Below are 56116 nucleotides of genomic sequence, written 5' to 3'. Positions count from 1 at the left end.
TTGGTTATTCCTGCCTTGACCGAAGAAACACGCCGTGACTTAGCTAAGGATGTGAAGAAAGTGGGAGAAAATGCTAAGGTTGCCATCCGTAATATTCGTCGAGATGCTATGGATGAGGCTAAAAAGCAGGAGAAAAATAAAGAAATCACTGAGGATGAGTTGAAGGTTTTGGAAAAAGACATTCAGAAGGCGACTGATGAGGCAGTGAAACATATTGACCAAATGACGGCTAACAAGGAAAAAGAATTGTTGGAAGTTTAAGGAGCAAACAGTAGGCGGGATTTCCGAGAAATCCTGCCTTTTTAACAAGAGGGAAAGGATGGGGCTTGACTGGTCAAGTCGATGAATAATGAATGATGGAAGATTTACTGGTGAGAGAGATTAGCGGTCTAGTGACCGATGAAAACAAGGACTTTTATTTTATTCAAAAAGAGGGCCGAACCTTTGCCTTGGATAAAAAGGAAGGTCAGTATGGTCTGGGTCAGATGGTTAAGGGCTTTGCCTATACAGATATGCGGCAAAAATTACGTTTGACGACCCAAGATGTGACAGCGACTCGGCAAACTTATGGTTGGGGAGTGGTGACGGATGTTCGTCGTGATTTGGGTGTTTTTGTTGATACTGGCCTACCAGATAAGCAGGTTGTGATTTCCTTGGATATTCTGCCTGAGATGAGGGAATTGTGGCCTAAAAAAGGTGACAAACTCTATCTTCGCCTAGATGTGGATAAAAAAGGACGCATTTGGGGACTTTTAGCAGAACCAGAGGTCTTTCAAAAACTGGCTGGTCCAGCCTATGATAATATGCAAAATCAGCAACTACCAGCCATTGTTTACCGTTTGAAACTGTCAGGAACCTTTGTTTATCTGCCTCAAAATAATATGTTAGGCTTTATTCATCCCAATGAACGCTATCAGGAGCCACGCTTGGGGCAGGTCTTAGATGCTCGTGTCATTGGCTATCGGGCAGTTGATCGGACCCTCAATCTTTCTCTAAAACCACGTTCGTTTGAGATGTTGGAAAATGATGCTCAGATGATTTTGACTTATCTGGAAGCTAAAGGGGGCTTTATGACCCTGAATGACAAGTCATCACCGGCAGACATCAAGGCTGTTTTTGGCATTTCTAAGGGCCAATTCAAGAAGGCCTTAGGTGGTTTGATGAAGGCTGGTAAAGTTAAACAGGATCAGTTTGGCACAGAGTTGATTGAATCAATAACATAGAAGAGAAACGTAAACTAGCTGGAAGGAAATGAAGATGAAACGGAAGATTCTGATTTGCTTAATCTTGATATGGAGCTTAGTGGCAAAGACAGTAGCGGCAGATGATTTAATGGATATTACTCGGGCAGCAGGCTATGAGGTCAGTGAAGAAAATCGTCCCAAGTCGAGTATTGTTATTGATGGGGAGACTGGGGCTGTTTTATGGCAGGATAATCCAGATGCCATTCGTGATCCAGCCAGCATGAGCAAGCTCATGACCCTTTATTTGGTCTATGAGGCTATGGCAAAAGGGCAGTTAAGTGAAGATACTGTCATTACAGCCAAGCCGACTGACCAGGCCATTGCGGGCATTTATGCCATTTCTAATAATAATATTGTCGCCGGTGTTGATTATACCGTTGATGAACTAATTACCATGACCGTGGTGCCATCATCTAATGTGGCAACAGTCATGTTGGCCAATTACTTGTCCAATGATGATCCAGATGCCTTTCTTGACATGATGAATGCCAAGTCCAAGGAGTTAGGCATGACCAACACTAGCTGGATGAATGCAAGTGGGGCAGCAGCTGTTAGTTTTGAAGGTTACTACAATCCTACTCGTTATAATAAAAATGCTCCTAACCAGACAACGGCCCGTGATTTGGCTATTTTAACCTATCATTTCTTGAAAGATTACCCAGAAATCATTGACCATACCAAGAATCTATTAGTGACAGTTAAGGCTGGTACGCCTTATGAAGAAACCTTTAGTGCCTACAATCATTCTCTTGAAGGGGCGATTTATGGTATTGAGGGGGCAAATGGTCTTAAAACAGGCTCTAGTCCTGGGGCTGCCTTTAACTATGTGATGACGGTCAAGCGTGGCGACCAAGGTCGTATTGCGGTGATTATGGGAGTCGGTGACTGGTATGATCAAAATGGTGAATTCTACCGTCATCCTTTTGGTAATGCCTTGGTTGAGAAATCCTATGCTGATTATGAGTATAAGAAGGTCTTAAGTGCTGGCCAGCAGACCATTGATGGGAAAAAATATGACTTGGACAAAGACCTATATGCTACAGTTGCCAAAGGAGCTAAGCCAACATTTGTGGTTGAAGATGACCAACTCAAGCTGGCTAATGGTTTGGAAACAGTCAGTCCATTGATAAAAAATAGCCTTAAGGTCAAGCCTGTCAATCCGGTAGAGCTTATCAGTCGGAAAGTTAGCAGCAAGAGTAAGTCACTTTTACCCTTACTTAGCCAGTATTGGTACTTCCTTTTCTTGCTCCCCTTACTCATCCTAGCACCAGTTTGTCTACTTTGGGCTAGACGGAAACGGCAACAGTCCAAATCATAGCTTAGCCTACAAGGGCTAGACAAGTGGCAAAATCTCAGACTTTCTGGGATTTTTTTGTTACAATAAAGAAAAAACTTGGAGGTGAGAAGATGGAGAGAGCCATTTTTGCAGGTGGGTGTTTTTGGTGTATGGTGCAACCTTTTGAAGAAAGTCCGGGAGTTTTATCGGTGCGTAGTGGTTACACAGGCGGTCATGTTCCCAACCCAACTTATGAGCAAGTTTGTTCCAAGACGACAGGTCACACGGAAGCAGTAGAGATAATTTTTGATCCTGAAAAACTTTCCTATGCCGATTTGGTAGAGCTTTATTGGCGACAGACTGATCCAACAGATGCTTTTGGCCAATTTCAGGATCGTGGGGATAGTTATCGACCAGTGATTTTTTATACCAGTGAGGAGCAACGTTTGATTGCTGAGGCCTCCAAGGAGCGTTTGGCGGCATCAGGACGTTTTGACCGCCCTATTGTCACAAGCATTGAACCAGCAAAAACGTTCTATGAAGCGGAAGAGTATCACCAGGCCTTTTATAAAAAAGATCCTTTCCGCTATGCCTTATCTAGTAAAATTCGTCATGACTTTTTGGAGAGCCATTGGTCATGAGAAAATCTTTTTATAGTTGGTTGATGACCCAACGCCATTCCAAAAGTCAGGCTCCTGCCGCCCGCTTGGCCGCCTATGTTTTTGAAGAAACGACCTTTCCCAAACACACGGATGATTTTGAGGTGATTAGTCGATATTTGGAAGATGAGGCGAGTTTTGCGTTTAATTTGAGTGAGTTTGATCAGATTTGGGAAGATTATTTGGCCCATTAAGAAGAAGGAGATCTAGTTGCAAGAACAAACAGTTGATATTAAATTAAATCATCCCGAGGATGCCTTGGCCTTATTTGGTAGCAATGAACGCCACTTAGGTTTATTGGAAGAAGAACTGGGGGTGACCATTCATGCTGGCAGTGAATGGGTGCAGGTCTTAGGTTCTGAGGAATGTGTGGAACAGGCCCGCTTGGTTATTCAGGCCCTTTTAGTGCTGGTAGGTCGGGGCATGGTTATCAATAGCTCTGATGTGGTGACAGCCATTTCCATGGTTAGGACAGGCGAGATAGATAAATTTATTGCCCTTTATGAAGAAGAAATCATCAAGGATGTTGCTGGCAAGCCTATTCGGGTCAAGACCTTGGGGCAAAAAATTTATGCAGATAGTGTCAAAAAACATGATATTGTATTTGGTATCGGGCCAGCAGGAACAGGTAAGACTTTTTTGGCGGTGACCTTGGCGGTAACAGCTCTCAAACGTGGTCAAGTCAAGCGGATTATTCTGACGCGTCCTGCGGTTGAAGCGGGTGAAAATCTAGGGTTTTTGCCGGGTGATTTGAAGGAAAAGGTGGATCCTTATCTCCGTCCAGTCTATGATGCCCTCTACCGTATTTTGGGCAAGGAGCAGACCACACGGCTCATGGATCGAGAGATTATTGAGATTGCCCCCTTAGCCTATATGCGGGGGCGAACTTTGGATGATGCCTTTGTTATCTTAGACGAGGCTCAAAATACGACCATCATGCAGATGAAAATGTTCTTGACCCGCCTAGGTTTTCAATCTAAGATGATTGTTAATGGGGATATTAGCCAGATTGATCTTCCTAAAAATGTCAAATCTGGTCTAATGGATGCCATGGAAAAATTAAAGCAGGTCAAGGCCGTTGATTTTGTTCATTTTTCAGCCAAGGATGTGGTTCGCCACCCAGTTGTCGCTGAGATTATTCGGGCTTATGAGGATTAGTCATGGATTATATTAGTTTTATCCGTTCCAAGGTTGGGCAGGATAAGATTTTTCTCAATTTTTCAGTTGGCATTTTAGCAGATGATGAAGGTCGAATTTTATGTCAAAAACGGTCCGATGTTATTGGAACTTGGTCACTCTTGGGTGGTTGTTGGGAATTGGGGGAATCGTCTGTTGACGCTCTCAAGCGAGAATTTATGGAAGAATCAGGTATTGAGATTGAGCCGATTAAATTGCTTAATGTCTATACCAATTATGAAGAGCATTATCCCAATGGTGACGTGGCTCAGACGGTAGGCTTTCTCTATCAAGTTAGGGCGGTTAAGGCCTTTGATATTGAGGATTTTTCCAATGATGAAACATTGGAATTGGCCTTTTTTAGTCAGGAAGAATTAGAGCAGTTAGAGATTATTAGTCCCCAACAGAAATTGATGATTGAGGAGTATTTCGCACAAGGTTTTGAGATGGGACACTAGTTTCATCTGATCTGACAAGCTCTTAACCCTAGCTTCTACGGTCTTTTTCATAAAATAAGCCTTGAAATATGGTATAATAAAGAAAAGACGGACGAAAGAAGTGAAAAGATGTATATTGAAATGATTGATGAAACGGGTCAGGTTTCGGAAGAAATCAAAAAGCAGACCCAGGAGATTTTAAGCTTTGCAGCAGACAGGCTAGGCAAGTCTGCCAAGGAGATGGCCCTTACCTTTGTGACCAATGAGCGGAGCCATGAACTCAACTTGCTCTACCGTGAGACCGACCGTCCGACTGATGTGATTAGTCTGGAGTATAAACCTGAACATGATATTATTGTGGCTGAGGAGGATTTGGCAGAAAATCCTGATTTGGCTGAGATGATGGCGGATTTTGATGCCTATCTAGGTGAGTTGTTTATCTCTGTGGACAAGGCTAAGGAACAGGCCAGTGACTATGGTCATTCGTTTGAACGCGAAATGGGTTTTTTAGCAGTGCATGGTTTTTTACATATCAATGGCTATGATCACTACACGCCCGAAGAAGAAGCAGAGATGTTTGGTTTACAGGAAGAAATATTGACAGCCTATGGTCTTACACGAGAATAAATCCCCCAAAAAATGGAAAAATCGCGATTTAATTGCTAGTTTAGAGTTTGCTCTGACAGGTATTGGGACAGCTTTTGTTGAAGAGCGTAATATGAAAAAGCATGCCCTTTCTGCCGTAACAGCAGTGGTGGCAGGAGCTATCTTTCGTATCTCAACAGTGGAATGGCTCTTTCTGCTCCTGAGTATCTTTTTAGTGATTGCCTTTGAAATTATCAATTCTGCCTTGGAAAATGTCGTTGATTTGGCCAGTGATTATCATTTTTCTATGTTGGCTAAGAATGCCAAAGATATGGCGGCCGGTGCCGTCTTGGTGATTTCAATTTATGCGCTTATCACAGGTTGTGTGATTTTTTTGCCAAGAATTTGGCACTTGTTTTTTGGAAATTGAGGAGAATACATGAGTTTTAAGTCAGGATTTGTTGCGATTTTGGGGCGTCCCAATGTTGGGAAATCAACCTTTTTGAACTATGTCATGGGGCAAAAGATTGCCATTATGAGTGACAAGGCTCAGACAACCCGTAACAAAATTATGGGGATTTACACGACCCCTAACGAGCAGATTGTCTTTATTGACACCCCAGGAATTCACAAGCCCAAAACGGCTCTGGGTGATTTTATGGTGGAGTCGGCTTATAGTACCCTGCGTGAGGTGGAGACCGTGCTTTTCATGGTGCCAGCGGATGAAGCACGAGGTAAGGGAGATGACATGATTATGGAGCGGCTCAAGGCCGCTAAGGTGCCCGTGATTTTAGTCATTAACAAGATTGACAAGGTACATCCAGATCAACTCCTGGAGCAGATTGAAGATTTCCGTAGTCAGATGGACTTTAAAGAAATTGTGCCGATTTCTGCCACCCAAGGCAATAATGTCAACCGTCTGATGGACATCTTAGTGGACAATCTTGAAGAAGGTTTCCAGTATTTTCCAGATGATCAGATTACAGATCACCCAGAACGTTTCTTGGTCTCAGAGATGATTCGAGAAAAGGTGCTCCATTTGACCCAGCAGGAGGTGCCCCACTCGGTGGCAGTGGTTATCGATAGCATGAAACGGGACCAAGAGACGGATAAGGTTCATATTCGTGCAACAGTTATGGTGGAACGTGATAGTCAAAAGGGGATTATCATTGGCAAGGGAGGTAGCATGCTGAAAAAGATTGGCTCGCTAGCTCGCCGTGATATTGAGCTCATGTTGGGTGACAAGGTCTTTTTGGAGACTTGGGTCAAGGTCAAGAAAAATTGGCGAGACAAGAAGCTAGACTTGGCCGATTTTGGCTACAATGCCAAGGAATATTAGGTAAATAAGTCGCTAACGAGCGGCTTTTCTTATCAGATAAGGGGGAAATGACATGGTAGAAATGGGACAGATTTTCAAGGAATTACGAACGGCTAGGAAAATTTCACTCAAAGAAGCCGCAGGACAGGCTCTGTCCTATTCCATGCTGAGCAAGTTTGAAAATGGTGATTCAGATATTACCATCTCCAAGCTCCTACCAGCCCTAGACAATATTCACACGGACCTAGCGGAGTTTGCCTATCTGGTGCGTGGTTTTCAGCCTTCACAACGACATCTGCTCAAGCAGGAGATTTGGCGGGCCTTAGAGAAAAAGGATTTCGCTTATTTGCAGAAAGGCTATGAGAGAGAAAAAGCGACCTACCAAGAAACCGGTCAGGAAGCCAATCTACTTAATGCCTTGACCTTCAAGACCTATTTGGCGACTAATTCTGTCTCTGTTGAGCTGACCGAGGATGAGCAGGCTTTTTTGTATGACTATCTCTTTCGGGTGGACATTTGGGGCGAGTATGAGTTGGCGATTTTTACGGATATTTCGCCACTCTTGCCACTTGAGAGTTATTTTCGTTATACGCGTGAGATGTTGCAGCGGATTGACTTTTTCGAAGGGCTAAACTCTCACCGTAATGCCATTCATACCATCTTGCTTAATGGTCTATTTAAGGCGGTTGAGCAAAAAGACCTGATTAAGGCTGCTTATTTTGATAAGCAGATTAAGATTCGTTTTTTTGAAGAAAATGAAGCCTATCTGCGTTTAATTTATCGTATTGCCGATGGTCATCATACTTATTTGCGTGGTGAAAAAGAAGCAGGACGAGAAAAAATTCGTTCGTCCATTGAGATATTGAGACTCTTGGGTTGCCGAAGTAGTGCTGACTATTATCAGGAAAATTTTGCTGATGTGCTTAAAGCATTTGAATAAATGAAAATAGACCTGCTATCTTGTAAAAAAATTTCATTGTCTCATTGCCTTTCCTAGTAGGGAGAGGCGATTTTTTGTAAAAAAAATCAGCTCGAAAATAGGAAAACTTTGTCTCTGCTCTGCCATTTTGTCCTATAATAAAGCTATCAAAAGAAAGGAGAACAAAAAGATGACTCAGTTTGCATTAGAAGCAAGTAAACTACCGGCACCTACTCAAGAATTTACATTGACATGGAAATGTTCTATTACTAAAGGGTAGGTATTCTTGTTTAGTCTAGTACTTAAGTGCTAGACTAGACATTTTATTTGTTAGGAGAAGAAGGATGAAAAAACCAATATTAACTAAATATTGTTCATATGACAAAGATGATGTAAGTACCACTAATTTGTTTGAGAAGAAATTTGAAGCCTATATTGAAAAAAAAGTAAAAAAAATTATAAATAAACCTCAAAACTATCCTTTTATCAAGATAATAGATGGAGAAGGAAAGATATATGGTAAAACAGACTGATTTTAATTATTGTAATGAGAATTCTTATGCTCTACCTACTTTTGGTTTTAAAATTCACCTATCAGCAACGATAAATAATTACCAGTCCTTATTTTCCTTAGTTTACCCTTATTTAATTAGTGAAGGTATTACTTTTAAATATCTTAATTCTCTTTGTGCTATTGAGGAAAATTTTTCTGAAAAAGAAAGTCCAGCTGAATCAGGAAAATATATTACAATATATCCTCAAAATAGAGAACATTGTCAACAAATTATAGGAGAGTTATATAATCTTATCCCTAGAGAGATGGAGGGAATATATATATTAAGTGACCGTCCTTATAGAGATTCGCAAGTGATTTTTTATAGATTTGGTTTAATTCTTTTAGATAATGCCGACTTAGAAGATGGTTTACCGACATTGATTGGACCAAATAATGAAAAATGGCAGGATTATCAAAAGGCTTATTTTGATTTACCAGCATGGATTGAGGATATTCAAGGTGAGCAAGAGTTTCAATCCTCCTATCTAGGGGATAATTATCAGGTGCTTTTACTATTAAAACAAAGTGCCGGAGGGAATGTTTATCTAGCAACTAATAAATTTTCTAGAGAACAAGTTGTTATCAAGGAGAGTAGACCATATATTTTATCTAGTGGTAAAATTACTAAGCAGGTTCTCAGAGAAGAGGAATGGAGGCTATCTCAAAAAGTTAGTAACTTCATTCCTAAAGATGTTAGAAAAATCAAAGAATGGCTTAATAATTACTATATATATGAGTACATTCCAGGGATTGATTTATTAGAGTTTAGTAATAAATATTCTTTGTTTGCTTATACAAAAGCTACACCTACTGAAAATTATTATCAATTCACTCAGTTAATCAAGTGTTTCCATAATTTATTGAAATGTGTAGCGTTTTTTCATCAACAAGATATTATTTTGAATGATGTTCATCCAAATAATTTTATTGTAGGTGCAGATTTGAGAGTAACATTTATTGATTTGGAAAATTCTTATGTTTATGATGAGAAACCGTTAGTTGGTATCTATTCTGAAATTTCTCCCAAAGCATGGAATAATTTAGACGGTAAGGTAGCTGATTGCCATAAGGTAGGTAATTTAATATTATATTTATTGGGTAGACTACATGTTGATGATACTAGTACTTTCAGACCTAATATCTTAAGAAACCTATTACAACAAAAAATATAAAAACTAACTTAGCAGAAGTTATAACTTTTCTATTAAGCGATTCAGCAACGATAACAGAAGCATTAGCAATGTTGAACAATTTAGATATAGAGACTAGCGAATTTATAGAATATAATCTTAGTGTAGATTTTGCTAATGATGTGGAGTGTTTAAATATTGTTAAAATAATATCTTGGCAAAAAGATTTGATAGAAAAATACACATCTTATTTAGATGATAAAGTTTCTCTTATTACTCATTTAAAAAAAGAACCGAAATTAGGTCTAGATGGTATTTCTGGAATTATTCTCTATTTAAATTCTCTTTCTTATGACAAAGCAGTAATAGAAGAAGGAATTAACTATATTTTAGATAATCTAGTTGAAGTTGATGGTACAAAAGGTATAAAGATTAGTGATGTTGGTGTATCTGTTTATTTATCAAATGGTACAGCTGGGGTAATTCAAATGCTAATGCTTGTTAATTTTGAGAAATATAGAGAAATTATTATTCAATTAGCAGATGGACTATTAATTGAATATGCACAGTTTGCTGACTTATGGGATGGTATGTTGGGGATTTCTTATACACTATTGAATTTATTTGATAAGACACGTGATGTTATATATCTAACTAAAGCTAAGGAACTGCTTATTAGTAGTGGGATTTTGGCAGAACAGAATAAAATTTTAGAAAAAGAATTTATTTATGTACTTTCTTATTATAAGAAAGTCATAAGTTTTAATTAACGGTAGTAAAGGAGATTTAGATGAAATTATTTTTATCCCACAAAATTTATCGTACCCTGACCCTGTCGCGTTTGCTCAATGCTTTGGGAGCTTATATTTATAATCTGGTCTTTGTCATCTATGCGGCTAGTCTGCCACGGCCTAGTTTAGCTATTTTTCTGGCCAATATGGTGCCTATGATTCCGATTGTCTTTACCTTCTGGATAGGTGTGCAGGCAGATAAGAGTCAGAACAAGGGGCAGAAGATGATGATAATTGCTTTTGTCCAAGCCCTGCTCTTTACCATGGTTGCTCTGATCATCAGTCAGCAGACCTACCTCGTCTTTTCCATTATCTGCTTGCTCAATGTCGTCAGTGATTGTTTAAGTGACTATGGTGCTGGCTTGCGGATGCCGATTTTACAGGAGCATGTGGCTGAAAATGACCTGATGGAGGCCTACTCGTTTAGTCAGTTTATCAGCTATATCTGTCAAATCGCAGGGCAGTTTCTAGGGATTTGGCTCTTGACGATTTCTAACCAGTCTTTTGCTCTGGTTGCTGGGGTCAATGCTGGTTTTTTCCTCCTGTCAGCCTTAGTTCTCTATTGGTATCGACAGGACCTGACCCATAAACCAGTAACAGTGGTTGATAAGAAAGTTCCCTTGTTGCAACGCTTCAAGGAACTTTATCAGACCATGGAACAAATCTTTCAACAGGCAGAACAAACCTCCTTTGCCAGCCTGCTCTTGTCCGTTCTGGTTCTCAATGCCTTGGGCGGAGCTGTTGGTAGTATCTATAATCTCTATCTGCTCAAGGTATCGCTCTTTGGACTTTCTTACGGACAGGCTCTGGTTCTGGTTCAACTGCTCTTTCTTGTGGGGGCTATTTTAGGTAGTCTCACACCCCATGATTATTTTGCTAAGCAGTCGCTTTCTGTTCTGTTGGTACTCAATAGTGGCTTGTTTGCCTTGATAGGGCTCTTCAATTTGCTAGACTTTCCGCCAGTTCTTGCTCTTTTCCTCTTGGCTTTTGTCGCCTACCTACTGGGCAAGTCAAATCCTAAGTTGGATGCCCTGCTCATGGCCAATCTACCGACAGAAGTTCTGGCCCAAAGCAATAATTTTCTTAGCTTACTTTTTACCTTATCCTTGCCCTTGGGAACTTTTCTCTTTTCAGTCCTTGCAGTCTATCAGCTGTGGTTGGCTTGGTTAGTCTTTGCCTGCCTATCTGCTGTTGCTTTTGCCATGGTTTGGAAAAATAGAAAAATTAGCACATAAAAAGCCGTTTTAACGGCTTTTTTATGGTGTCTTTGAGTCGGATTTTTCCACTTGAGCTTCCACCATAATCTCACTTTTCTCATTAAGCAGTTTGAGCAGTTGTTCCACTTATTGGTTACTGGTGTCAATTTGCTTGATAGTGAGCTGGAGATTGGCTAAGCCATAATCCTTGAGTCTGTCTTTGATTTCCTCAAGCTTTTCAGAAGTTAGTTCCTGTCCATAAACAACCAGGGACAGGGTTTTCTTGCTGTCATCGTATTGGCGATTGAGTACGGTGACTTGGGACAATTCCTGCTGAATCATGTTATTGATGGCCAAGCGTTGGTAGGAGCTTTCAATCAGTTTTCCTGCGGAGAAAAAGCTGGGAATGGAAAAGGCAATAAGACCGAGGATAAAGAAGGTCTGGTACGTGCGAGCGGGACGTTGGTAGTCCCGCATTTTTTTAGAAAAACTGGTGAAGTACATGCCTGCCACTGTGGCGAGAATGATAAAGATACAGTTAATCAGAAAAAGGTAGCTGGCTCCGAGAAAATAACGCAAGTTTTGATGGGCAATGGCATAGCCCACGGTACACAGGGGTGGCATCAGGGCAGTAGCGATAGCCACACCAGGGATAATATTGCTGGCCTGCCTGCGTTGAAGGCCGATAAAGCCAGCCAAACCACCGACCAGAGCGATTAAAATATCCCAGATGGTTGGCGTAATCCGAGCGATAATCTGCTCACTGGCGTAAGAAATGGGCGATAGCCAAAAATAGATAATGGAGACGGTCAGGGAAACGAGAATTTCCATCATCAGTAGTCGCAGGGCTTTTCGGAGCAGGGTGGCGCTAATAAAGAGCGATACTGACCCCGATGGCGACGACGGGGGTCATCAAGGGAGAAATCAGTATGGCACCGATAATGGTTAGAGTAGAGTTGAGATTGAGTCCAATAGATGCGATTAGGATGGCATAGAGCAAAATCAGGGCCTCCTTGTAGTCAAAATAAACATCAGCTAAGATTTTCTTGTAAAATTCACTGGGCGTGTAATTTTTTGTGTCCATAGAAACTACCTTTCTTATGATACCAGCTATTATACCATATTTGCCAAAATTTTTTGACCGATGCTAAGTTGTGGCAAATGTGGTAAAATGGTTATACAGAACGATAACCAGACTTTGGAGAAGTCATGATAGAGGAGAGAACGAGGTCAGCAGTCCCCATATCTATGATGGAGATATGTTTTGCCACCGGAAAGACGGTCATAGGTATTTGGTTAATGTCTGGATTGATGAAGGCAGACGATTTTTCCAAACTATCAAAGAAGCTGACCAGTTGAGACAGATTATGGAGAAAAAATGTCAAGAGCAGAAGAAGTTATCCTAACCAACATGTGCCTGATTGAGGATGAGGCCGGCCGCGTGGTCATGCAGTATCGACATCCAAAGCGTTATGCTTGGTCAGGTCTGGCCTTTCCTGGCGGTCACATTGAGCCTGGGGAGAGCATGCATGCGGCGGTTGTTCGTGAGATTTTTGAGGAAACAGGACTGACAATTGCCAATCCCAAACTAGTGGGCTTAAAACATTTTCATACTCGAGTGGATGGTACCCGTTATTTGGTTTTTCTTTATCGGACCAAGGCATTTTCGGGTCAATTACGCTCATCGGATGAGGGAGAAGTCCTCTGGGTAAATCAAGCTGATTTACTCAATGGCAACTTGGATTTGGCAGAATCAATGGAGGACTTAGTTGCTTTTTATTTGAAGGAGACAGGGTCTGAGCTCTACTATGAGCGTGATGACCAAGATGTCCTACAAAAAATAATATGGTAGGAGATAGTGATGACAGATTACCTTAATTTTAATCAAGACCGTTGGAATAGGGTTGCTAAAGATAGAAAGAATGCCTATACCATACCTCTTAGTCATGAGCAGCTAATGGCAGCAAAGGACAAGCCTTTAGAAGTTTTTCTGACAGTTGGTAAGCCTGTACCGACGGATTGGTTTGATAAGTTAGTGGGCAAGAAAATTCTGGGTCTAGCCAGTGGAGGAGGGCAACAAGGTCCCTTATTTGCTCTCAAAGGCTATGATGTGACGATTATGGATTATTCGGCGGAACAATTAGCATCGGACCATATGGTGGCTGAGCGTGAAGGGTTGACGATCAAGACAATACAGGGCGATATGACCCAACCCTTTCCTTTTGCTGATGAGAGTTTTGATTTGGTCTTTTGCCCTGTTTCCAATGTCTATATTGAAGATTTGACCAATATGTGGCAGGAATCTTATCGTGTCTTGAAAAAGGGCGGTTTATTGATGGTGGGCTACATGAATCCATGGGTTTATCTATATGATGGTGACCAGGTATGGGAACAGCCAGATAGTGACCTCTTTTTGACTTACCCGCTTCCCTTTAATGCCAGAGAGTTAGAAAAAGCCGGTAAATTAGCGATTTCCCCTGACTATGGCTATGAGTTCAGTCATACTTGGGAAGAACAAATTGGCGGGCAGTTACGAGCGGGTTTTGCCATGATTGATTTTTATGAATCTAAGGATAACAGGCACCGTTTATCCACCTATGCCAGTGATTATTTAGCTAATCTATCCATTAAATTATAAAACTAGGAGGCAGTCATGCCAGAATTACCAGAAGTTGAAAGTGTTAGACGGAGTTTAGAACCCTTGGTGGTCGGCAAGACCATTGAGCGGGTGGTTATCTCCTATACCCCCTTGGTGGTGACAGGGGCTGAGCATTTACGTCAGAAATTAACTGGTCAGACGGTTATGGGGCTTGGTCGGCGGGGTAAATATCTGATTTTTGAACTAACAGATGGACTGCTCATTTCCCACCTACGTATGGAGGGGAAGTACCTAATGTTTTCAAAAAATGGAACTTTTGATAAACATTGCCACGTTTTTTTCCATCTATCAGATGGGCAAGTCTTGATTTATCATGATGTCCGTAAGTTTGGAACCATGGAATATTTAGCCAAGGGGGAAGAAGAGGCTTACTTTGCCAGTAAAAAACTAGGGCCAGAACCAAATGAGCAAGATTTTCAGTTACCTCCTTTTGTCCATGGTTTGGAAAAATCTAAAAAGAAGATTAAGCCTCATCTGCTGGATCAGACCCTGGTGGCCGGTTTGGGTAATATCTATGTGGACGAGGTGCTTTGGGCAGCTCAGCTTCATCCAGAGCGGTTGAGTCAAAGTTTAAGTTTGGCAGAGATTGAAAGCTTACATGGGGAAATTATCCGTGTCTTGCAGCTAGGTATTGAAAAGGGAGGATCGAGTATTCGCACCTATAAAAATGCTCTTGGTATGGCTGGTAGTATGCAGGACTACCTGCAGGTTTATGGCAAGCAAGGGCAGCCCTGTTCACGATGTATGAGTCCTATTGCAAAAATCAAGGTCCAAGGACGGGGCACGCATCTCTGTCCTCAATGCCAAAAGGAGTGATGATGGTGACGGTTATTGGGTTGACAGGGGGAATTGCTTCAGGCAAGTCCACGGTTAGTTCTTATTTACGTGACAAAGGCATGGTAGTGCTTGATGCCGATCAGCTGGTCCATGATTTGCAAGCTCCGGCTGGTAGGCTCTATCAAGCTTTGGTGGATTACTTTGGTGCAGACATTTTGCAGGCTGATCAGACCCTGGATCGGACTAAGCTAGGGCAGTTGATTTTTTCTAATCCTGAGATGATGGCGGTGTCCAATGCCCTACAAGATGAGATTATTCGGGAAGAATTAGCTCGTCAGCTGGAAATCTTGTCTGTCAGTCATTCTGTGATTTTTTTGGATATCCCCCTCTTATTCGAAAAGGGATACGAGACTTGGTGTCAGGAGATTTGGCTGGTGGTCGTTAGTGAAGCTGTTCAAGCGCAGCGGTTGATGGCGAGAAATGGTTATAGTCAAGCAGAAGCACAAGAGCGTATAGCTAGCCAATGGCCTTTGCTGGATAAAATGAAGAAAAGTCAGGTCATTATTGATAACAATAATAGTTTACAAGCGACTTATCAGCAGGTGGAAGAGGCCCTGCGTCTATTAGAAAGGTAGAAATTGATGAAAGAACTGATGATTGCTAAGGGGGCGGCCCCTCTTTGGCTGAATGTAGGCATGCTTAACCGTCATGGTTTGATTGCCGGTGCAACAGGAACAGGTAAGACGGTTACCTTGAAGGTTATAGCGGAGCAGCTCAGCTTAGCCGGGGTGCCAGTCTTTTTGGCTGACATTAAAGGAGACTTGGCTAATCTAGCCAAGGCTGGCAGTGTCACAGAAAAATTAGCCGCTCGCTTGGAAAAATTAGGGATTGAGGATTATGAGCCACAAGCCTTTCCGGTTCGTCTCTGGGATGTTTTTGGGCAAAATGGGCACCCGGTTCGGGCAACTATTTCGGAGATGGGCCCTCTGATGTTGGCACGTTTGCTCAATCTTAACGAGACCCAGTCTGGTGTCTTGACCCTTGTCTTTAAGATTGCTGATGACAAGGGCTGGCTCTTGATTGATTTGAAGGATTTACAAGCTTTGTTACGAGAAGTGGCGGATAATGCTAGTCATTATTCTAGCCAGTACGGCAATATCGCCAAGCAGTCAGTTGGGGCCATTCAACGTAGCCTCTTGGCCTTGGAACAAGAAGGCGGCAATCTCTTCTTTGGTGAGCCGGCTCTTGATTTGGCTGATTTTTTACAGACAGATGAGCAAGGTCAAGGGGTGATTAACATTCTTAATGCCACCAAGCTCTTCAACGCACCGACCCTTTATACCACTTTCTTGTTCTGGCTTTTGGCTGAGCTTTATGAATCGTTACCAGAAGTCGGAGATGTGGACAAACCCAAGTTGGTCTTCTTCTTTGATGAGGCCCACTTGCTCTTTAAGGATGCTCCTAAATCCTTTGTTGAGAAGATTGAACAGATTGTTCGTCTGATTCGTTCTAAGGGGGTAGGGATTTTCTTCATTACGCAGAATCCTCTTGATCTACCAGAGCCGGTCTTGGCCCAGTTGGGAAATCGGGTGCAGCATGCCTTGCGTGCCTATACACCTAAGGAACTGAAAGCAGTCAAGACAGCAGCAGAAACCTTCCGTCAAAATCCTGACCTAGATGTAGCAAGAGCCATTACGGAATTACAGGTGGGTGAAGCCCTAGTTTCCTTCTTGAATCAAGAAGCCCAGCCAAATGTGGTGGAACGAGCCTATATCCTGCCCCCAAAATCGAGTTTTGAGCCTCTATCTGCCCTGGAACAAGCAGCCTTAATCAATCAGTCACCCGTGGAAGATAAGTACCGAGAAGTCCTTGATCGTGAGTCAGCCTATGAACTCTTGACGAAAAAACTAGAGGAGGATCAGCTAGCCAAGGAGCGGCTTGAGGCTGAAAAGGCGGCAGCTAAAGAGGCCCGTAGCAAACAAAGCAGACCAAGTCGCCAGCCAAAATCAGTCATGGATAAGGCGACAGATTCCTTTATCAACACAGCCGTACGGACAGTGACTCGTGAATTGGTACGGGGGCTCTTTGGCGGTTTGAAGCGATAGGAGAAGAACTAGTTGTGCGTGTCAAAATTAATTTAACCTGTAGCTCTTGTCAAAGCAAAAATTACTTGACTAGTAAGAATAAAAAGACCCATCCTGAAAAAATTCAGGTGTTGAAATACTGTCCCAAGGAGAGAAAAGTAACCCTCCACCTTGAATCTTAAACTAAAGTATGGTAAAATAGTCAAGACCATAGTGGAGGAAAACTAGATGTATAACTTATTACTCACCCTGCTACTTGTATTATCTGCACTTTTGGTGATTGCTATTTTCATGCAACCCCAAAAAAATCCAAGTAGTAATGTTTTTGATAGTAGTGGGTCAGAAGCATTGTTTGAGCGGACCAAGGCGCGTGGATTTGAAGCATTTATGCAACGATTCACTGGTATTTTAATCTTTTTCTGGTTGGCTATCGCTCTTGCACTGGCTGTTTTGTCAAGTCGTTAAGATGGGTTTGGACTCTGGTCTAACCCATTTTTCTATAAGGAGAGTAGAGTTTTAAAAAAACGAAAGAAAATAAATGAAAGAACAGATTATTACTTATTTACAAGAACATGGCAAATCAAGTGTTAATGACTTGGCAGCTCATCTAAACATGGCTGGTGCCAAGAAATTTCCCAGCTTGATTAAGGCCATTTCCCAGATGGAGAGTCAAGGTTCGCTCCGTTTTGACGATAGTGGGAGCCTGTCCTTGCGTAAACCAAAAGAAAAAAAAGATGACATTCGCCTAACAGGGATTTTTCGTGCCAATAAGGCAGGTTTTGGTTTTGTTAGCCTAGATGAGGCCGAAGATGACCTCTTTGTCGGTCGTAGTGATGTGGGCCATGCGATTGACGGAGATACAGTTGAGGTTGTGATAAAAAAAGTAGCCAACCGTCTCAAAGGAACAGCTGCTGAGGCACGGGTGGTTAATATTGTCAAGCGTAGCCTGACGACTGTGGTGGGTAAATTGACCCTGTCAACAGACAAACCTAACTACATTGGCTATATTCAAAGCAAAAATCAGAAAATCAGTCAAAACATTTACGTCCAAAAAACACCCCTAGTCCTAGAAGGTACTGAGGTCGTCAAGGTGGAGATTGACAAGTATCCTAACCGTCATCATGATTATTTTGTGGCGACCTTGGTTGATATTATTGGCCATCAAGACGATGTTGGGATTGATGTCCTAGAGGTTTTGGAATCCATGGACATTGTTTCTGCCTTTCCTGAGGCTGTTTTGGCTGAGGCTGCAGCGGTGCCGGAAGCCCCAACTGAGCGAGATTTGGTGGGGCGGATTGATTTACGCCAAGAATTGACCTTTACCATTGATGGAGCTGATGCCAAGGACTTAGATGATGCCGTCCATATTAAGCTTTTGGAGAATGGCAATTTTGAGTTGGGAGTTCATATTGCCGATGTGTCTTACTATGTTAAGGAAGGGTCCGCCCTGGACCGTGAGGCCTTGGCTCGTGGAACATCGGTTTATGTGACTGACCGCGTTGTTCCCATGCTACCAGAACGTCTCTCTAACGGGATTTGCTCGCTCAATCCACAAGTTGACCGCTTAACCCAGTCGGCTATTATGGAAATTGACCGTCAGGGGCGGGTGGTTGATTATCAAATTGCGCAAACTGTGATTAAAACTGCCTTTCGGATGACCTATACGGATGTCAATCACATGATTGCTGGTGATGAAGAGTTGCTTAAAACCTACCAGCCGATTGTTGATAGTGTCCGTTACATGGTTAGCCTTCATCAGATTTTGGAGGAGATGCGTTACCGGCGTGGGGCCCTTAATTTTGACACCTCGGAAGCAAAAATTATCGTGGATGATAAGGGGTTGCCTGTTGATGTGGTCTTGCGTGAGCGGGGCTTGGCTGAGCGGATGATTGAATCCTTTATGCTAGCCGCCAATGAATGCGTAGCGGAGCATTTTGCTAAAAGTCAGCTCCCCTTTATCTACCGAGTCCATGAGGAGCCAAAGGCAGAAAAATTACAAACCTTTATTGATTATGCCAGCGTTTTTGGCGTTCAGGTGCAGGGAACAGCCAGTAAAATCAGTCAGGCAGCTCTGCAAGACTTCATGAGAAAAGTGAAGAATTTACCAGGTAGTGAGGTCTTGTCCATGATGTTGCTCCGTTCCATGCAGCAGGCCCGCTATTCGGAACATAATCATGGCCATTATGGCTTGGCGGCGACCTACTATACCCACTTTACCAGTCCCATTCGTCGTTATCCAGACCTCTTGGTTCATCGCTTGATTCGTGACTACCAGCAGATTAGTGCGCAGCAGTTGGACCATTTCAAAGAGGTGATTCCAGAAATTGCCAGTCAAACATCTAGTTTGGAACGTCGGGCGATTGATGCGGAACGTTTGGTAGAGGCCATGAAAAAAGCAGAGTACATGGAAAACTATGTTGGTCAGGAGTTTGATGCTGTGGTGGCTACTGTTGTCAAATTTGGTCTCTTTGTCGCCCTACCCAATACCATTGAGGGCTTGATTCATATCACGACCCTGCCAGAATATTATCATTACAATGAGCGAACCATGACCTTACAAGGAGAAAAGTCTGGCAAGGTTTTCCGAGCAGGTCAAAAAATTCGGGTTAAATTAATCAAGGCAGATAAAGAAGCAGGCGCCATTGACTTTGACTACCTACCAAGTGATTATGATGTGGTTGAAAAGAAGCATTCCAGCCAGAAAAAGGAGACGAGAAAAGGTGGAAAAGCTAGTCGGGGCAGACAGCATAAAGAAGCTGCTCAGTCCGTGACCAAATTCAAGAAAAAGCCGTTTTATAAGGCAGTTGCAAAAAAAGGAGGATCAGATGGCAAAAGGAGAGGGAAAGGTCGTCGCTCAAAATAAGAAGGCGCGGCATGATTATACCATTGTTGAGACCCTTGAGGCAGGACTTGTCCTGACTGGAACAGAGATTAAGAGTGTGCGGGCTGCTCGCCTTACCCTCAAAGATGGCTATGCCCAGATTAAACATGGCGAGGCTTGGCTGGTTAATGTTCATATCACGCCCTATGAGCAGGGCAATATCTGGAACCAAGATCCAGACCGTACTCGCAAATTGCTCTTGAAGAAGCGAGAGATTGCCAAGCTAGCCAATGAGCTAAAAGGGACAGGAATGACCCTTGTGCCCCTAAAGGTCTATCTCAAGGACGGTTTTGCCAAGGTCTTACTGGGCTTGGCAAAGGGTAAGCATGACTATGATAAGCGTGAGAGTATCAAACGCCGTGATCAAAATCGGGAAATTGCCCGTGTTATGAAATCAGTTAATAGACGGTAAATACTTGCAAAATTGAGAATTTCCATGCTATAATAGGGAAAAATAAGAAAAGGAGACAGAGCAATGAACATGACCTTGGCAAAACATGTTGTTTTATCAAGAATATGATGTCAGGTGTGCTCTTGTCAACAAGAAGATTAGCTGTCTTACCCTATTTGTTTGTGTAGGACCAGTAATAAGGCTGTGTGAAGGAGTTCGCACAGCCTTTTTGTCATCTTGTTTTGGAGAACAGCCTGGCCTAAAGGAGGCTATATGTTACAATTACAGAATATTGTCTTGACGCATAAGAAAGATTTATTTGTTTTGGTGGATCATTTTTCTTGTCAGATTCAGGCAGGTGAGAAAGTGGCCATTATTGGTGAGGAGGGAAGTGGTAAATCGGCTCTCTTGAAATACATTTATGGCGATCACGAACTAACCAGCTATCTAGACCTATCCGGACAGGTGATTAATGGTTTTGAATCTGTTGGCTACTTGCCTCAGTTTTTAGCTGAGGCAGATTTGAAGAAGGACATTTATGAGTTTATTTTTGCCGATCTGGATATGAATCATCTTGATTATCAGCGCTTAGCTCAATTGGAAAGTCAGTTGTCCTTGACGTCTGGAATAATCTATTCCCAAGAACGGCTTGAAACCCTCTCTGGTGGTCAAAAAATCAAGTTGCAACTGCTAAAATTGTTATTACAAGACCCAGACCTTTTACTCTTAGATGAACCGTCCAATGATCTTGATTGGCAAACCTTGATTTGGTTGGAGACTTTTATTAAAACGAGTGATAAGACGATTATATTTATCTCTCATGATCTTCGGCTCTTGCAAGAAACGGCTACGGCTATTATTCACTTAGAGCGTCTGAAGCATAAATCTCAGTCTCTGGTAACTTTTGCTCGCATGGATTACCAAACCTATCTAACTAAACGTAGTAAGGATACAGCCAAACAGAGTCAGCTGGCTAGTCAGCAGGAGGCCTATGATAAAAAACGCATGCAGGAACTGACTCAGGTCAAGCAAAAGGTGCACCATCAGCTCGCCCAAACCAAGGCTTCAGCAACTGGTCGTCTCTTGGCCAAGAAAATGAAAAACCTCAAATCCCGAGAAAAACGTTTTGAGCGAGAACGGCAGATTTTTGTGGCAAAACCAATCCAGGAAGAGAAGATTAATATGAGGTGGGGGGAAATTGTTCCCTTACCTGCAACCAAAAAAATTCTGACTTGGACAAGTCGTGATTTAATGGTGGCGGACAGGTTACTGGTATCAGCCCTAGATTTAAGCCTGTATGGACATGAAAAAGTTGGTTTGGTTGGTCAAAATGGTATGGGCAAGTCTGTTTTGTTGAATCAGGTTTGGCAAGAGTTGAAAGAGCGCAGAGATTTAGTGGTTAAGTACATGCCCCAGGATTATTGGCTTGGGTTGCATGGGTGGCAAACTCCTATAGACTATGTGCAGTCTTTAACTCCTAGTCAGGAACGAGGGAAGGTGATGACTTTTCTAGGAAGTATGCGTTTTTTGGCGGAAGAGATGTCCCGCCCTTTGAGTGATTTATCAGGTGGACAACGGGCAAAACTTTTGCTTATGGGCTTGATGTATAGCCAGGCCAATTTTTTATTGTTGGATGAACCGACGCGTAACTTATCCCCTAGTTCAGCGGCTCGATTGACGGAAGAACTTGCTAAATTTACCGGGGGATTTCTAGTGGTTTCCCATGACCGTTATTTTTTAGAAAAGACTTGTGAAAAGATTTATGAACTGAGTCCAACTGGGCTAAAAGAGGTGGAAAACTTATCGTGAGGTGATTAACCGATAAAAAACGACTGTTTCAGTTGAACAAGTCGTTTTTTTGGTATTTGTTAAAAGTATAGTAAGTCCTTGCTGGTTTGCGTGAACAGTTTAAAGCCGTGTTTAGTCACATAACCGCAGTCCTCAATGCGGACACCAACCTTGTCTGGGATATAGATACCAGGCTCCACGGAAAAACACATGCCTTCTTGGATAACCAGGTCATTGCCAGCCATGATAGAGGGAAATTCATGGACTTCCATGCCGATACCATGCCCTAGACGGTGGTTGAAAAAGTCACCATAGCCAGCCTTTTCAATGACAGAGCGGGCAGCTTGATCAATCTCAGCCGCAGTCACCCCAGGTTTTATCATGTCAAGGGCTGTCAGCTGGGCTTCCAGGCAGAGCTGATAAATGTCCTTTTTGAACTGGTCAGGTTGACCGAGAGCAACTGTTCTAGTCATGTCACTGGTATAACCCAAGGTTTCCACACCAAGGTCAAAAAGCAATAAGCTATTATTTTCCAGTTGATTTTTACCAGGAATACCATGAGGATTGGCAGCATTTTTTCCAGTCAGTACCATGGTCTCAAAGCTCATTTTAGGGATTCCTTCTCGTTTCATGGCAAATTCAATCTGGGCGATGATGTCGGTCTCAGTTGTGGTTAATGAAATCTGATCAAAGCCCACCTGCATAGCTCGGTCAGCAAATTGGCCGGCAACCAACATTTTATCAATTTCATCAGCAGTTTTGATGAGTTTCATTTGATTGATAGTGGGGGTGATATTTTCAAAATGACCTGAGAAAATGTCAGTTAACCCCTGATACTTGCTTAAGTTGAGATGGTCAAATTCTACCAGTAATTGGTCAAATGCTTGCTTTGGTAGAGAGGATTTGATTTTCTGCCAAGGATTTTCATCGTCAGCATAAGCGATTAGGGAAACATTCAACTGAGTTTTTGCTCTTAACAAATCCAGCTCGGGCAGGAACAGGAGGGGTTCTCTATTTGGAAAAACAAAGAGAAACAGCAGGCGTTCATGGGGATCACAGAAATAGCCGGTCAGGTAATTGATGGTCATGGGGTTGGAGAGGATGGCCAAGTCGGCTTCTTGCTCCTGAAGTAATTTGGCAATGGTGTCTAATTTTGTCATGATGAACCTCCTTCTTTCATTTTTTCAAAAATTTGATGAAAATGCAAGCGTTTTTTAACGATTTTAAGCAAATTTATAACATAATATTTGAAAGAGCAAATCAATGGTGTTATAATAAGTAATGTAAGCGATATTTTCATTTTAGAAAGGTCAGGTATAAAGAGATGAATATTGATGATACGGTAACAATTTATGATGTTGCTCGTGAAGCGGGTGTCTCGATGGCAACGGTGAGTCGGGTAGTGAATGGTAATAAAAATGTTAAAGAAAATACCCGACAAAAAGTCTTAGAGGTTATTGAGCGTCTAGATTATCGTCCCAATGCGGTTGCGCGTGGATTGGCTAGTAAAAAAACGACTACGGTCGGGGTAGTTATCCCGGATATTGCAAATTCTTATTTCTCTGTTTTGGCTAAGGGGATTGATGACATTGCTGCTATGTATAAGTACGATATCATCATTGCCTCTAGTGATGAAGATGAAGAGAAGGAAGTGACTGTGGTCAACACCCTCTTTTCAAAGCAGGTTGATGGTGTGATTTATATGAGCCATCATTTGACCGATAAGATTCGTGCAGAGTTTTCGCGGTCTCGAACTCCGGTTGTTTTAGCAGGTACAATTGATTTGGAGCATCAAATTCCTAGTGTCAATATTGACTATAAAAAAGCAGCTAGTGATGTGGTGGAGGTCTTGGCCAAAAACCATGAGAAAATTGCCTTTGTTTCAGGTCCTCTTCGCGATGATATCAATGGCAAGGTACGCTTAGCTGGTTATAAAGATGGTTTGAACAATAACAAGTTAAACTTTACAGAAGGCTTAGTATTTGAAGCCAAGTATGCCTATAAAGATGGTTATGATTTGGCTCAACGTCTGATTAATTCAGGGGCGACTGCTGCCTATGTTGTGGAAGATGATTTGGCAGCAGGTTTACTTAATGGTCTTTATGCGGCAGGCAAAACTGTTCCAGAAGACTTTGAAATTATTACCAGCAATGATTCTTATGTGGTTAACTATACTCGGCCAAATTTGACATCAATTAGCCAACCAATTTATGACTTGGGGGCCATTGCCATGCGGATGTTGACCAAGATTATGAACAAGGAAGAGCTGGAAGAGCGCGAGATTATCTTGAATCATAGCATCAAGCAGCGGGGAACAACCAGGGGATAAAAACAGCCGACTCGGCTGTTTTTTACTTGCTATCAAGTCAAAAAGCGTTATAATAGAAAGTGCTATGAAAGTATTACTTTATTTAGAAGCAGAGCATTATTTAAGGAAATCAGGTATCGGACGTGCCATCAAGCACCAAGAGCGAGCTTTAGAAGCGGTTGGTCAGGCCTACACCACAGATCCAAGTGACGATTATGATTTGGTTCATGTCAATACCTACGGCTGGAAATCTTGGCGGCTGATGAAAAAGGCCAAAAAGGCAGGTAAAAAAGTGATTATGCACGGTCACTCGACTGAGGAAGATTTTCGTGATTCTTTCATTGGTTCGAATCTCATCAGCCCTTTATTTAAATGGTATCTTTGTCGTTTTTATACCAAGGCTGATGCTATTATTACGCCGACTGCTTATTCAAAATCTTTGATTACTGGTTATGGTATTGACAAGCCGATTTTTGCCGTATCCAATGGGATTGATTTAAGCCGTTATCAGGAGAGTCAAGTCAAGGAGCAGGTTTTTCGTGAGTATTTTGACTTGAGTGAAGATCAGCCGGTGGTGATTTGTGCGGGCTTATATTTTAAGCGTAAGGGAATTGAGGATTTTATCAAGGTGGCTGAACAGTTACCACATGTGCGCTTTATTTGGTTTGGTGAGACCAACAAGTGGGTTATCCCCGCTAAAATCAGACAAGTGGTGACCAAAAATCATCCAACAAATGTGACCTTTGCGGGCTATATCAAGGGCGATGTCTTTGAAGGAGCCATGAGTGGGGCCGATGCCTTTTTCTTTCCTAGCAAGGAAGAGACAGAAGGGATTGTGGTCCTGGAGGCTCTGGCTAGCCATCAACACTTGGTTTTAAGAGATATTCCTGTGTATCAAGGCTGGCTTGATGCGCAGAGTGCAGAATTGGCTAGTGATGTAGCAGGCTTTGTCCAAGCCTTGAACAAGGTTTTGGCAGGCAAGAGCAATAAGACAGAAGCAGGTTACGCTGTTGCTCAATCACGTAGCATTGAAAAAATTGGCCAGGAATTGGTAGCTGTCTATCAAGAGGTTTTAGATTAGTTAAGTCTAGTCATCATAAAAAACATCAACTGATTTCAGTTGATGTTTTTTTATAGACTATTTATCTTTATTGATGGTTTTGTCTAGTTTGTCAAGTTGTTTAGCAGCGAAGTCACGTCCACCGATACCAAAGGCAAGAGCGAAAGCAACCGCAACTGCAGAAAGAATGATGGTGAAGGTTGATTGAACAATTGTTTGAGCAATACCTAGTTGGTCAAGCGTCATGAAGATGGCAAGAACAAGTAGGCCATAGCGAACAACTTCACCCAAGAATTTGTTGTTTGTGACTTTTGCAAAGAAATCAGCCAAAATGTTTCCACCGACAACAGCGATTGCCAAGATGAGGAGTGAGCTGATGATGGCTGGAAGGAAAGCAATGACTGAGAAGCCGATAGCGTTAAGCACTTCCAAGTTCAAAACAGCGATCGCTTGAACGAAGAAGAAGACACCAATCACGCAACGTACAAGGTTAGCAATGATGTTTGATAGAGAGTAGTTAGGCTCTTTTTGGTCAAAGCTGAGGTATTTAGAATATTGGTTGATTCCTGATGTTTCAAGTAATTTCTCAAGTAGGTTACCAATCAATTTCGCAAGGAAACCACCGATAGCTAATAGCAAGACTGCTGTAATCAAGTTTGGAATGAAACCAACAACCTGATCAAGTAGAGAAACGATTGGTTTTGATAGAGCTGCAACACCAAGAGTGTCAAGAGCTGTTGCCAAGATTGGTACGAAGATCAGCACATAAACAACAGTTGAAAGAACATCAGCTAGTTGTGCTTCATTAGTCAAGGCAGTCTTGCTATCTTGACCAAGTGCTTTTGTCATCCATTTGTCAATTGGTAGGTTGATGATCAAGTTTTTGACCAAGCCCTTGATGAATTTACAGAAGTAGAAACCAAGGAACAAGATGAAGCCTGCTGCAATAAGGTTTGGAATGAAGCCAAAGAATTTCGCAAACATGCTTGAGATTGGGTCAACAACACTTGATACCCCAAGTCCTGAAAGGATGGCTGGTAGGAAGAAGAGGATTGTGACGAAGTAGAAGACTTGACCGATGGTCTTGTTCAATCCAGCTTCATCCGTTCCTTCTTTAACTAAGCCCCATTTTGTTAGGTAACTAAGGGGACGAAGTTTGTTCAAACCAGTAATGACTAATTTCTTAACCACGTTGGCTACGATGATAGCGAGTAAAATCAGCACAATCATGCGTAGAGCAGCTGGTAGGTATGATACAATTTGCGTGAGCAAATTTTCGAAATATGTACTCATGAGTACCTCCATATATAAAAATTTACAACCCCATCTTAGCAAAAAAGCCTTGAAAAATCAAGTAAAATGCTTGAAATAATGTGTAATATACAAGTTTTTTACTCACAAATGAGAAAAAATAGTGTATAATAGTACGGTTAAAGAAAGTAAGGAAAGACCTGAGCATGAAAAAAGAGATTTTACCAGAACTTTATAATTATAATAAATTTCCGGGTCCTCAATTTATTATCTTTGATGACATTGTAAAAACGGACGATTTGACCTTGAAATTAGTTGAAAATTATAAGGATGGATTTCAACTTGAGGTGTTTAATCAGCGTTTTTCTGATATCCTTTTAAAATATGATTATATTGTTGGTGATTGGGGCAATGACCAGCTACGATTGAAGGGATTTTACAAGGATCATCGAGCTCGGAAATCAGCGGATAAACTATCGCGACTAGAGGATTATCTAAAAGAATATTGTAATTATGGCTGTGCCTACTTTGTGTTAGCCAATGAAGAGCCTAAAGACCAGAAGAGCTTTGAAAAGCCTTACCATCGTCGTAAGCGAAAACAGAAGCCACGTTTTAATCCTAAACCCAATCATGAAGGTAGGGAGAAAAGAGAAGGGCAAAGGAATAAGGAAGCCCATCGTTTGATTCAGGAGGCTAAGCGGGAATTTATTATCCGTCAGAAGAATCGTTAATCTTAGGAAGGAGGCTGAAGAGATGAAAAAACGGTCGTGGCTCTTGCTAGGGATGCTGGTCTATGGTGGATTAATCTGTCTCATGTGTTTCAGCCCCCAACAAGAAGTGGTACATACCAAAACACCGGGGATTCAGTATATGGGACCAGTTCCTTTTCTTTTAATTCCTTTTAATACCCTGGTCAATTACTCACAGATAAGAAATTGGTGGGATTTGGCCTGGCTGATTGGGCAAAATCTGATGAATATCTTCTTACTGTATCCCTTGGTTTTCCTTCTTCTATTATGGGATAGTCGGTGGCGGAGTTACCGTTCAGTTCTTGGCTTAGGATTTGGTCTGAGCCTCTTGATTGAATTGGGGCAGGTTGTCCTGGATATTTTATTTCAGATCAATCGCGTGTTTGAAATTGATGATTTGCTGACCAATACCCTAGGTGCCCTTCTGGCTTATCTGACGTATCAGTACCTAGCACAAAAAAGGATAGAGCAATAGAGACTTGTTCTGTCAAGAGACCTGATGTTTAGAAGCTAAAAAATAGTAATATGTATTGCTATTTTTTTCATATCGTTATATAATCATCTAGTTGCCCTGACTGGGAGAGAGCAATTATTGTCTCAGACCGGTGAAAAAGAAAGAAAAGGTGGACCTGATGCTTGCAAGATTTTTTAAATCAAAGACATTTTCAGAGAATATTATTGTTCAATTGTGGTGGTTTTTTACATTAGAGAAACGTCGCTATGTGATTGGAATTCTTTCCTTAAGCTTAGTGGCTGTCATCAACTTGCTGCCACCTATGATCATGGGAAAAATTGTTGACCAGATTAGTAGCCGTCAGCTAGCTGGCCAAGCTTTGTTTAGTCAACTGGCCCTCTTACTCTTGGCAGCTTTTGCCATGTATGGGCTACGTTATGTCTGGCGGATGTATATTTTAGGAACTTCTTATCGCCTGGGGCAAATCATGCGACAACGTTTGTTTGAACAATTTACTAAAATGTCACCAAGTTTTTATCAACAACACCGGACAGGTGATTTGATGGCCCATGCGACCAATGACATTAATGCCCTGACTCGGTTGGCAGGTGGTGGGGTTATGTCAGCGGTAGATGCCTCAATTACCGCCCTAGTGACCCTTTTAACCATGTTTTTCAGTATTTCTTGGCAGATGACCTTGATTGCGATTATTCCTCTGCCCTTCATGGCCTTTGCGACCAATCGGTTAGCCAAAAAAATGCACGAAAGTTTTAAGCATGCTAATGAAGCCTTTTCTGAGCTGAATAACAGTGTGCAAGAAAGTGTTTCAGGCATCAAGGTTACTAAATCCTTTGGTTATCAGGAGCAAGAATTAGCTAGCTTCCAGAAGATAAATCAGCGAACCTTTGAGAAAAATATGACTGCCATGTCTTATGATGTCTTATTTGATCCTCTGGTGTTACTATTTGTCGGTGCGACCTATGTCTTGACCCTACTGGTGGGTTCGATCATGGTGGGAGCCAATCAAGTGACCATTGGTAGTTTAGTAACCTTTATCACCTATTTGGACATGTTGGTTTGGCCTTTGATGGCAGTTGGTTTCCTCTTTAATATGACTCAAAGGGGTAAAGTGTCTTACGAACGGATTCAAAAATTATTGGGGCAAGAATCAGATGTTGTTGACAGTAGCACTCCTCTGGCTGAAATAGCCAATGGGCGTCTGACTTATGATATAGAGACTTTTTCCTATGATCATCAAGAGACCCTATCTGATATCCATTTTAGTTTGGAGAAAGGGCAGACACTCGGTTTGGTTGGTCAGACAGGGTCTGGAAAAACTAGCCTGATAAAATTACTCCTACGGGAACATGACTTGGAAGCAGGTGCTATTCGTTTAGGTCAGCATAATATTAAGGATTATTCCCTTAATGATTTACGTTCGCTGATTGGTTATGTGCCCCAAGATCAATTTCTTTTTGCCATGTCTATTTTGGACAATATTCGATTTGCTAATCCGGAACTTAGTCAAAAACAGGTTGAAGAAGTTACCGAGCTAACCCAAGTTTATGAGGATATTATGGCTATGCCAGATGGGTTTGCAACCCTAGTTGGTGAAAAGGGAGTCTCTCTTTCTGGGGGTCAGAAACAGCGTATCGCCATGAGTCGTGCCATGATTTTAGATCCTGAAGTCTTGATTTTGGACGACTCACTGTCAGCGGTGGATGCCAAGACAGAGCATGCTATTATTGAAAATCTAAAAACCAAACGTTCTGGTAAGACAACGATTATTACGGCCCATCGCTTGAGTGCGGTAGTGCATGCTGATTTGATTTTAGTCATGCAAGATGGCAAGATTATTGAGCGGGGTCGTCATGAGGACCTCTTGGCGCAAGATGGCTGGTATGCCCAAACCTATGCCGCTCAACAACTTGATTTGAAAGGAGTAGGTGATGTCTTCTAAATCACAGCAATGGCAAGTCTTTAAAAGACTGATGTCCTATTTAACGTCTTATAAGTGGCTGACTGCTTTGGCCCTGAGCTTCTTGCTTTTAACCACCGTAGTCAAGAATATTATTCCTCTCGTGGCCTCTCATTTTATCGATCGTTTCTTAGGTCAGCTGAGTCAACCAGCCCTTTTAATCTTGCTAGGTTATTATGGTCTTTATCTCTTGCAAACCCTGTTACAGTATTTAGGGAATCTCTTTTTTGCTAGGGTGTCATTCAGTATCGTGCGGGATATCCGCCGAGATGCTTTTGCTAACATGGAAAAATTAGGCATGTCCTATTTTGACCAAACACCAGCAGGAGCAGTGGTTTCGCGTATCACCAATGACACAGAAGCCATCAGTGAGATGTTTTCTGGTATCTTGGCAAATTTTGTTTCAGCAGTCTTTATTTTTCTGGTTACTTTTTATACCATGTTGACCTTAAATGTGGGCCTAACTCTCTTGGTTTCCCTCTTGTTACCGTGTATTTTTATCTTAGTTTCTCTTTATCGGAAAAAATCAGAACCCGTAATTGCTAAGACACGTTCCCTTTTGAGTGATATCAATAGTAAACTGTCTGAGAGTATTGAAGGCATTAGCATTGTTCAAGCTTTTCGTCAGGAAGCTCGTCTGATCAAAGAGTTTTCAGCCATTAATGAAGAACATGTCCGCTATGCCAATCGTTCTATGGCCCTAGACAGTTTGTTCTTACGACCAGCCATGTCGCTCTTGAAGCTGTTGGCCTATGCCCTGTTACTGACTTATTTTGGTTTGAATTGGCAGACATCAGGGATTACCGCTGGAATGATTTATGCCTTTATCCAATATGTCAATCGTCTGTTTGACCCTCTGATTGAAGTGACACAAAATTTTTCTACCCTGCAAACTTCAATGGTGGCAGCGGGTCGTGTTTTTGATTTGATTGATGAATCAGCGTATGAACCTAAGCAGGCGAGTACGGGTCAAGCTATTACTGAAGGTAAGATTGTCTTTAAAGATGTCAGTTTCTCTTATGACGGTAATAATAAAATTTTAGATAAAATTTCTTTTGAGGTGAACAAAGGCGAAACGATTGCTTTTGTGGGCAGTACTGGTTCAGGTAAATCTTCTATTATTAACGTACTGATGCGCTTTTATGAGTTTCAGTCGGGTCAGGTTTTGATTGATGGTCAAGACATTAGAACTTATAGTCAGTCTAGCCTACGCCAGTCTATTGGCCTAGTCCTGCAAGAGCCTTTTCTATATCACGGAACTGTCAAGTCAAATATTGGGATGTATCAGGAACTGACGGACCAGGAGATTAAGTCAGCAGCTGAGTTTGTTGATGCGGATCAATTTATTCAAAAATTGCCTCTGGCCTATGATGAGCCAGTTACTGAACGTGGCACAACCTTCTCTACTGGTCAACGTCAGCTGCTGGCCTTTGCTCGAACGGTTGCTAGCCAGCCCAAGATTTTGATTTTAGATGAGGCAACCGCCAATATCGACTCAGAGACTGAACAGATTGTGCAGCATTCCCTGCATAAAATGCGCGAGGGACGAACAACGATTGCCATTGCCCATCGTTTGTCCACTATTCAGGATGCTAACTGTATCTATGTCTTGCATAAGGGGAAAATTATTGAATCCGGTAGTCATGAGGAACTTTTGGCACTAGGAGGGACCTATCATCGCATGTATCAGCTCCAAGCAGGCATGATGACTAGCTAGAATTATTGGGGAAGTTTAAGTATTTTATTGTTGAAAAAAGAGTCCTGGAATAGGACTCTTTTGTTATGTTATGTTCTATTTTGCCACTCGTGTTAATCAACGGGAACAATCCAGCCCTCTGGTGCCTCAACATCACCAAATTGGATACCAGTTAATTCATCATAGAGGTGGCGAGTGACAGGGCCAACTTCAGTTTCACTATAAAAGACATGGAAGTCATCTCCAATTTGAAGGCCACCAATTGGAGAGATAACGGCTGCTGTTCCGCAGGCACCTGCTTCTGTAAAGCGGTCTAGCTCTGCAACAGGTACATCTCCCTCAATGGCTGTCATCCCTAAACGGTGTTCAGCGAGGTAAAGGAGAGAGTATTTGGTGATGGACGGGAGAATAGATGGACTTAATGGCGTCACAAATTCGTTATTTTTGGTAATACCGAAGAAATTGGCAGCACCAACTTCTTCAATCTTGGTATGGGTAGCTGGATCAAGGTAGACCATATCTGAGAACTGGCGCTCATGGGCGAGTTTACCTGGGAGATAGCTAGCAGCATAGTTTCCACCAACCTTTGCTGCACCAGTACCATTTGGGGCAGCACGGTCAAATTCTGTTGATACTAGGAAGTTTGTTGGGGTCAAGCCACCTTTGAAATAATTTCCAACCGGCATAGCAAAAACGGTGAAAATATATTCCGGTGCAGGTTTGATCCCAATGATATCACCGACCCCGATTAACATGGGACGTAGGTAAAGGGTTCCTCCTGTGCCGTACGGTGGCACATAGTCTGCATTAGCCCGAACAACTTCTTTAACAGCTGTTAGGAAAAGATCTGTTGGAACGGGTGGCATCAGTAGACGTTGGGCTGAGCGTTGAAGGCGTTCAGCATTCATTTCTGGGCGGAAGAGTTGAAGTTTGCCTTCTTTGGTGCGATAGGCCTTCAACCCTTCAAAGGCCTGCTGGCCATAGTGTAGGCAGGGTGAACATTCACTGATTTCAAGGGTTGAATTTTCTGTCAATCCCCCTTCCTGCCAGGCGCCATCTTTGTAGCGGGCCAGGTAACGATAAGGTAATTTCATGTAGGCAAAGCCTAAATTATTCCAATCAAGTTCTGTTGCTGGTGTTGTCATAGTAGATTCTCCTTAATGCATATTGATTATTTGGTTTCAAATTTAAAGACTTGAGCTGAGTATAGTTTGAGGACTTTAGTGTATAGGAAGCGTGTCCCGATGGCAATGGTTAGAGGAACAGCTATCCAGACGATAGGTGCTAGGGCAGGAGCTAGTCCACCATTGATTGAAGCAAAGAGTCCTGTTAGGCCAACAAGTCCGAAACCGGCACTGGCTGGTGTCCCTGTGATATTGAAGAGGGGAACAAGCAGTGAGCAAAGCGCAGCGGTGGTGATGATATTTACGTAAACGATAGGGTGCTTAAAAACGTTTGGCATCATCATTTTCATAGAGGCCAAGGCAACAGCAAGGGTAACTCCTGGTTTATTGACGGTAAAGGAATGAACAACGAGAACCATTGTCGTTGCAGCTACCCCCATGGCAGAAGCTCCTGCAGATAATCCAGTTAGACCGATGGCAAGACCGATAGCAACGGTAGAAATCGGTGAAACGATAAGGATGGCAAAAGAGATACAGATTAGCATACTCATCAAATAAGGCTGAAGTTCAGTAAAGTTTTGGATGAGTAGACCGATTTGAGTGGTGATGGATTTGACATAAGGTAGGGTAAAGAGACCGAGAGTAGCTACAAGGGCCGATAGGATGGGCAACAAGATGATGTTGAGTGATCCTAGTCGATCACCAAGTAGAAGGAGGAGGGCAACTGTTAGACTAGCAACCAACATTGAGTTGATGATATCCCCAGTTCCCGCAGTGAAGAAAGAACCAGCCAGGGTTGTTGCGGTTTGCAGAACTTCCTCACCTGCTTTACTTTCTTGGAGTTGGGCGAGAAGACCTGCAGCTAGGGCAGATTTGCTGGTAACGCCAGATCCGACATAGGTAGCTGCCGCGACAGCACCGACCTTTAAGCCATTAAAGCCAAATTGTAGGGCAATCAAGGCCCCCATCAAAGCAGGAATGGTTGCTTGAAAGAGAACATTAGCAGAGTGCCAGGTGGAAAAGAAGGTATTGCCCTTAAAGGCATCACTGGTCAAAAGAACAGCCAAGATAGCATTTGGAATGAGGCCGACAAGAACGGCAATGGCTGTACCATTAAGAACGTTGCTTAAAAATTGACCAAGTGTTAGGTTTGTTTTGGTTTCTGTCATGGAAACTTCCTTTCAATAATAAAAAATTAACTTATATCATCCTTTGATAATGGAAAAGCACCAACTACTGAAGGAGTAGATGGTGCCTTGTACAAATCGTACCGAAAAAAGCGTCGCTATCTACTGCAGATATGATCGTGTTTTATCATAATAATGAGAATAACAGCGACGACTACTAGTAACATTAGGACACTCCTTTCGAAAGATTTATTATTATCAAAATTTAATATACATTGTATTCTAACACAGATTTTTCAGAATGACAAGAGTTTTTTGAAAAATTAAGCAAAAACTTTCGGACAGGCTGATTTTATTCGTGATTCTAGTGAATAAAGGTCTAGATAGCTTTACAAAAGAGTGCTTAATTTGGTAAAATAGAGAAGATTATCACTCAAAGGAGAAATCATGTCTTACCTATTAGAAGTTTTACCCAGCCTGCTCAAGGGAACCTTGGTCACGCTAGAAGTTTTTGGGATTGTCCTGCTCTTGTCTATCCCAATTGGTGCTATTTTAGCCTTTTTGATGAAGTTAGCAATCAAACCCTTGAACTGGCTCTTAACCATCTATATTTGGATTATGCGGGGAACGCCCTTGCTATTGCAACTGATTTTTATCTACTATGTTCTGCCAAATGTCGGCATTACCCTCGATCGCTTGCCAGCAGCTATTGTAGCCTTTACCCTGAATTATGCGGCTTACTTTGCTGAAATTTTCCGGGGTGGGATTGAGAGTATTCCCCAAGGCCAGTATGAAGCAGCTAAGGTGTTGAAACTCAATCATATGCAAACCATCCGTTATGTTATCTTGCCTCAAGTCACCAAGGTAGTCTTGCCTAGTGTTTTCAATGAGGTGATTACCTTGGTTAAAGATTCAGCCCTTGTTTACACCTTAGGAGTAGGGGACCTACTTTTAGCCAGTCGTACAGCGGCTAATCGTGACGCGAGTCTGCTTCCCATGTTCATTGCTGGTGGGATTTATCTGATTTTAATTGGTTGTTTGACCCTGATTTCAAAACAGGTTGAGAAAAAGTATAACTACTACAAGTAAGGAGACGTGATGTTAGAATTAAAACAAATTGCTAAGCGTTTTGGGCAAAAACAGATTTTTGATGATTTTAATCTCCTGATTGCAGAAGGTAAGACACTGGCTATTGTTGGTCAATCTGGTGGGGGTAAGACAACCTTATTGCGGATGTTGGCAGGGCTGGAGACCATTGATTCGGGAGAAATTTTCCATAATGGCCAACAAGTTCCTTTGGATTATTTGACGAAAAACCAGTTATTGGGTTTTGTTTTCCAAGATTTTCAACTCTTTCCCCATCTGACGGTCCTAGATAATTTGATCCTGTCACCGACCAAGACCCAAGGGATGACTAAGGAAGCGGCTAGTCAAAAAGCCAAGGATTTACTTACTCGTCTCGGTCTAGTGCAACAGATTGATTTATACCCCCACGCCTTGTCGGGTGGTCAAAAACAGCGGGTTGCCTTGGCTCGAGCCATGATGATTGATCCAGAAATTATTGGTTATGATGAACCGACTTCGGCTCTTGACCCTGAATTACGACGTGACGTGGAGCAATTGATTTTACAAAATAAGGCAGCAGGCATGACTCAGTTGATTATTACGCACGATCTTGCCTTTGCAGAAAATATCGCAGATGATATTATCCAAGTTTATCCCAAATAGAAAAGAGAAATAATGAAGAAATTACTAACCCTAGTGACCCTGTGTTTAAGTTTGTTTCTGGTTGCCTGCCAGTCTAAGGACAGCAATGCAAGCAAGACTAGCGACAGTGACCAGTGGGCCCGTTATGAAAAGGAAAAGACGATTACCATTGGTTTTGATAATACCTTTGTGCCGATGGGTTTTGAAGATGAAGCCGGCAAAACAGTTGGATTTGACATTGACCTTGCTAATGCAGTCTTTGATCGTTACGGGATTAAGGTCAAATGGCAGGCCATCAACTGGGATTTGAAAGAAACTGAGTTGAATAGTGGTAAGATTGACTTGATTTGGAATGGTTATTCAATGACCCCTGAGCGGGAGAAAAAAGTTCTCTTTACCAATCCTTACATGAAAAATGAACAAGTTTTGGTGAGTAAAAAATCATCAAGTATCAAGCGCTTTGCTGAGATGAAAGACAAGGTCTTGGGGGTTCAAGCAGGCTCATCAGGCTATGATGCCTTTCTAGCAAACCCAACGGTCTTGAAAGATTTGGTCAAAAATCAAGATGCTACCCAGTACAGTACCTTCACTGAAGCCCTGATTGATTTGAAAAATAATCGGATTGATGGTCTTCTGATTGATCGTGTGTATGCTAATTACTATCTCCAAAAAGAAGGGGAATTGGACCAGTATAACATTGTTCAAAGTGAGTACAGTGGAGAAAACTTTGCGGTCGGTGCGCGAAAAGCCGACACAACTCTGGTGGAGAAAATCAATCAAGCGTTCAAAGAACTGTATCAAGAAGGCAAATTCCAAGAAATCTCTGATAAATGGTTTGGTGAAGATATCGCCACTGACCAGGTAAAAAATTAGACTTAGTTAAAAGGCATCCCAATTATTTTAAGTTGGGATGCCTTTCGTTTATTGCGTCTTTTGAGGATTTTGAGTGATTTTAGGTGTTATTTGATGAAAAATTAAGGACCAGTTTTCATGGCGACGCCAGATGGAAACATGTTCTTCCTGATTGACCTGATAGGTCAGCAATTTAGTTTTTTGGCTGACAGAGGTCATCTTGAAATGTTGGAGATGGGTAGGATACTTCTGTCCTTGTTCAAGCAAGATGTTCTTGGTTTGATAGTTACCCTGCTGGTCGATACCGTAGAAGTTCTTGGCAATCAGTTTTTCGTAATGGTTGGTTTGACTGAGGAAAGCTTTCTCATACTGATAGAGTTTGTCATAAACATTGGCGTAAATCTCATCTTCTGGAATGGCAGCGGGTTCTACATGGATATCGATATCATAGACATCAAAACGTTCTTGGAGCAGTTGGTCAACCTGGTCTGTAATCGCGTGACTTTCGTAGACGGAGAGGTCTGGATTCATTTCTAACACAATATCCAAGAAAATATTACTACCATAGGTTCGGCCGCGCAGGGATTTAACGGCAGTTATTTTAGGAATTTCTAAGATGGCTTGTTCATACTTTTGGAGTTCTTTTTTATCAAAACCGTCTGAAAGACTGAAGGTGCTTTCTATAAAGATATCGTAAGAGGCTTTTAGGATGAAAAAAGCAATGACCAAGGCTGCCAGTTTATCAATGATTGGCATTTGCCAACTAGAGGCCAAAATGGCAACCGTGGTGCCAAAAGAAGTCAGGGCATCTGATGAATTATTCTTGGCAGCGGCAATCAGGGCGCTGGACTGGGTAATCTTTGCCAGCCGGCGATTGTAGAGGGAAAGAGCAATCATGATGAGGCCGGAGATGATTCCAACCCAGCCAGCTACAGGATCAATTGCTAGGAGCTCTTGTTTAAAGAGATCTTTGATGGTGTCTAACAAGAGTTGGAAGCCCACGGTGAACATGATTAAGGAGGTAATGAGACTGGCCAAATCTTCAATTTTCCAGTGGCCAAAGCGGTGGTCATCATCAGCAGGCTTGCTTGCTAAATAAAGTCCGATAAGGATGGCGACATTGCCTAAGATATCTGACGCATTATTAAAACCGTCGGCTGATAGGGAAGCAGATTTGAGCAATATTCCAGCGGAGATTTTAATAATAGCTAGCAGCAAATAAACCGTAATACTAACGATAGGTCCACGTTGGGCCAGCTTGAGTTGTTGTATTTTATCTTGATGTTCCATGAAGATCCTTTCCAAATGAGTGCATTGTTTTATTATAGCAAAAAACCTACTGAAAACAGTAGGTTTTTGTTCGGAACAAGTTTTATTTAAAATAGGCTTTTGTTTCGGCAATAATAACGGGTGATAAGGCCAAGAGGGCAATCAGGTTTGGAAAGACCATTAGGCCATTAACAATATCTGCGATGACCCAAACGAGGTCAATTTGCAAGAAGCCACCCAGTCCCACCATGATAACAAAGAGGAGGCGATAGGCTTTCAAGCTTTTGGTACCAAATAAGAATTCACAACACCGTTCGCCATAATAAGACCAACCTAGGATGGTTGTAAAGGCAAAAAGAACGAGAGATACGGTCAGGGCATGGCTACCCATTGGACCAAAAACAGAAGCAAAGGCAGATTGGGTAAGGGCCGCACCAGTTAGATCACTAGTCCATTGACCAGTAACTAAGATAGAGAGACCAGTCAAGGTACAGATGATAATGGTGTCAATAAAGGTTCCTGTCATAGAGATTAGGCCTTGTTCAACAGGTTGGTCTGTTTTGGCAGCCGCAGCAGCGATAGGAGCAGAACCTAGTCCAGACTCGTTAGAGAAAATCCCGCGGGCGATTCCTTTTTGGATAGCATCTTTCATGGTTGCTCCCAAGAAACCGCCAATGGCTGCTGTTGGTGTGAAGGCAGATTGGACCACCAAGAGAAGGGTTGGTACTACCTTATCAGCATTAGCACCGATAACACAGACAGTAGCAACAATGTAAATAATGGCCATGAGAGGGACGACTTTTTCAGAAATTTTTGAGATGGATTGAATACCACCAAAGATGATCACAGCCGTGATAATGGCAATGACAATGCTGGTCACTTGTGGTGAGAAGCTAAAACTATTTTCCAGAGATGAGGTGATAGAATTGATTTGCGTAAAGGTCCCTGCGCCAAAGAGAGCGACCATGATGCCAGCTAGGGAGAAGAATTGAGCGAGGGGTTTCCATTTTGGTCCCATCCCATTGTAGATGTAGTACATAGGGCCGCCGGAAACCTCACCATTTTCATCCTTGGTACGGTATTTGATGGCTAAAAGACCTTCAGCATATTTGGTTGCCATCCCAAAGAAGGCGGCAACCCACATCCAAAAGAGGGCACCTGGTCCGCCAGAGGTGATGGCAGTAGCTACACCAACGATATTTCCAGTTCCGATTGTGGCTGCAAGAGCAGTCGCCAAGGCTGCAAAACTAGAGATATCACCTTCACCCTTATCTTCGGTGAAAATCAATTTAAAGGCGTAAGGCAGTCGTAGAAATTGCAACAATCCCAAACGAAGGCTCAGGTAAATTCCAGTTCCCATTAAGAGAATGAGTAGGGGAGGTCCCCAGACAAGATCATCAATAGCAGTGAAAAATGCTAACATGTGTAATCTCCATTTCTAATTTTTGATTGACAAAAAAGCAGTTAACTAGTAACCGCCCGCCAAAGAATCAGGAAATAAGCCCCTCAAAAGCAGATCAGCTGATGGTGGCGCTTTATTTCTTCTGTCCTTTTACCTGAGAGATTGGGCGAATGTCGCCTTGCCCCTTCGGTGCCTTAGCGGTCTCTCCAGAAGTCCGTCAGTAAATCAGTCCCTATCTTATGCTCAAGATACCTGAAAGTGTTACTTCTTCGGTGAAGACATGGTCTTGCTTTCCTGATTTCGTCAATCGGTCATTTTATTTCTTAACTATTGTATAAAAAAATCCATCATTTGTCAAAAACGGCTTATTTTTTTGGAGGAATTTGAAAGAATTTGCTTGACAATGACAGAAAAACGGGTATAATATAACTGTAAACGATTGCAAGAGGTGGTGGTTATATCTTAAAATCAGAGCGTAAACGATTGATTCTAGACAAGATTCACTCCGATGGCGTGGCTAGTTTGGATGATTTGATGCAGTTGTTGGCGACGTCTGAGTCAACGGTACGAAGAGACTTAGAAGAGTTGGCCAGTCAGGGTCTTTTGCGTCGTGTGCATGGCGGCGCCGAAAAGCCAAAACTCCTGCAAGAGGAATTGAGTAACCAGCAAAAATCTGTCAAAAACGTTCAGGCCAAAAAGTGCCTAGCACAAGCTGCGGCCAGCCTGATTGCTGACGAAGAGGTTATTTTTATTGATGCAGGAACGACAACTAGCCTACTGATCAAGGAATTGGGGCAGAAAAATTTGACTGTGGTGACTAATTCTATCCAACACGCCAATGATTTGGCGGCCAAGGGGATTGAAACCATTATGATTGGGGGATTTGTCAAGCAGGCAACCAATGCCAACATCGGTTTAATTGCCGTTGAGCAGATCAATCAATTAAATTTTGATAAGGCTTTTTTGGGAATTAATGGGATAGATGCCAATTCAATTACGACACCAGATATGGCAGAAGCCATGGTGAAAAAAGCCATTATCAAAAACGCTAAAGAAACTTATATTTTAGCGGATAGTTCTAAGCTCGATCAGGTCTACTTTGTCACAGTGGCGGCTGTTGAGGAAGTTACGATTATAAGCAACCAGACAGAGCAATCGCTAATAGCATTATTAAGAGAGAAAACGAAGGTGATAACGATATGATTTATACGGTAACCTTAAATCCTTCTATTGATTTTATCGTTCGTGTGGACCAATTAGACTTGGGCGGTGTTAATCGCATGACCAGCGACGATAAATTTGCTGGAGGAAAAGGGATCAATGTTAGTCGTGTCTTGCAACGCTTGGGCGTGGCCAATACGGCAACAGGTTTTATCGGTGGTTTTACCGGTGACTTTGTCGAGCAAGGCTTGGTCGCCGAGTCAATCAGTACAGATTTTGTTAAGGTTGAGCAGGATACCCGCATCAATGTTAAAATCAAGGCTGACCAAGAAACTGAAATCAATGGAGCAGGGCCAGTCATTACAGAGCAACAGTTGGTGGCCTTGGAGGCAACATTAGCCCAGTTGACGGCTGATGATATTGTTGTTTTTGCAGGGTCAGCACCAGCCAATTTGGGTAATGCGGTCTATAACCGTTTAATTCCCTTGGTTAAAAAAACAGGGGCTCAGGTGGTTTGTGATTTTGAAGGTCAGACCTTGGTTGATAGTTTGGCTTACGAGCCGCTCTTGGTCAAACCCAACAATCATGAGCTGGAAATGATTTTTGAAACGAGCTTGCAAGGACTGGCTGATGTGGTAACGTATGCGGGCCAACTCCTAGATAAGGGAGCCCAGCATGTCATTGTATCCATGGCCGGTGATGGTGCCGTTTTGGTGACCAAGGAAGCCAGCTATTTTGCTAAACCAATCAAGGGTGTGGTTAAAAACTCGGTTGGAGCAGGGGACTCGATGGTGGCTGGCTTCACAGGTGAATTTGCCAAATCAGCAAATCCTGTGGAAGCTCTCAAATGGGGCGTGGCTTGTGGAACGGCAACAGCCTTTTCCGATGACCTAGCCAGCATTGATTTTATCAAAGAAATTTATGAAAAAGTGGAGGTAGAAACGTTATGAAAATCCAAGATGTATTAAGAAAAGATGTCATGTTGCTTGACTTGCAAGCGACCAGTAAAGAAGCAGTCATTGATGAAATGATTAATAGTTTGGTTGCCAAAGGCTATGTCACTGACTTTGACACCTTTAAGGCAGGGATCATGAACCGTGAGGCTCAAACCTCAACTGGTTTGGGGGACGGTATTGCCATGCCTCATAGTAAAAATGCTGCTGTCAAAGAAGCAACGGTTTTATTTGCTAAATCAAACAAGGGGGTTGATTACCAAGCCTTGGATGGTCAGCCAACTGATCTTTTCTTCATGATTGCTGCACCAGAGGGGGCAAATGATACCCATTTGGCAGCCTTGGCAGAATTATCACAATATTTATTGAAGGATGGCTTTGCAAATCAGTTGCGTCAGGCAAACTCTCCAGAAGAAGTGCTTGCGGTCTTCAATCAGGCAGAAGAAAAAGAAACTAATCAAGCAGTAGTGGCTCCAGCAGCAGACCAAGACCTTATCGTAGCAGTTACAGCTTGTACAACAGGGATTGCCCACACCTACATGGCTGAAGAAGCCTTGAAAAAACAAGCGGCAGAGATGGGTGTCGGCATCAAGGTTGAAACAAATGGGGCATCTGGTGTTGGTAATAAACTAACTGCTGAGGACATCAAGCGTGCTAAAGGGGTTATCATCGCAGCAGATAAGGCCGTTGAGATGGACCGCTTTGCTGGTAAACCCTTAGTTTCTCGTCCAGTTGCCGATGGTATTAAAAAATCAGAAGAATTGATTAACCTTGTTCTGCAAGGCCAAGCAGATATCTATATCGCGAAATCAACTGGAACAACTAGTCAAGCAGAAGCGGCTAGCGGTCTAGGTGGTGCTTTCTACAAACACTTGATGAGCGGGGTTAGCCAAATGCTACCATTTGTTATTGGTGGTGGTATCATGATTGCCCTGGCCTTCTTGATTGATAATATGCTGGGTGTGCCGAAGGATCAATTGGGTAACTTGGGGTCTTACCATGAATTGGCTTCAATGTTCATGAAGATTGGTCAAGCAGCCTTTGGCTTTATGTTGCCACTGTTAGCAGGTTACATTGCTTATTCTATTGCTGAAAAACCAGGTTTGGTTTCTGGTTTTGTGGCAGGAGCCATCGCTTCAAGTGGTTTGGCTTGGGGCAAGGTGCCATTTGCTTCAGGAGGTGAAGAAACTCTAGCCCTAGCAGGGGTTTCATCAGGTTTCTTGGGTGCCCTTGTGGGTGGTTTCCTAGCTGGTGGTGTCATCCTTGTCTTGCGTAAGCTTTTGGCAGGTCTACCACGTTCGCTTGAAGGCATCAAGTCAATCTTGCTTTTCCCAGTTTTGGGTGTCTTCTTAACCGGTTTCTTGATGCTTTTTGTCAATATCCCAATGGCAGCTATTAATACAGGTTTGAATAACTTCCTTGAAGGCTTGTCAGGTAGCTCAGCTGTCCTTGTTGGTTTAGTCGTTGCAGGGATGATGGCTATTGACATGGGTGGCCCAATCAACAAGGCAGCCTATGTCTTTGGTACAGGAACCTTGGCAGCCTCAGTGGCTAATGGTGGTTCAGTTGTCATGGCTGCTGTTATGGCTGGTGGTATGGTTCCACCCCTTGCAGTCTTTGTTGCAACCCTCTTGTTCAAGGATAAATTTACTGCTGAAGAGCGTGAGTCTGGTTTGACCAATATCGTTATGGGACTATCATTCATCACTGAAGGAGCTATTCCATTTGCGGCGGCTGACCCAGCACGTGCTATTCCAAGTTTCATGGTTGGTTCAGCCCTCTCAGGTGCCTTGGTTGGTTTGGCTGGTATTAAATTACTAGCCCCACACGGTGGTATCTTCGTTATCGCCTTAACCAGTAATGCCCTTCTTTACCTTGTCTTTGTTCTTATTGGAGCGATTGTATCAGGTATTATTTTCGGTGCTTTGCGTAAAAAAGCTTAATAAGGGATTAAGAATCTAGAGTTTTCTAGGTTCTTTTTCTTGGAGCAAGCGTTTTAATTTTTGCAAAAGCATGGTATACTAGATACAGGAGGTGTCGGCGATGAACAGGCGGAGAAATAGTTTTTTAATGGCTCTTTTCCTACTAATTTTAGGGGTAGAAATAGTTGTGTTGAAGCAGTTGTACGGTGGAGCTAGACGGGAGTCTGTCCAAGAACAGGCTCAAACTGCTCGTATAGTGGCTAATGGTGATATTTTGTTGCATGACGTTCTCTACACCAGTGCTAGGCAGGCAGATGGTTCCTATCAATTTGATGATTATTTTAAGTATGTCAAGGACTGGATCGCTGGGGCAGATTTGGCCTTGGGTGATTTTGAGGGGACCATTAGTCCAGATTATCCCTTGGCAGGCTATCCCCTCTTTAATGCTCCGCCTGAAATTGCCAAAACCATGCAAAAAACGGGCTATGATGTGGTTGATTTAGCCCATAATCATATCTTAGACTCCCAATTATCAGGGGCTTTAGACACCGTCAAAACCTTTGAGCGTTTGGGCTTGGACACCATTGGCGTCTATAAAAAAGACCGGGACAAGGAAGGTATTCTTATCAAGGAAGTTAATGGGATAAAAATTGCTATTTTGGGCTATTCCTATGGTTATAATGGCATGGAGGCCAATCTGACGGAAGAACAGTATCAAGCCCACCTGTCGGATTTGGATGAAGCTAAAATGAAGGCCGAAATTCAAGAGGCGGAAAAAACGGCTGATGTCACGGTCATTATGCCACAAATGGGCGAGGAATATGCCTTAGAGCCAACGGCAGAGCAAAGGCGACTCTATCGTAAGATGGTTGACTGGGGAGCCGATGTTGTCTTTGGTGGCCATCCTCATGTGGTTGAACCTGCAGAAACGCTAGAAAAAGATGGTGAGAAAAAATTTATCATCTATTCCATGGGGAATTTTATTTCCAATCAAACCTATGAGCGCTTGGAAAACAAATGGACTGAGCGAGGGGTTTTGATGGATGTTACTTTTGAAAAAACAGGCGATAGGACCATTGTCAAAACTGTCAAAGCACGACCAACCCTGGTTTGGGCTTGGGGTAAGGGGCAATACGATCCTGCTGGCTACGAGTACTTTGATTATCGTGTCATGGTTTTAGAGGACTTTATTAAAGGTGGTCGCTACCGCAATGAGTTAGATAAGGCCATGCAAGAAAAGGTTGACACAGCCTATCAGGAAATGAATGAACTGGTTAATTTACAATGGTAAAAAAAAGCCTAATCTGAAAATAGATTAGGCTTTTGATGATGGTTCTTGGAGCAATTCCATGTAGTCTTTTCCCCAAACTTCAACAGCGTCTAGGACAGTTTGAAAACTTTGGCCAATGGGGGTTAGGCTATACTCAACCCGAGGTGGAATTTCAGCATAGACCTTCCGCTCGACGATTTTATCAGCTTCGAGTTGTCTCAGATGTCGCGTTAGAATGGTTTGTGTAATACCAGGAATCAATCGCTGAAGTTGATTGAAACGCTTGGTTCCCGTACTGAGTTGATAAATGATGACCAGAGCCCACTTGCCGGTCAAGACTTTTTGGGTGGTGGCAAAGGGACAGATGCCATATTGGCTAACTTTTTCTGACATATTTTCTCCTTTATTTGTTATAATGCTACCTAATTTGCTACTAGCTAACGATAAAGTACCTACTTGTTTTTTATTGGTGACTTGGTAAAATTATAACATACTTTATGATTGAGGAGGACATCATCATGTCAAAAAATTTAGCTATTTTTAATGCTTACAACACAGCCCTAGCGGCAGGAGATTTTGCAGGAGTCTTTGCAACCATGGCCGATGATATTATCTGGCACCAGCCAGGAGCTCATAGCACGTCAGGAACCCATATTGGCAAGGATGTCTTAGGGGGTCACTTGGCGTCGTTTGCCGAGAAAACACAGGGCACTTTTAAGGTTGTGACCAATTGGGTATCAGATAACCAAGACTTGGTGGCCGCTAATGTGACCTTTTTGGGCACACGGCCAGACGGCACAGAGTTGAATATGAATGGGATTGACCTTTTCCGAATGGAAGACGGAAAAATCAAGGAAGTTTGGCTCTTTTCAGCAGACCAAGCCGCAGAAGATGAATTTTGGGGTTAAGAAATAAAAAAAGGGGGGATTATCCCTTTTTTTACTTGTTAAAGATGGGGCTCCCAAAATGGTTAAGGTCAGAATGGTTGGAGACTTAGCTTTTTTCATAGGCCAAACGTGGGTCACTATCTTGCGGCACATAAATGAGGCCACACTGTTGAAAGTTGAGCTTGGCTAGGAGCTTTTGCATAGGGAGGTTGTCAAGGTGGGTATCAATCCGAAGATGGGGATTTTGTGCCAAGGCCCATTGGATACAGGCTTGGCCAACTCCCTTGGTCTTGCCGTTACTAGCCAGACGATGAATGACACCATAAGGGGTATCATCTTGCCAGGCTCCCTTGTCAATGGTGGCATAACTAGGCTCAATATCTTTACCGAAATCATAGTAAAAGACACCGACGATTTGCTCGGTTTCACAAACATAGGACTTGCCGCTTAGGATATCTTGCTTGACCAAGTCGGCCGGTGGCCAGTTATTCTTGGCCCACTGGTTAGGATTGCCGGTAGCTATCATCAGTTGTCGTGCTTGGGCATAGATGGTCATGATTTGGTCAAAATCAGCCATGATTGCAGGTCTAATCTTCATAACATTCTCCTGATACTAACGAACAAAAAGAACTGGTTGCCCAGTCCTTTCTTGCTTATTTACCGAATAGGCCTTTAACCTTATCAACAAGACCGCTAACACCTTCGCCACCGCTAACAAGTGATTTAGCTTGTTCAAAGTATTCGCCAAGATTATCCTTGTTTTCGTTGATGAAGTCTTGAGCTGCTGAGAAGTCTTTCTTAGCAATCATGTCCTTAACTTGTTCAAAAAGTTCTTGTGGGTTCATTGTTATACCTCTTTTCTTATTTGTTTCTATTAAACCATAAAAAAGAGCAAATGTCCAATGACTTGACTAAAAAATTATTAGCGCTTTTATGATATAATGAAAGAACAAGCAAAAGCAAAAGCATTTGAGGAGAGAGTCATGACCAAGTTAGCTACCATTTGTTATATTGATAATGGCAAGGAGCTCTTGCTGCTACATCGCAATCAGCGACCAGATGATGTTCACTATGGGAAGTGGATCTCGGTCGGCGGTAAGCTAGAGCCGGGTGAAAGCCCTGAAGAATGTGCCAAGCGAGAGGTTTGGGAGGAAACAGGGCTAAGGGTTAAGCAACTGTCACTCAAGGGGCTGGTCACTTTTCCCAAGTTTACGCCTGGTCATGACTGGTACACCTATGTCTTTAAGGTAACGGCATTTGAGGGGGAGCTGCTGGCGACCTGCCCTGAAGGGCGTTTAGAATGGGTGGCCTATGAGGATGTCTTGACCAAACCGACCTGGGAGGGTGATTATGAACTTTTCCGTTGGATTTTAGATGATTATCCCTTTTTTTCCGCTAAGTTTTCCTACGATGCTGGTCGTCTAGTGGACAAGGACGTTTATTTTTATGACTAGAGTAGATGTTGAAACTCAGCTAGTATTGCCTTTGTATAAATTGGAGGAATTATGAACACGAAAGAAAAACATTTTAATCTGACCTGGTTTTTCAAGTGGTTTTTGAATAATCAAGCAGTCACAGTCCTTTTGGTAACGCTCTTGCTTTTCCTAAATATTCTTATTTTCACTAAAATCAGCTCCCTTTTTACGCCCCTGATTTATTTTGGAGCGGTGGTCATGTTACCCTTGGTCATGTCAATGATTTTGTATTACCTCTTGGAGCCTTCAGTATCATGGTTGGAGAAGAAGGGATTGGGTCGTGTAGGGGCCATTAGCATTGTCTTTTTTGCTGTGTTTTTGGTCTTGCTCCTTATATTGGCCAATTTTGTGCCTATGGCAGAGCATCAAATGACCAGTTTTATTCGTAATCTACCGACCTATATGCGTAGTGTGGAAAAGAGGATTATTCTCCTGTTGCAAGATGAGCGATTGGCGGGTTTTCGTCCGCAGTTGGAAAGTCTAGTTGACAACCTTAGTCAAAAGGCAGTTGACTATGCAGAGACCTTTTCGCGGGATGCCGTAAATTGGCTAGGTAACCTGGCAGGGACCTTGGCCAAGGTGGCGGTTGCTATCATTATTACTCCTTTTATTCTCTTTTATTTCTTGCGAGATGGTAAGGAGATGAAGACTAGTTTTCTTAGCTATATTCCAACAAGGATGAGGGCTTCAATTAGACGTATCCTTAGTGGCATCAATGCCCAGTTGTCAGGTTATGTCCAAGGCCAGGTTACAGTAGCCATTGTTGTCGGGATTATGTTTTCTATCATGTTTAGCTTAATTGGCTTACCTTATGCCATTACCTTTGGTGTCTTGGCCGGTGTACTGAATATGATTCCTTATTTGGGGAGTTTTTTGGCCATGGTGCCGGTTGTTATTCTGGGATTAGTTGGTGGGCCTTTTCTGTTAATCAAGGTTCTCTTGGTCTTTATGATCGAACAAACCATTGAAGGGCGTTTCGTCACCCCTCTGGTCTTGGGAAGCAAGCTGAGCATTCATCCGATTACCATCATGTTTATCCTCTTGACAACGGGTTCCATGTTTGGGGTTTGGGGCGTCTTTTTGGGCATTCCCATCTATGCTTCTATCAAGGTCGTGGTCAAGGAAATCTTTGCCTGGTATCGTCAGGTCAGTGGCTTATATGAGGAGGACGTTATAGAGCATGTGGAATAGTGAAAAAATGTTACTTTCCTTGGAGCAAGGCGATTTACAAAGGGCAGATAAGTACTTTCAGCGAGCCCTGGCCAAGGATGACCAAGAGGTGTTGTTGGAATTAGCGACCTACCTTCAGTCCATTGGTTTTTACCCTCAGGCGCAAGAGGCTTACTTGCAATTGCAAGGCGATTTTCCCGAGGTCAATCTCAGCTTGGCAGAAATCGCAGCCGAAGATGGGGATTTGGAGCAGGCCTTCTTTTATTTGGACCAGATTGATAAGACTAGCCCAGACTATCTTAGTAGCCTCTTGATGATGGCAGACCTTTATGACAGTGAGGGCTTGACGGATGTAGCACGGGAAAAATTAGTTCTGGCTAGTCAGCTATCGGATAATCCTTTGATTACTTTTGGACTGGCAGAATTGGACTATACTCTGGGAAATTTTCAAGCAGCTATTGCGGCCTATGCCAAACTGGACAATCGTGACATCTTGACCCAGACAGGGATTTCGACTTATCAGCGGATTGGTCGCTCCTATGCTCACTTGGGCAAGATTGAAGCTGCCGTAGAATTTTTAGAAAAGGCAGTGGAAATCGAGTATGACGACCAAACCGTCTTTGAACTGGCCTGTCTCTTGAGTGAGCAGGAAGCCTTTCAGCGGGCCAATGTTTATTTCAAGCAGTTGGAGACCATGTCGCCAGATTTTCTTGGCTATGAGTATGCCTATGCCAAATCTCTGCACGGCGATTACCAAGTCAGCCAAGCTCTAGCTTTGGTGCAGCAAGGCTTAACCAAGAATGAATTTGACAGTCAACTCTTGCTCCTAGCTTCGCAATTAGCCTATGAAAACCATGAGGAAGAACAGGCAGAGGCCTATTTGCTCAAGGCTAAGGCGGTTGCAGAAGATTTAGAGGAAGTTTTCTTGCCTTTGGCCAATCTTTATCTGGAGCAGGAGCGTTACCAAGAGGTAGTCGCTTTGCCACTGGAAGAAATAGATAGCGTTTTGACCAAGTGGACGGTAGCCAAGGCCTATCAGGCTCTGGATGAGGGCGAGAAGGCTCTGACCATTTATCGGGACATCTACCTTTATTTGACGGATAATCCAGATTTTCTCAAGGATTATGCCTATCTCCTTAGAGAGTGGGGGGAGGATGAGCTCTTATCGCAGGTGCTTGCATCCTATCTCAAGCTGGTGCCAGATGATAGTGAGATGGCCTATTTGTTGGACGATTAAAAGAGATTGGCTTGCCAATCTCTTTTTCTACTTATTGAGTGATTTTCATGGCCTGAATTTTTTCAGCAGTTGGGGTTACCCGTAGGGTTTTTTGGCCGGTGTAGGTGACAAATCCTGGCTTAGCTCCTGTTGGTTTATGGAGTTTTTTGGCCTCAATCATATCAACCTGCACTAGGTTGGAGAGACGCCCTTTGGAATAGTAGGCGGCGAGTTCAGCAGCGTCGGTTTTGACTTCGTCGCTAGGGTCAAGATTGTCCTTGATAATGACGTGACTGCCGGCCATGTCTTTGGCATGGAACCAAAGTTCCCCTTTTTTGGCCATTTTGAAGGTTAATTCTTCATTTTGTAGGTTGTTGCGACCGACCAGAATGATGGTTTTGCCATCAGTTGCTAGGTACTGCTCAGGCTTTTTGCGTTTATGGAGTTTCTGGCGGTGGCGTTGCTTGACAAAGCCTGTTTGAATGAGTTCCTCTCGGATATCGTCGATATCATCTAGTGAAGCTTGGGTTAGGGACAGGTCCACACTTTCCAAATAGGCGATGGTTTGCTTGGTTTCTTCAATGAGATTGGTCAAATGTTTGACAGCTTCTTTGAGTTTTTGATATTTTTTGAAGTAACGTTGGGCATTTTGGTTGGGTGTCAAGGCTAGGTTGAGGGCGATGGTGACGGGTTGACCGGTATAATAATTGTCCAAGGTCACCTGGTCCTTGTTATTGGGAACTTGACTGAGGTAAGTGGTCAAGAGTTCGCCCTTTTGGCGGAAGTCCTCTGCCAAATCGGTGTCGGATAGTTCTTGTTCTTGCTTGCGTAACTTTTTACGATTCTTTTCTAAATCATTTTGCACACGTTGCACCAAATCACTGGCTTGTTGGCTAATGCGGTCACGCTCTGCCTTTTCTTGGTAAAAATAGTCCAGCAAACTGGTGAAATCAGGAAATTCTTCCTGTGACGTGTCAAATGTTACCGCAGAAAAAGACTGGCCGGTAATCGTGGGTTGTGTCACTTGGCTGAAAAAGTGACGAAAGGCTTTGAGCTTGTTGTTGGTATCTAGCTGTTTTGCTAATTCTGTCGCTGTATCTCGGCCTAGACCTTGAAAGAGTTTTTGTAGGTTTTGGGGAGACAGTTCTTCTGTTTGTAGGACTTCAAAGAGCTTCTCATCGCCAATGGTAAAGGGGTTATGGCTATCTTTTTGAGGTGGAGCTAGATAACTAGAACCAGGTAGGATGGTCCGGTAGCTATTTTGAGCAAAGCCAACATGCTTGATGGATTCTATGATTTTTTGTTGACTTTTATCCACGAGAATGATGTTACTATGTTTCCCCATCATTTCAATGATGAGGCTTACGCTTACCTGATCGCCAATTTCATTTTTGTTGGAGACGCTGATTTCAAGAATACGGTCATTGTCAATCTGTTCCAGCCTTTCGATAAGCGCTCCTTGAAGGTATTTACGCATTATCATGGTAAAGGTATTTGGTGACTGAGGATTTTGAAAGTCCGTCGTAGTGGTTTGCACCCGTCCAAAAACGGGATGGGCTGAGAGTAGGAGTTTATAATTTTTTCTATGGTTACGAATGCCCAAAACCAGCTCACGTTCAAAGGGCTGGTTGATTTTTTGAATGCGCCCACCAACGAGTTGGTCTTTGAGTTCTTGGGTCAAATGGTGTAAAAAAAAGCCATCAAAAGACATGAGTTTCTCCTTTTTGGTGATATCAGCTTATTATACCATAAATCTAACTGTTTTCAGCCGATCCTAGCATGGTAAGATAGACTGATGGGGGAGAATATGGTAAAATAGTTCTACGATTTAATAAAAAGAAGGAGGTCTCTCCATGATTGTGTCAACCATTTCGCAGGGACTTTTGTGGGCCATTCTTGGCTTAGGGATTTTTATGACGTTTCGGATTTTGAATTTTCCTGATATGACCACAGAAGGCTCTTTTCCATTAGGAGGAGCAGTGGCAGTTACCCTGATGACTCAGGGAGTCCATCCGCTTTTGGCAACTTTAGCTGCGGTGGCGGCTGGTTGTTTGGCAGGGGCAGTGACAGGGCTTCTCTACACCAAGGGGAAAATCCCCACCATCTTGGCAGGGATCTTGGTCATGACCTCCTGTCATTCACTGATTTTGATGGTCATGGGAAGAGCCAATTTAGGGCTTTTGGATGCTATTACCTTGCCTAATCTTCTTCCCTTTGCCCAAGGAGTCAATCTTCTCTTACTTGGTCTGGTCTTTAATGTTTTGGTTTTAGCAGGAATGACGGCCTTCTTTTATACCCGTTTGGGCCAGGCGTATATTGCCACAGGGGATAATCGAGACATGGCGCGGAGCTTTGGCATTGATACCGATAAGATGGAAGTCATGGGGTTGATTGTTTCCAATGGCATCATCGCCCTTGCAGGGGCCTTGATTAGTCAACAAGATGGCTATGCTGATGTCTCCAAAGGGGTGGGAGTGATTGTTATTGGGCTAGCCAGTATTATCATCGGTGAGGTGGTTCTCTCTGGCCATTTGACCCTTTTGGAACGCCTCTTAGCCATTGCGGTCGGCTCCATTCTCTATCAGGTCTTGATATGGTTGGTTGTGGCTCTAGGCCTCAATACCAATTACCTCAAACTATTTAGTGCTCTAGTCTTGGCCATTTGTTTGATGATTCCAGAAATGAAGAAGAAAATTCTGAAAGGAGCCAGCCTATCACGATGAAAAAGATTGTTGAACTAAAAAATGCTAGTGTCGTGGTCAATAATGGCTTTGACGAAGTCAAAACCATCTTGGATGATGTGACCTTGACCATCTATGAAAATGATTTTTTAACCATTCTCGGGGGAAATGGTGCGGGCAAATCTACCCTTTTTAATGTGATTGCGGGCACCCTGATGTTAACCAGTGGTAGTATTTCGATTCTGGGGCAAGATGTGACTCAGCTACCTGCTCAAAGTCGGGCCAAATACCTGGCTCGGGTCTTCCAAGACCCCAAGATGGGAACGGCACCGCGGATGACGGTGGCAGAAAATCTCTTGATTGCCAAATTTCGTGGCGAAAAACGTGGTCTAGTGTCACGAAAAATTCAAGATTACACCGACGAATTTCAAGGCTTGATTGGAAAAATTGGTAATGGTCTGGAAAAGCATCTGGAAACACCTGCCGGTCTTTTATCGGGAGGACAGCGTCAGGCTCTCAGTCTGTTGATGGCAACGGTTAAACGACCTGATCTGCTCTTGCTGGATGAACACACCGCAGCTCTTGACCCTAAAACCAGTCAATCGCTCATGGCCCTAACTAATCAATTTGTCCAAGGAGATCAACTCACGGCCCTCATGATTACCCACCATATGGAGGATGCCCTTAAATATGGCAATCGCCTCTTGGTGATGAAAGATGGTAAAATTATTGAAGACCTCAGCCAGGCAGAAAAAGCCAAACTTAACCTTGCAGATTACTATCAAATTTTTGAATAGACCAAAAACCGACCTTTCTCAGAAGGGTTGGTTTTTATTTTTTAGTGAAGTTATGGTATAATAGAGAAGATTATGACTGTAATTCGACTTGGGTAACCAAGGACCGTTTGTAATAAAGCGATAGCCTAGCTATCAGTAGTAAAAATAAGAGTAAAGAAGGAGACAGATGGTGAGTGATATTAAAATTATTGCTCTTGGCGGCGTGCGAGAAAATGGAAAAAATTTCTATCTTGTAGAAGTCAAGGAGTCAATCTTTGTGTTGGATACGGGGCTTAAATACCCGGAAAATGAGCAGTTGGGGGTAGATGTGGTCATTCCTAACCTAGATTATTTGGTGGAAAATAAGGACCGCGTGCAGGGGGTCTTTCTGACCCACGGCCACGCTGATGCGATTGGCGCCCTGCCTTACCTTTTGCAACAGGTGCGTGTGCCTGTCTTTGGGTCGGAGTTGACCATTGAATTGGCCAAGCTAGTGGTTAAAAATAATGATGCCGTCAAGCGTTTCAATCAATTTCACGTGGTCAATGCTGACACCGAGATTGAGTTTGAGGATGCAACCATTTCCTTTTTCAAGACCACCCACTCTATCCCTGATAGCCTAGGGGTCGTGGTTGGTACTGCGGCAGGCAACATCGTTTATACAGGTGATTTCAAGTTTGACCAAGCTGCCAGTCCCCTCTATCAAACTGATTTAGCTCGTCTAGCTGAGATTGGTCGTGAGGGAGTCTTGGCTCTCTTGTCTGATTCGGCCAATGCTTCTAGTACGGTGCAGGTGGCCAGTGAGGCGGAGGTTGGTCTTGAGATGAACCAGGTTATTGCTGATGCGGATGGTCGGATTATTGTGGCAGCAGTGGCCAGCAACCTAGTGCGGATTCAACAGGTCTTTGATGCAGCTGCAGCCAATGGTCGGCGGGTAGTTTTGACCGGTTTTGACGCAGAAAATATTGTCCGTACAGCCATGCGGTTGAATAAACTATCCCTAGCCAATGAAAAATTGATGATTAAGCCCAAAGATATGGCTCGCTATGAGGACCATGAACTAATTATTTTAGAAACAGGTCGGATGGGGGAACCTATCAATGGCTTGCGCAAGATGGCCATTGGGCGTCATCGTTATGTTGAAATCAAGGATGGCGATTTGGTCTATGTGGTAACCACACCAAGTATTGCCAAGGAAGCTATGGTGGCTCGGGTAGAAAACTTGATTTACAAGGCTGGTGGTTCAGTAAAATTGATTACGCAAAATCTGCGTGTGTCCGGTCATGCCAATGGTCGTGACCTTCAGCTCTTGATTAACCTGCTGCAACCCACCTATCTCTTTCCGATTCAAGGGGAGTACCGTGACCTGCAAGCCCATGCTGACCTAGCGCAAGAAGTAGGCATCTTGCCAGAACATATCTATATTGTCAAGCGAGGCGACATCATGGTTTACGGGCAAGATGGCTTTATGCACGAGGGTGGCGTGCCGGCCAGTGATGTTATGATTGATGGCAATGCTATTGGAGATGTCGGAAATATTGTCTTACGTGATCGCAAAATCTTATCAGAAGATGGCATCTTTATTGTAGCCATGACGGTCAATAAGCGAGAGCGTCAGATTATTTCGCGGGCCAAGGTCCATACGCGAGGCTTTGTTTATGTCAAGAAGAGTCGTGATATTTTGCGTGAAAGCTCTGAATTGGTCAACACGGTTGTTGAAGACTATTTGGCTCAATCCACTTTTGACTGGAATGAGTTGAAGGGTGCTGTCCGAGACCAACTCAGCAAGTTCCTCTTTGAACAAACCAAACGTCGTCCTGCCATTTTGCCAGTGATTATGGAAGTTCGTTAATTAACAAAGGTGTCAGTTTTTAGAGACTGGCACTTTTTTGCTGACAAAAACAGCGAGACAAATTCTCGCTGTTTCATCCTAGCTCAGTAAGGCTGCCAGTTTATCTTGGTTAACCCCTGGGTATTGGCTGAGAAACTCCCCTAGTGTTTGGAGCACCTTGGTCATGTAGCCAGCTGTTTCAGTTTCTGCATTGAGCACCAAGAAGGGTTCGTGTAGGCTCATGCGTAGTAAGAACCAACCCTTGCCGTAGTCATCACTCAAAATAAAGCGGACACCTTCTTCATTTTCTGGATTGAAGGTAAAACCAGTAATATCAGCCTGGGCCAGATCGGCAATGACTTGGCGTCCATACTGTTTGAAGTCATCAACCTCTAACTTGAAACGAACTTCTTGTGCCTCAGCAGGTTGTTTTAGGTCGGCAATGAGCGATCCTAATTCCTTGCCTGCTTGATGGAGTTTAGGCATCAGCATCAAAATCTTGGCTGCGGCATAGGTACCATCGTCCAAGAAATAATTTTCCCGAAAGGCGGCATGACCACTGGTTTCAACAGCTAGGGGAGAATCGATGCCTTCTTTGTTGGCCTTGATAGCCCGATTGATGATATTCCGATAGCCAGAAATGTAGCGAATTTGCTGACCACCCAAGCCTTGAATAAAGCTCTTGACATGGTCACTGGTTAGTGAATTGGTCACGATACTACTGTTTGGGTACTCTGACAGGGCAATGTAACTTAAAATGGCAATGAAGTTACTGCGATTGAGCAGTTGGCCATCCTTGGTCACCACTGCTGAGCGGTCCACATCAGTATCGAAAATAATGCCCAAATCGGCCTGATTAGCAAGGACAGCTTCCTTGATACTGTCAATGGCTTCTTGATTTTCTGGATTGGGGATATGATTTGGGAAGGTTCCGTCAGGTTCTAAGAATTGGGAGCCTGTGGTGTCAGCTCCTAGTTCCTTCAAGACCTTGTCAACAAAGAAACCACCAGCTCCATTCCCGGCATCAACAACAAGGTGTAAGCCTTGGAGGGGTGTCGGTGTGTCTAGGCCACATCCCTGACGGATTTTTTCGACCAAATCCGCTGCATAAGGGGTTAAGATATCAGCCTTGGTAAGAGTGCCAAGATAGTCACTGGTCAGAGCTTGTGTATGTTCCAAGATGTAGGCAATATCGTCGTGCTCAGCTCCCCCTGCCTTGGTGAAAATTTTAATCCCATTAAAATAATAAGGAAGGTGGCTGGCAGTAAACATGACACCTGCATCTGCTGCAAATTGAGGGTATTGGGTTGCCATGAACATAGACGGTGTGGTGGCTAGCTCCATGTCAATGACATTAACCCCTTGTTGCCGTGCAGCCTTGATGAAACTGTCGGCCAGTTCTGGTCCACTGAGACGACTGTCACGACCAACAGCGATAGTTAATTCCCTTGCCTGCCACTTGTTGGTGAGGTCATGTTTGGTTAGGAGCCAATTTAAGAGCCCTGCTGTAATAGCGGTGACAGCCTGAGGGGTGAGATTGGCAGTATGCTCATCGGTGCTGATGGCGATGCCGCGAATATCAGAGCCATTTTGTAAGGATTTAAGTGTCATAAGCATCTCCTTTTAGTGATAGATTTACACTCAGCATAGCACAAAAACAGGAAAAGAGATAGCCAAAAGATAGAGAATATTAAAACGGTTACAAATCAGCTTAAAAAAGCTAAAAACCGTGGCCCTCTCTTTTTGTTTGGTGACACTTGACAAGTTTCTGGGAGAGTGGCAAACTAGTCTTAGCATAAACATAAGGAGGTGCTTATGGCTTTTTTACAAGTAGAATACCATTCCAATGTTCTTGGTATGGAGCGTTATCTTAATGTCATCTATCCAGACCTTGCCATCATGACAGAAGGTGAAGAAGATATTCCTGTCC

The 56116-nt window shown here is 42.9% G+C and carries 59 protein-coding genes, 1 pseudogene and 1 riboswitch (2 of these 61 only partly in view); of the genes and pseudogenes, 46 read left to right on the top strand and 14 right to left on the bottom strand.

Going from position 1 to position 56116, the window contains the following annotated elements; translation table 11 throughout:
- The 15 genes from frr to FRX57_RS03305 form a co-directional block, all read left to right on the top strand.
- Positions 1-261, top strand: the 3' portion of a protein-coding gene (gene frr / locus FRX57_RS03370; RefSeq protein WP_146566628.1) for a ribosome recycling factor. Its footprint begins 297 nt before the window's first position; only the last 261 of its 558 coding nucleotides appear in the window; its start codon lies beyond the left edge, outside the window; the stop codon is at positions 259-261.
- A 95-nt stretch (positions 262-356) separates the two neighbouring features.
- Positions 357-1223, top strand: a complete 867-nt coding sequence (locus tag FRX57_RS03365; protein ID WP_146566729.1) for a CvfB family protein — start codon at positions 357-359, stop codon at positions 1221-1223.
- Positions 1224-1257: 34 nt separating this feature from the next.
- Complete coding sequence (locus tag FRX57_RS03360; RefSeq protein ID WP_146566626.1) at positions 1258-2562, top strand: DUF1958 domain-containing protein; 1305 nt, start codon at positions 1258-1260, stop codon at positions 2560-2562.
- 89 nt (positions 2563-2651) lie between these two features.
- Positions 2652-3161 (top strand): peptide-methionine (S)-S-oxide reductase MsrA, encoded by a 510-nt coding sequence (gene msrA / locus FRX57_RS03355; RefSeq protein ID WP_146566624.1) that lies wholly within the window; start codon positions 2652-2654, stop codon positions 3159-3161.
- Positions 3158-3373 (top strand): YozE family protein, encoded by a 216-nt coding sequence (locus tag FRX57_RS03350; protein ID WP_146566622.1) that lies wholly within the window; start codon positions 3158-3160, stop codon positions 3371-3373. The genes msrA and FRX57_RS03350 overlap by 4 nt, the downstream gene beginning before the upstream one ends.
- Positions 3374-3389: 16 nt before the next feature.
- Positions 3390-4337 (top strand): PhoH family protein, encoded by a 948-nt coding sequence (locus FRX57_RS03345; protein WP_146566620.1) that lies wholly within the window; start codon positions 3390-3392, stop codon positions 4335-4337.
- A gap of 2 nt (positions 4338-4339) precedes the next feature.
- On the top strand, positions 4340-4813 hold the full coding sequence (locus FRX57_RS03340) for an NUDIX domain-containing protein (RefSeq protein ID WP_146566618.1): 474 nt from the start codon (positions 4340-4342) through the stop codon (positions 4811-4813).
- Between the two features lie 108 nt (positions 4814-4921).
- Positions 4922-5419, top strand: coding sequence for an rRNA maturation RNase YbeY (ybeY, locus tag FRX57_RS03335; protein ID WP_146566616.1), 498 nt, complete (start codon positions 4922-4924; stop codon positions 5417-5419).
- Positions 5400-5807, top strand: coding sequence for a diacylglycerol kinase family protein (locus FRX57_RS03330; protein WP_146566613.1), 408 nt, complete (start codon positions 5400-5402; stop codon positions 5805-5807). Before ybeY ends, FRX57_RS03330 begins: the two co-directional genes overlap by 20 nt.
- Positions 5808-5816: 9 nt before the next feature.
- Complete coding sequence (era, locus tag FRX57_RS03325) at positions 5817-6716, top strand: GTPase Era (protein ID WP_146566611.1); 900 nt, start codon at positions 5817-5819, stop codon at positions 6714-6716.
- A 52-nt stretch (positions 6717-6768) separates the two neighbouring features.
- Positions 6769-7635, top strand: a complete 867-nt coding sequence (locus FRX57_RS03320; protein WP_146566609.1) for an Rgg/GadR/MutR family transcriptional regulator — start codon at positions 6769-6771, stop codon at positions 7633-7635.
- 323 nt (positions 7636-7958) lie between these two features.
- Complete coding sequence (locus FRX57_RS03315; RefSeq protein ID WP_146566607.1) at positions 7959-8147, top strand: hypothetical protein; 189 nt, start codon at positions 7959-7961, stop codon at positions 8145-8147.
- Positions 8131-9342 carry a class III lanthionine synthetase LanKC N-terminal domain-containing protein gene (locus FRX57_RS07750; RefSeq protein WP_246100922.1) on the top strand — a complete coding sequence of 404 codons (1212 nt, stop codon included), beginning with the start codon at positions 8131-8133 and terminating at the stop codon, positions 9340-9342. The genes FRX57_RS03315 and FRX57_RS07750 overlap by 17 nt, the downstream gene beginning before the upstream one ends.
- 68 nt (positions 9343-9410) lie before the next feature.
- Positions 9411-10070, top strand: coding sequence for a glycoside hydrolase family protein (locus tag FRX57_RS07745; RefSeq protein ID WP_246100920.1), 660 nt, complete (start codon positions 9411-9413; stop codon positions 10068-10070).
- Positions 10071-10090: 20 nt separating this feature from the next.
- Complete coding sequence (locus tag FRX57_RS03305) at positions 10091-11326, top strand: MFS transporter (RefSeq protein WP_146566605.1); 1236 nt, start codon at positions 10091-10093, stop codon at positions 11324-11326.
- Between the two features lie 108 nt (positions 11327-11434).
- On the opposite strand, the gene FRX57_RS03300 is transcribed toward FRX57_RS03305, so the two are convergent.
- The 3 genes from FRX57_RS03300 to FRX57_RS03290 form a co-directional block, all read right to left on the bottom strand.
- Positions 11435-12148, bottom strand: coding sequence for a DUF389 domain-containing protein (locus tag FRX57_RS03300; protein ID WP_281287355.1), 714 nt, complete (start codon positions 12146-12148; stop codon positions 11435-11437).
- A 7-nt stretch (positions 12149-12155) separates the two neighbouring features.
- Complete coding sequence (locus FRX57_RS03295; protein ID WP_146566601.1) at positions 12156-12371, bottom strand: DUF389 domain-containing protein; 216 nt, start codon at positions 12369-12371, stop codon at positions 12156-12158.
- A gap of 91 nt (positions 12372-12462) precedes the next feature.
- The gene (locus FRX57_RS03290) at positions 12463-12672 is read right to left on the bottom strand and encodes a hypothetical protein (protein WP_146566599.1); all 210 of its coding nucleotides are present in this window, start codon (positions 12670-12672) and stop codon (positions 12463-12465) included.
- On the opposite strand from FRX57_RS03290, the gene FRX57_RS03285 reads away from it, so the two are divergent.
- The 10 genes from FRX57_RS03285 (at position 12666) to FRX57_RS03240 (ending at position 21888) form a co-directional block, all read left to right on the top strand.
- Entirely contained in the window at positions 12666-13139 is a 474-nt protein-coding gene (locus FRX57_RS03285; protein WP_146566597.1) for an 8-oxo-dGTP diphosphatase, read from the top strand. The two genes, FRX57_RS03290 and FRX57_RS03285, sit on opposite strands and share 7 nt — an antisense overlap.
- Before the next feature lie 9 nt (positions 13140-13148).
- Positions 13149-13925 carry a class I SAM-dependent methyltransferase gene (locus tag FRX57_RS03280; protein ID WP_146566595.1) on the top strand — a complete coding sequence of 259 codons (777 nt, stop codon included), beginning with the start codon at positions 13149-13151 and terminating at the stop codon, positions 13923-13925.
- A 15-nt stretch (positions 13926-13940) separates the two neighbouring features.
- Complete coding sequence (mutM, locus tag FRX57_RS03275; RefSeq protein WP_146566593.1) at positions 13941-14762, top strand: DNA-formamidopyrimidine glycosylase; 822 nt, start codon at positions 13941-13943, stop codon at positions 14760-14762.
- 2 nt (positions 14763-14764) lie between these two features.
- A complete protein-coding gene (gene coaE / locus FRX57_RS03270) occupies positions 14765-15358 on the top strand; it encodes a dephospho-CoA kinase (protein WP_146566591.1) in 594 nt (197 codons plus the stop codon).
- 6 nt (positions 15359-15364) lie between these two features.
- Positions 15365-16828: a helicase HerA-like domain-containing protein gene (locus FRX57_RS03265; RefSeq protein ID WP_146566588.1), complete on the top strand. Its 1464-nt coding sequence runs from the start codon at positions 15365-15367 to the stop codon at positions 16826-16828.
- A 14-nt stretch (positions 16829-16842) separates the two neighbouring features.
- A complete protein-coding gene (gene rpmG / locus FRX57_RS03260; RefSeq protein WP_146566586.1) occupies positions 16843-16989 on the top strand; it encodes a 50S ribosomal protein L33 in 147 nt (48 codons plus the stop codon).
- A 46-nt stretch (positions 16990-17035) separates the two neighbouring features.
- Positions 17036-17272 carry a preprotein translocase subunit SecG gene (secG, locus tag FRX57_RS03255; RefSeq protein WP_146566584.1) on the top strand — a complete coding sequence of 79 codons (237 nt, stop codon included), beginning with the start codon at positions 17036-17038 and terminating at the stop codon, positions 17270-17272.
- Positions 17273-17345: 73 nt separating this feature from the next.
- Complete coding sequence (gene rnr / locus FRX57_RS03250) at positions 17346-19670, top strand: ribonuclease R (RefSeq protein WP_146566582.1); 2325 nt, start codon at positions 17346-17348, stop codon at positions 19668-19670.
- A complete protein-coding gene (gene smpB, locus FRX57_RS03245; protein ID WP_146566580.1) occupies positions 19633-20100 on the top strand; it encodes an SsrA-binding protein SmpB in 468 nt (155 codons plus the stop codon). Before rnr ends, smpB begins: the two co-directional genes overlap by 38 nt.
- Positions 20101-20352: 252 nt before the next feature.
- The gene (locus FRX57_RS03240) at positions 20353-21888 is read left to right on the top strand and encodes an ATP-binding cassette domain-containing protein (RefSeq protein ID WP_146566578.1); all 1536 of its coding nucleotides are present in this window, start codon (positions 20353-20355) and stop codon (positions 21886-21888) included.
- 59 nt (positions 21889-21947) lie between these two features.
- Here FRX57_RS03240 and FRX57_RS03235 read toward each other — a convergent pair whose 3' ends face one another.
- Entirely contained in the window at positions 21948-23027 is a 1080-nt protein-coding gene (locus FRX57_RS03235) for an aminopeptidase P family protein (protein WP_146566576.1), read from the bottom strand.
- Positions 23028-23191: 164 nt separating this feature from the next.
- Here FRX57_RS03235 and ccpA point away from each other — a divergent pair, with 164 nt between their 5' ends.
- Both ccpA and FRX57_RS03225 read left to right on the top strand, forming a co-directional pair.
- Positions 23192-24196, top strand: a complete 1005-nt coding sequence (gene ccpA / locus FRX57_RS03230; protein ID WP_146566574.1) for a catabolite control protein A — start codon at positions 23192-23194, stop codon at positions 24194-24196.
- Positions 24197-24260: 64 nt separating this feature from the next.
- Entirely contained in the window at positions 24261-25256 is a 996-nt protein-coding gene (locus tag FRX57_RS03225) for an LTA glycolipid anchor biosynthesis glycosyltransferase, IagA/BgsA family (RefSeq protein WP_146566572.1), read from the top strand.
- Between the two features lie 57 nt (positions 25257-25313).
- On the opposite strand, the gene FRX57_RS03220 is transcribed toward FRX57_RS03225, so the two are convergent.
- On the bottom strand, positions 25314-26528 hold the full coding sequence (locus FRX57_RS03220; protein ID WP_146566570.1) for a mechanosensitive ion channel: 1215 nt from the start codon (positions 26526-26528) through the stop codon (positions 25314-25316).
- Positions 26529-26692: 164 nt separating this feature from the next.
- On the opposite strand from FRX57_RS03220, the gene FRX57_RS03215 reads away from it, so the two are divergent.
- From FRX57_RS03215 to FRX57_RS03200, 4 genes are all read left to right on the top strand, one after another.
- On the top strand, positions 26693-27217 hold the full coding sequence (locus tag FRX57_RS03215) for a YutD family protein (protein ID WP_146566568.1): 525 nt from the start codon (positions 26693-26695) through the stop codon (positions 27215-27217).
- Between the two features lie 22 nt (positions 27218-27239).
- On the top strand, positions 27240-27710 hold the full coding sequence (locus tag FRX57_RS03210; RefSeq protein ID WP_146566566.1) for a VanZ family protein: 471 nt from the start codon (positions 27240-27242) through the stop codon (positions 27708-27710).
- 157 nt (positions 27711-27867) lie between these two features.
- Complete coding sequence (locus FRX57_RS03205) at positions 27868-29649, top strand: ABC transporter ATP-binding protein (RefSeq protein ID WP_146566563.1); 1782 nt, start codon at positions 27868-27870, stop codon at positions 29647-29649.
- Positions 29639-31384, top strand: a complete 1746-nt coding sequence (locus tag FRX57_RS03200; RefSeq protein WP_146566561.1) for an ABC transporter ATP-binding protein — start codon at positions 29639-29641, stop codon at positions 31382-31384. Before FRX57_RS03205 ends, FRX57_RS03200 begins: the two co-directional genes overlap by 11 nt.
- 92 nt (positions 31385-31476) lie before the next feature.
- Here FRX57_RS03200 and FRX57_RS03195 read toward each other — a convergent pair whose 3' ends face one another.
- Together FRX57_RS03195 and FRX57_RS03190 are read right to left on the bottom strand one after the other, a co-directional pair.
- Complete coding sequence (locus FRX57_RS03195) at positions 31477-32508, bottom strand: branched-chain amino acid aminotransferase (protein ID WP_146566560.1); 1032 nt, start codon at positions 32506-32508, stop codon at positions 31477-31479.
- A gap of 26 nt (positions 32509-32534) precedes the next feature.
- Complete coding sequence (locus tag FRX57_RS03190) at positions 32535-33656, bottom strand: PTS sugar transporter subunit IIC (RefSeq protein WP_146566558.1); 1122 nt, start codon at positions 33654-33656, stop codon at positions 32535-32537.
- Between the two features lie 405 nt (positions 33657-34061).
- Between FRX57_RS03190 and FRX57_RS03185 the strand changes: the two genes are divergently transcribed.
- The 3 genes from FRX57_RS03185 to FRX57_RS03175 are packed head-to-tail and all read left to right on the top strand — an operon-like array spanning position 34062 to position 36194.
- A complete protein-coding gene (locus tag FRX57_RS03185; protein ID WP_146566555.1) occupies positions 34062-34703 on the top strand; it encodes an amino acid ABC transporter permease in 642 nt (213 codons plus the stop codon).
- Between the two features lie 9 nt (positions 34704-34712).
- Positions 34713-35342, top strand: a complete 630-nt coding sequence (locus FRX57_RS03180) for an amino acid ABC transporter ATP-binding protein (protein WP_146566553.1) — start codon at positions 34713-34715, stop codon at positions 35340-35342.
- A 12-nt stretch (positions 35343-35354) separates the two neighbouring features.
- Positions 35355-36194 (top strand): amino acid ABC transporter substrate-binding protein, encoded by an 840-nt coding sequence (locus FRX57_RS03175; RefSeq protein ID WP_146566551.1) that lies wholly within the window; start codon positions 35355-35357, stop codon positions 36192-36194.
- 48 nt (positions 36195-36242) lie between these two features.
- Here the strand turns inward: FRX57_RS03175 and FRX57_RS03170 are convergent, their stop codons facing one another.
- Both FRX57_RS03170 and FRX57_RS03165 read right to left on the bottom strand, forming a co-directional pair.
- A complete protein-coding gene (locus tag FRX57_RS03170) occupies positions 36243-37463 on the bottom strand; it encodes a cation diffusion facilitator family transporter (RefSeq protein WP_146566550.1) in 1221 nt (406 codons plus the stop codon).
- An 82-nt stretch (positions 37464-37545) separates the two neighbouring features.
- On the bottom strand, positions 37546-38865 hold the full coding sequence (locus FRX57_RS03165; RefSeq protein WP_146566548.1) for an alanine/glycine:cation symporter family protein: 1320 nt from the start codon (positions 38863-38865) through the stop codon (positions 37546-37548).
- Positions 38866-38976: 111 nt separating this feature from the next.
- Positions 38977-39064, bottom strand: a riboswitch (glycine riboswitch).
- Between the two features lie 263 nt (positions 39065-39327).
- Between FRX57_RS03165 and FRX57_RS03160 the strand changes: the two genes are divergently transcribed.
- The 4 genes and pseudogenes from FRX57_RS03160 to FRX57_RS03145 form a co-directional block, all read left to right on the top strand.
- Positions 39328-40047 carry a DeoR/GlpR family DNA-binding transcription regulator gene (locus FRX57_RS03160; protein WP_246100918.1) on the top strand — a complete coding sequence of 240 codons (720 nt, stop codon included), beginning with the start codon at positions 39328-39330 and terminating at the stop codon, positions 40045-40047.
- Positions 40044-40955 carry a 1-phosphofructokinase gene (pfkB, locus tag FRX57_RS03155; RefSeq protein ID WP_146566543.1) on the top strand — a complete coding sequence of 304 codons (912 nt, stop codon included), beginning with the start codon at positions 40044-40046 and terminating at the stop codon, positions 40953-40955. Before FRX57_RS03160 ends, pfkB begins: the two co-directional genes overlap by 4 nt.
- Positions 40952-42901: a PTS fructose transporter subunit IIABC gene (locus FRX57_RS03150; protein ID WP_146566541.1), complete on the top strand. Its 1950-nt coding sequence runs from the start codon at positions 40952-40954 to the stop codon at positions 42899-42901. The genes pfkB and FRX57_RS03150 overlap by 4 nt, the downstream gene beginning before the upstream one ends.
- Before the next feature lie 220 nt (positions 42902-43121).
- Positions 43122-44171: pseudogene (locus tag FRX57_RS03145) on the top strand (CapA family protein); the annotation flags it as partial.
- A gap of 24 nt (positions 44172-44195) precedes the next feature.
- On the opposite strand, the gene FRX57_RS03140 reads toward FRX57_RS03145, so the two are convergent.
- Positions 44196-44543, bottom strand: coding sequence for a winged helix-turn-helix transcriptional regulator (locus tag FRX57_RS03140; RefSeq protein WP_146566539.1), 348 nt, complete (start codon positions 44541-44543; stop codon positions 44196-44198).
- Between the two features lie 125 nt (positions 44544-44668).
- Here FRX57_RS03140 and FRX57_RS03135 point away from each other — a divergent pair, with 125 nt between their 5' ends.
- Positions 44669-45058 (top strand): nuclear transport factor 2 family protein, encoded by a 390-nt coding sequence (locus FRX57_RS03135; RefSeq protein ID WP_146566537.1) that lies wholly within the window; start codon positions 44669-44671, stop codon positions 45056-45058.
- Between the two features lie 85 nt (positions 45059-45143).
- On the opposite strand, the gene FRX57_RS03130 is transcribed toward FRX57_RS03135, so the two are convergent.
- Positions 45144-45635, bottom strand: coding sequence for a GNAT family N-acetyltransferase (locus FRX57_RS03130; RefSeq protein WP_146566535.1), 492 nt, complete (start codon positions 45633-45635; stop codon positions 45144-45146).
- 55 nt (positions 45636-45690) lie between these two features.
- Positions 45691-45882, bottom strand: a complete 192-nt coding sequence (locus FRX57_RS03125) for a hypothetical protein (protein ID WP_146566533.1) — start codon at positions 45880-45882, stop codon at positions 45691-45693.
- Between the two features lie 138 nt (positions 45883-46020).
- Between FRX57_RS03125 and FRX57_RS03120 the strand changes: the two genes are divergently transcribed.
- Genes FRX57_RS03120 through FRX57_RS03110 form a run of 3 tightly spaced genes read left to right on the top strand, consistent with a single transcriptional unit; the run spans position 46021 to position 48919 of the window.
- A complete protein-coding gene (locus tag FRX57_RS03120; protein ID WP_146566531.1) occupies positions 46021-46491 on the top strand; it encodes an NUDIX hydrolase in 471 nt (156 codons plus the stop codon).
- 51 nt (positions 46492-46542) lie between these two features.
- Complete coding sequence (locus FRX57_RS03115) at positions 46543-47703, top strand: AI-2E family transporter (protein WP_146566529.1); 1161 nt, start codon at positions 46543-46545, stop codon at positions 47701-47703.
- Positions 47693-48919 (top strand): tetratricopeptide repeat protein, encoded by a 1227-nt coding sequence (locus FRX57_RS03110; protein ID WP_146566527.1) that lies wholly within the window; start codon positions 47693-47695, stop codon positions 48917-48919. The genes FRX57_RS03115 and FRX57_RS03110 overlap by 11 nt, the downstream gene beginning before the upstream one ends.
- A gap of 31 nt (positions 48920-48950) precedes the next feature.
- Here FRX57_RS03110 and FRX57_RS03105 read toward each other — a convergent pair whose 3' ends face one another.
- On the bottom strand, positions 48951-50609 hold the full coding sequence (locus FRX57_RS03105; protein WP_146566525.1) for an Rqc2 family fibronectin-binding protein: 1659 nt from the start codon (positions 50607-50609) through the stop codon (positions 48951-48953).
- Between the two features lie 142 nt (positions 50610-50751).
- Between FRX57_RS03105 and FRX57_RS03100 the strand changes: the two genes are divergently transcribed.
- From FRX57_RS03100 to FRX57_RS03090, 3 genes are all read left to right on the top strand, one after another.
- Positions 50752-51621 carry an ABC transporter permease gene (locus FRX57_RS03100; protein ID WP_146566523.1) on the top strand — a complete coding sequence of 290 codons (870 nt, stop codon included), beginning with the start codon at positions 50752-50754 and terminating at the stop codon, positions 51619-51621.
- The gene (locus FRX57_RS03095; protein ID WP_146566521.1) at positions 51618-52376 is read left to right on the top strand and encodes an ABC transporter ATP-binding protein; all 759 of its coding nucleotides are present in this window, start codon (positions 51618-51620) and stop codon (positions 52374-52376) included. Before FRX57_RS03100 ends, FRX57_RS03095 begins: the two co-directional genes overlap by 4 nt.
- Positions 52377-52545: 169 nt before the next feature.
- Positions 52546-54207, top strand: a complete 1662-nt coding sequence (locus FRX57_RS03090) for a ribonuclease J (RefSeq protein WP_146566519.1) — start codon at positions 52546-52548, stop codon at positions 54205-54207.
- Positions 54208-54285: 78 nt separating this feature from the next.
- Here FRX57_RS03090 and FRX57_RS03085 read toward each other — a convergent pair whose 3' ends face one another.
- On the bottom strand, positions 54286-55797 hold the full coding sequence (locus tag FRX57_RS03085; RefSeq protein ID WP_146566517.1) for a phosphohexomutase domain-containing protein: 1512 nt from the start codon (positions 55795-55797) through the stop codon (positions 54286-54288).
- 204 nt (positions 55798-56001) lie between these two features.
- Between FRX57_RS03085 and FRX57_RS03080 the strand changes: the two genes are divergently transcribed.
- Positions 56002-56116 carry the 5' portion of an alpha/beta hydrolase gene (locus FRX57_RS03080; RefSeq protein WP_146566515.1) on the top strand. It continues 662 nt past the right edge of the window, so only the first 115 of its 777 coding nucleotides appear in the window; the start codon lies at positions 56002-56004; its stop codon lies off the right edge, out of view.

Origin of the sequence: Streptococcus cuniculipharyngis, from assembly GCF_007859195.1 — a bacterium.
Lineage (GTDB): Bacteria > Bacillota > Bacilli > Lactobacillales > Streptococcaceae > Streptococcus > Streptococcus cuniculipharyngis.
This window is presented reverse-complemented; position numbering and strand designations above follow the sequence as displayed.

Excerpts from the sequence above, each read along its gene's own strand:
- FRX57_RS03205 (WP_146566563.1), top strand. The coding sequence starts at position 27,868 with ATGCTTGCAAGATTTTTTAAATCAAAGACATTTTCAGAGAATATTATT.
- FRX57_RS03115 (WP_146566529.1), top strand. The coding sequence starts at position 46,543 with ATGAACACGAAAGAAAAACATTTTAATCTGACCTGGTTTTTCAAGTGG.
- FRX57_RS03285 (WP_146566597.1), top strand. The coding sequence starts at position 12,666 with ATGTCAAGAGCAGAAGAAGTTATCCTAACCAACATGTGCCTGATTGAG.
- FRX57_RS03085 (WP_146566517.1), bottom strand. The coding sequence starts at position 55,797 with ATGACACTTAAATCCTTACAAAATGGCTCTGATATTCGCGGCATCGCC.
- FRX57_RS03140 (WP_146566539.1), bottom strand. The coding sequence starts at position 44,543 with ATGTCAGAAAAAGTTAGCCAATATGGCATCTGTCCCTTTGCCACCACC.
- coaE (WP_146566591.1), top strand. The coding sequence starts at position 14,765 with ATGGTGACGGTTATTGGGTTGACAGGGGGAATTGCTTCAGGCAAGTCC.
- pfkB (WP_146566543.1), top strand. The coding sequence starts at position 40,044 with ATGATTTATACGGTAACCTTAAATCCTTCTATTGATTTTATCGTTCGT.
- FRX57_RS03215 (WP_146566568.1), top strand. The coding sequence starts at position 26,693 with ATGAAAAAAGAGATTTTACCAGAACTTTATAATTATAATAAATTTCCG.
- FRX57_RS03365 (WP_146566729.1), top strand. The coding sequence starts at position 357 with ATGGAAGATTTACTGGTGAGAGAGATTAGCGGTCTAGTGACCGATGAA.
- FRX57_RS07745 (WP_246100920.1), top strand. The coding sequence starts at position 9,411 with ATGTTGAACAATTTAGATATAGAGACTAGCGAATTTATAGAATATAAT.
- FRX57_RS03330 (WP_146566613.1), top strand. The coding sequence starts at position 5,400 with ATGGTCTTACACGAGAATAAATCCCCCAAAAAATGGAAAAATCGCGAT.
- FRX57_RS03195 (WP_146566560.1), bottom strand. The coding sequence starts at position 32,508 with ATGACAACACCAGCAACAGAACTTGATTGGAATAATTTAGGCTTTGCC.
- FRX57_RS03105 (WP_146566525.1), bottom strand. The coding sequence starts at position 50,609 with ATGTCTTTTGATGGCTTTTTTTTACACCATTTGACCCAAGAACTCAAA.
- rnr (WP_146566582.1), top strand. The coding sequence starts at position 17,346 with ATGAAAGAACAGATTATTACTTATTTACAAGAACATGGCAAATCAAGT.
- FRX57_RS03190 (WP_146566558.1), bottom strand. The coding sequence starts at position 33,656 with ATGACAGAAACCAAAACAAACCTAACACTTGGTCAATTTTTAAGCAAC.
- FRX57_RS03100 (WP_146566523.1), top strand. The coding sequence starts at position 50,752 with ATGATTGTGTCAACCATTTCGCAGGGACTTTTGTGGGCCATTCTTGGC.
- FRX57_RS03340 (WP_146566618.1), top strand. The coding sequence starts at position 4,340 with ATGGATTATATTAGTTTTATCCGTTCCAAGGTTGGGCAGGATAAGATT.
- FRX57_RS03200 (WP_146566561.1), top strand. The coding sequence starts at position 29,639 with ATGTCTTCTAAATCACAGCAATGGCAAGTCTTTAAAAGACTGATGTCC.
- FRX57_RS03265 (WP_146566588.1), top strand. The coding sequence starts at position 15,365 with ATGAAAGAACTGATGATTGCTAAGGGGGCGGCCCCTCTTTGGCTGAAT.
- FRX57_RS03185 (WP_146566555.1), top strand. The coding sequence starts at position 34,062 with ATGTCTTACCTATTAGAAGTTTTACCCAGCCTGCTCAAGGGAACCTTG.
- FRX57_RS03135 (WP_146566537.1), top strand. The coding sequence starts at position 44,669 with ATGTCAAAAAATTTAGCTATTTTTAATGCTTACAACACAGCCCTAGCG.
- FRX57_RS03210 (WP_146566566.1), top strand. The coding sequence starts at position 27,240 with ATGAAAAAACGGTCGTGGCTCTTGCTAGGGATGCTGGTCTATGGTGGA.
- FRX57_RS03095 (WP_146566521.1), top strand. The coding sequence starts at position 51,618 with ATGAAAAAGATTGTTGAACTAAAAAATGCTAGTGTCGTGGTCAATAAT.
- smpB (WP_146566580.1), top strand. The coding sequence starts at position 19,633 with ATGGCAAAAGGAGAGGGAAAGGTCGTCGCTCAAAATAAGAAGGCGCGG.
- FRX57_RS03130 (WP_146566535.1), bottom strand. The coding sequence starts at position 45,635 with ATGAAGATTAGACCTGCAATCATGGCTGATTTTGACCAAATCATGACC.
- FRX57_RS03280 (WP_146566595.1), top strand. The coding sequence starts at position 13,149 with ATGACAGATTACCTTAATTTTAATCAAGACCGTTGGAATAGGGTTGCT.
- FRX57_RS03165 (WP_146566548.1), bottom strand. The coding sequence starts at position 38,865 with ATGTTAGCATTTTTCACTGCTATTGATGATCTTGTCTGGGGACCTCCC.
- ccpA (WP_146566574.1), top strand. The coding sequence starts at position 23,192 with ATGAATATTGATGATACGGTAACAATTTATGATGTTGCTCGTGAAGCG.
- mutM (WP_146566593.1), top strand. The coding sequence starts at position 13,941 with ATGCCAGAATTACCAGAAGTTGAAAGTGTTAGACGGAGTTTAGAACCC.
- FRX57_RS03110 (WP_146566527.1), top strand. The coding sequence starts at position 47,693 with ATGTGGAATAGTGAAAAAATGTTACTTTCCTTGGAGCAAGGCGATTTA.
- FRX57_RS03240 (WP_146566578.1), top strand. The coding sequence starts at position 20,353 with ATGTTACAATTACAGAATATTGTCTTGACGCATAAGAAAGATTTATTT.
- FRX57_RS03360 (WP_146566626.1), top strand. The coding sequence starts at position 1,258 with ATGAAACGGAAGATTCTGATTTGCTTAATCTTGATATGGAGCTTAGTG.
- secG (WP_146566584.1), top strand. The coding sequence starts at position 17,036 with ATGTATAACTTATTACTCACCCTGCTACTTGTATTATCTGCACTTTTG.
- FRX57_RS03120 (WP_146566531.1), top strand. The coding sequence starts at position 46,021 with ATGACCAAGTTAGCTACCATTTGTTATATTGATAATGGCAAGGAGCTC.
- FRX57_RS03305 (WP_146566605.1), top strand. The coding sequence starts at position 10,091 with ATGAAATTATTTTTATCCCACAAAATTTATCGTACCCTGACCCTGTCG.
- FRX57_RS03350 (WP_146566622.1), top strand. The coding sequence starts at position 3,158 with ATGAGAAAATCTTTTTATAGTTGGTTGATGACCCAACGCCATTCCAAA.
- FRX57_RS03315 (WP_146566607.1), top strand. The coding sequence starts at position 7,959 with ATGAAAAAACCAATATTAACTAAATATTGTTCATATGACAAAGATGAT.
- FRX57_RS03125 (WP_146566533.1), bottom strand. The coding sequence starts at position 45,882 with ATGAACCCACAAGAACTTTTTGAACAAGTTAAGGACATGATTGCTAAG.
- FRX57_RS03180 (WP_146566553.1), top strand. The coding sequence starts at position 34,713 with ATGTTAGAATTAAAACAAATTGCTAAGCGTTTTGGGCAAAAACAGATT.
- FRX57_RS03170 (WP_146566550.1), bottom strand. The coding sequence starts at position 37,463 with ATGGAACATCAAGATAAAATACAACAACTCAAGCTGGCCCAACGTGGA.
- msrA (WP_146566624.1), top strand. The coding sequence starts at position 2,652 with ATGGAGAGAGCCATTTTTGCAGGTGGGTGTTTTTGGTGTATGGTGCAA.
- era (WP_146566611.1), top strand. The coding sequence starts at position 5,817 with ATGAGTTTTAAGTCAGGATTTGTTGCGATTTTGGGGCGTCCCAATGTT.
- FRX57_RS03295 (WP_146566601.1), bottom strand. The coding sequence starts at position 12,371 with ATGGACACAAAAAATTACACGCCCAGTGAATTTTACAAGAAAATCTTA.
- FRX57_RS07750 (WP_246100922.1), top strand. The coding sequence starts at position 8,131 with ATGGTAAAACAGACTGATTTTAATTATTGTAATGAGAATTCTTATGCT.
- FRX57_RS03235 (WP_146566576.1), bottom strand. The coding sequence starts at position 23,027 with ATGACAAAATTAGACACCATTGCCAAATTACTTCAGGAGCAAGAAGCC.
- FRX57_RS03320 (WP_146566609.1), top strand. The coding sequence starts at position 6,769 with ATGGTAGAAATGGGACAGATTTTCAAGGAATTACGAACGGCTAGGAAA.
- FRX57_RS03150 (WP_146566541.1), top strand. The coding sequence starts at position 40,952 with ATGAAAATCCAAGATGTATTAAGAAAAGATGTCATGTTGCTTGACTTG.
- FRX57_RS03220 (WP_146566570.1), bottom strand. The coding sequence starts at position 26,528 with ATGAGTACATATTTCGAAAATTTGCTCACGCAAATTGTATCATACCTA.
- FRX57_RS03225 (WP_146566572.1), top strand. The coding sequence starts at position 24,261 with ATGAAAGTATTACTTTATTTAGAAGCAGAGCATTATTTAAGGAAATCA.
- ybeY (WP_146566616.1), top strand. The coding sequence starts at position 4,922 with ATGTATATTGAAATGATTGATGAAACGGGTCAGGTTTCGGAAGAAATC.
- FRX57_RS03175 (WP_146566551.1), top strand. The coding sequence starts at position 35,355 with ATGAAGAAATTACTAACCCTAGTGACCCTGTGTTTAAGTTTGTTTCTG.